This window comes from Cytobacillus praedii (assembly GCF_001439605.1).
Lineage (GTDB): Bacteria > Bacillota > Bacilli > Bacillales > Cytobacillaceae > Cytobacillus > Cytobacillus praedii.
In genome coordinates this window covers 57,672-115,342 of sequence record NZ_LMBX01000001.1, presented here as the reverse complement: position 1 = coordinate 115,342, position 57,671 = coordinate 57,672, and the positions used below count along the sequence as shown (strand labels likewise).

The 57,671-nt window shown below is 38.0% G+C and carries 52 protein-coding genes and 1 riboswitch (2 of these 53 cut by a window edge); of the genes, 22 read left to right on the top strand and 30 right to left on the bottom strand.

The annotated features are described in order from the left end of the window. The 5 genes from ASU02_RS00520 to ASU02_RS00500 form a co-directional block, all read right to left on the bottom strand. Window positions 1-1,092: the 5' portion of a cytosine deaminase gene (locus ASU02_RS00520; RefSeq protein ID WP_057759835.1), read on the bottom strand. It extends 177 nt beyond the left edge of the window; 1,092 of the gene's 1,269 nt are visible here — the first part of the coding sequence; its start codon is at window positions 1,090-1,092; its stop codon lies off the left edge, out of view. Continuing rightward, window positions 1,082-2,359, bottom strand: a complete 1,278-nt coding sequence (codB, locus tag ASU02_RS00515) for a cytosine permease (protein WP_057759832.1) — start codon at window positions 2,357-2,359, stop codon at window positions 1,082-1,084. The genes ASU02_RS00520 and codB overlap by 11 nt, the downstream gene beginning before the upstream one ends. A gap of 335 nt (window positions 2,360-2,694) precedes the next feature. Beyond that, on the bottom strand, window positions 2,695-3,990 hold the full coding sequence (gltP, locus tag ASU02_RS00510) for a glutamate/aspartate:proton symporter GltP (RefSeq protein WP_057759830.1): 1,296 nt from the start codon (window positions 3,988-3,990) through the stop codon (window positions 2,695-2,697). Between the two features lie 143 nt (window positions 3,991-4,133). Then, entirely contained in the window at window positions 4,134-5,024 is an 891-nt protein-coding gene (locus ASU02_RS00505; RefSeq protein WP_057759827.1) for a response regulator, read from the bottom strand. 11 nt (window positions 5,025-5,035) lie between these two features. After that, complete coding sequence (locus ASU02_RS00500) at window positions 5,036-6,304, bottom strand: ATP-binding protein (protein ID WP_057759824.1); 1,269 nt, start codon at window positions 6,302-6,304, stop codon at window positions 5,036-5,038. Between the two features lie 288 nt (window positions 6,305-6,592). Here ASU02_RS00500 and ASU02_RS00495 point away from each other — a divergent pair, with 288 nt between their 5' ends. From ASU02_RS00495 to gnd, 5 genes are all read left to right on the top strand, one after another. Further along, complete coding sequence (locus ASU02_RS00495) at window positions 6,593-7,078, top strand: GyrI-like domain-containing protein (RefSeq protein WP_057759821.1); 486 nt, start codon at window positions 6,593-6,595, stop codon at window positions 7,076-7,078. 399 nt (window positions 7,079-7,477) lie between these two features. Further along, window positions 7,478-8,209 (top strand): GntR family transcriptional regulator, encoded by a 732-nt coding sequence (locus tag ASU02_RS00490; RefSeq protein ID WP_057759818.1) that lies wholly within the window; start codon window positions 7,478-7,480, stop codon window positions 8,207-8,209. After that, a complete protein-coding gene (gntK, locus tag ASU02_RS00485; protein ID WP_057759815.1) occupies window positions 8,202-9,746 on the top strand; it encodes a gluconokinase in 1,545 nt (514 codons plus the stop codon). The genes ASU02_RS00490 and gntK overlap by 8 nt, the downstream gene beginning before the upstream one ends. Before the next feature lie 15 nt (window positions 9,747-9,761). Beyond that, window positions 9,762-11,108: a GntP family permease gene (locus tag ASU02_RS00480; RefSeq protein WP_057759813.1), complete on the top strand. Its 1,347-nt coding sequence runs from the start codon at window positions 9,762-9,764 to the stop codon at window positions 11,106-11,108. Window positions 11,109-11,360: 252 nt separating this feature from the next. Further along, window positions 11,361-12,761: a decarboxylating NADP(+)-dependent phosphogluconate dehydrogenase gene (gnd, locus tag ASU02_RS00475; protein WP_057759810.1), complete on the top strand. Its 1,401-nt coding sequence runs from the start codon at window positions 11,361-11,363 to the stop codon at window positions 12,759-12,761. 156 nt (window positions 12,762-12,917) lie between these two features. On the opposite strand, the gene ASU02_RS00470 is transcribed toward gnd, so the two are convergent. The 4 genes from ASU02_RS00470 to ASU02_RS00455 all read right to left on the bottom strand — a co-directional run bounded on the left by ASU02_RS00470 (window position 12,918) and on the right by ASU02_RS00455 (window position 15,707). Further along, window positions 12,918-13,550 (bottom strand): queuosine precursor transporter, encoded by a 633-nt coding sequence (locus ASU02_RS00470; RefSeq protein WP_057759807.1) that lies wholly within the window; start codon window positions 13,548-13,550, stop codon window positions 12,918-12,920. 14 nt (window positions 13,551-13,564) lie between these two features. Then, window positions 13,565-14,065 (bottom strand): preQ(1) synthase, encoded by a 501-nt coding sequence (gene queF, locus ASU02_RS00465; protein WP_057759804.1) that lies wholly within the window; start codon window positions 14,063-14,065, stop codon window positions 13,565-13,567. A 128-nt stretch (window positions 14,066-14,193) separates the two neighbouring features. Beyond that, window positions 14,194-14,240: riboswitch (PreQ1 riboswitch) on the bottom strand. An 87-nt stretch (window positions 14,241-14,327) separates the two neighbouring features. Beyond that, the gene (gene phnX, locus ASU02_RS00460) at window positions 14,328-15,152 is read right to left on the bottom strand and encodes a phosphonoacetaldehyde hydrolase (RefSeq protein WP_057759801.1); all 825 of its coding nucleotides are present in this window, start codon (window positions 15,150-15,152) and stop codon (window positions 14,328-14,330) included. A 273-nt stretch (window positions 15,153-15,425) separates the two neighbouring features. Continuing rightward, window positions 15,426-15,707 (bottom strand): hypothetical protein, encoded by a 282-nt coding sequence (locus ASU02_RS00455; protein WP_057759798.1) that lies wholly within the window; start codon window positions 15,705-15,707, stop codon window positions 15,426-15,428. Between the two features lie 267 nt (window positions 15,708-15,974). On the opposite strand from ASU02_RS00455, the gene ASU02_RS00450 reads away from it, so the two are divergent. Next, the gene (locus ASU02_RS00450; RefSeq protein WP_232426104.1) at window positions 15,975-16,391 is read left to right on the top strand and encodes a MarR family winged helix-turn-helix transcriptional regulator; all 417 of its coding nucleotides are present in this window, start codon (window positions 15,975-15,977) and stop codon (window positions 16,389-16,391) included. Between the two features lie 235 nt (window positions 16,392-16,626). On the opposite strand, the gene ASU02_RS00445 is transcribed toward ASU02_RS00450, so the two are convergent. The 3 genes from ASU02_RS00445 to ASU02_RS00435 form a co-directional block, all read right to left on the bottom strand. Beyond that, window positions 16,627-17,649, bottom strand: coding sequence for a YheC/YheD family endospore coat-associated protein (locus tag ASU02_RS00445; RefSeq protein ID WP_057759794.1), 1,023 nt, complete (start codon window positions 17,647-17,649; stop codon window positions 16,627-16,629). 295 nt (window positions 17,650-17,944) lie between these two features. After that, a complete protein-coding gene (locus tag ASU02_RS00440) occupies window positions 17,945-19,171 on the bottom strand; it encodes an ATP-grasp domain-containing protein (RefSeq protein WP_057759791.1) in 1,227 nt (408 codons plus the stop codon). A gap of 416 nt (window positions 19,172-19,587) precedes the next feature. Continuing rightward, window positions 19,588-20,157, bottom strand: a complete 570-nt coding sequence (locus ASU02_RS00435; protein WP_232426103.1) for a hypothetical protein — start codon at window positions 20,155-20,157, stop codon at window positions 19,588-19,590. 425 nt (window positions 20,158-20,582) lie between these two features. Here ASU02_RS00435 and ASU02_RS00430 point away from each other — a divergent pair, with 425 nt between their 5' ends. Both ASU02_RS00430 and ASU02_RS00425 read left to right on the top strand, forming a co-directional pair. Continuing rightward, on the top strand, window positions 20,583-21,248 hold the full coding sequence (locus tag ASU02_RS00430) for a hypothetical protein (RefSeq protein ID WP_057759786.1): 666 nt from the start codon (window positions 20,583-20,585) through the stop codon (window positions 21,246-21,248). Next, on the top strand, window positions 21,245-21,553 hold the full coding sequence (locus ASU02_RS00425; protein WP_057759784.1) for a hypothetical protein: 309 nt from the start codon (window positions 21,245-21,247) through the stop codon (window positions 21,551-21,553). Before ASU02_RS00430 ends, ASU02_RS00425 begins: the two co-directional genes overlap by 4 nt. Window positions 21,554-21,607: 54 nt before the next feature. On the opposite strand, the gene ASU02_RS00420 is transcribed toward ASU02_RS00425, so the two are convergent. Then, the gene (locus tag ASU02_RS00420) at window positions 21,608-22,261 is read right to left on the bottom strand and encodes a TetR/AcrR family transcriptional regulator (RefSeq protein ID WP_057759783.1); all 654 of its coding nucleotides are present in this window, start codon (window positions 22,259-22,261) and stop codon (window positions 21,608-21,610) included. A gap of 254 nt (window positions 22,262-22,515) precedes the next feature. Between ASU02_RS00420 and ASU02_RS00415 the strand changes: the two genes are divergently transcribed. Then, window positions 22,516-23,271, top strand: coding sequence for an SDR family NAD(P)-dependent oxidoreductase (locus ASU02_RS00415; RefSeq protein ID WP_057759779.1), 756 nt, complete (start codon window positions 22,516-22,518; stop codon window positions 23,269-23,271). Between the two features lie 89 nt (window positions 23,272-23,360). Here the strand turns inward: ASU02_RS00415 and ASU02_RS00410 are convergent, their stop codons facing one another. Then, window positions 23,361-23,981 carry a TetR/AcrR family transcriptional regulator gene (locus ASU02_RS00410; RefSeq protein ID WP_082631653.1) on the bottom strand — a complete coding sequence of 207 codons (621 nt, stop codon included), beginning with the start codon at window positions 23,979-23,981 and terminating at the stop codon, window positions 23,361-23,363. 157 nt (window positions 23,982-24,138) lie between these two features. Here ASU02_RS00410 and kynU point away from each other — a divergent pair, with 157 nt between their 5' ends. From kynU to ASU02_RS00395, 3 genes are all read left to right on the top strand, one after another. Further along, a complete protein-coding gene (kynU, locus tag ASU02_RS00405) occupies window positions 24,139-25,422 on the top strand; it encodes a kynureninase (RefSeq protein ID WP_057759776.1) in 1,284 nt (427 codons plus the stop codon). Window positions 25,423-25,502: 80 nt separating this feature from the next. After that, on the top strand, window positions 25,503-26,357 hold the full coding sequence (gene kynA, locus ASU02_RS00400; RefSeq protein WP_057759773.1) for a tryptophan 2,3-dioxygenase: 855 nt from the start codon (window positions 25,503-25,505) through the stop codon (window positions 26,355-26,357). Window positions 26,358-26,491: 134 nt separating this feature from the next. Further along, window positions 26,492-27,835 (top strand): sodium-dependent transporter, encoded by a 1,344-nt coding sequence (locus ASU02_RS00395; RefSeq protein ID WP_057759770.1) that lies wholly within the window; start codon window positions 26,492-26,494, stop codon window positions 27,833-27,835. A 198-nt stretch (window positions 27,836-28,033) separates the two neighbouring features. Here ASU02_RS00395 and ASU02_RS00390 read toward each other — a convergent pair whose 3' ends face one another. From ASU02_RS00390 to ASU02_RS00375, 4 genes are all read right to left on the bottom strand, one after another. Next, window positions 28,034-29,149, bottom strand: a complete 1,116-nt coding sequence (locus tag ASU02_RS00390; RefSeq protein ID WP_232426101.1) for a sensor histidine kinase — start codon at window positions 29,147-29,149, stop codon at window positions 28,034-28,036. Then, window positions 29,121-29,825, bottom strand: a complete 705-nt coding sequence (locus ASU02_RS00385) for a response regulator transcription factor (RefSeq protein WP_057759766.1) — start codon at window positions 29,823-29,825, stop codon at window positions 29,121-29,123. Before ASU02_RS00385 ends, ASU02_RS00390 begins: the two co-directional genes overlap by 29 nt. A gap of 32 nt (window positions 29,826-29,857) precedes the next feature. Next, window positions 29,858-30,424, bottom strand: coding sequence for a VanZ family protein (locus ASU02_RS00380; RefSeq protein WP_057759763.1), 567 nt, complete (start codon window positions 30,422-30,424; stop codon window positions 29,858-29,860). 148 nt (window positions 30,425-30,572) lie between these two features. Further along, on the bottom strand, window positions 30,573-31,415 hold the full coding sequence (locus ASU02_RS00375; protein WP_057759760.1) for a hypothetical protein: 843 nt from the start codon (window positions 31,413-31,415) through the stop codon (window positions 30,573-30,575). Between the two features lie 456 nt (window positions 31,416-31,871). On the opposite strand from ASU02_RS00375, the gene ASU02_RS00370 reads away from it, so the two are divergent. Beyond that, window positions 31,872-32,315 (top strand): GNAT family N-acetyltransferase, encoded by a 444-nt coding sequence (locus ASU02_RS00370; RefSeq protein WP_057759757.1) that lies wholly within the window; start codon window positions 31,872-31,874, stop codon window positions 32,313-32,315. A 258-nt stretch (window positions 32,316-32,573) separates the two neighbouring features. On the opposite strand, the gene ASU02_RS00365 is transcribed toward ASU02_RS00370, so the two are convergent. From ASU02_RS00365 to ASU02_RS00350, 4 genes are all read right to left on the bottom strand, one after another. After that, a complete protein-coding gene (locus tag ASU02_RS00365; protein ID WP_057759755.1) occupies window positions 32,574-33,146 on the bottom strand; it encodes a hypothetical protein in 573 nt (190 codons plus the stop codon). A 193-nt stretch (window positions 33,147-33,339) separates the two neighbouring features. Further along, a complete protein-coding gene (locus ASU02_RS00360) occupies window positions 33,340-34,173 on the bottom strand; it encodes a MetQ/NlpA family ABC transporter substrate-binding protein (RefSeq protein WP_057759752.1) in 834 nt (277 codons plus the stop codon). A 19-nt stretch (window positions 34,174-34,192) separates the two neighbouring features. After that, the gene (locus tag ASU02_RS00355; protein WP_057759749.1) at window positions 34,193-34,855 is read right to left on the bottom strand and encodes a methionine ABC transporter permease; all 663 of its coding nucleotides are present in this window, start codon (window positions 34,853-34,855) and stop codon (window positions 34,193-34,195) included. Further along, on the bottom strand, window positions 34,848-35,597 hold the full coding sequence (locus tag ASU02_RS00350; protein ID WP_057759747.1) for a methionine ABC transporter ATP-binding protein: 750 nt from the start codon (window positions 35,595-35,597) through the stop codon (window positions 34,848-34,850). Before ASU02_RS00350 ends, ASU02_RS00355 begins: the two co-directional genes overlap by 8 nt. A 317-nt stretch (window positions 35,598-35,914) precedes the next feature. On the opposite strand from ASU02_RS00350, the gene ASU02_RS00345 reads away from it, so the two are divergent. Then, window positions 35,915-36,529 carry a TetR/AcrR family transcriptional regulator gene (locus ASU02_RS00345; protein ID WP_057759744.1) on the top strand — a complete coding sequence of 205 codons (615 nt, stop codon included), beginning with the start codon at window positions 35,915-35,917 and terminating at the stop codon, window positions 36,527-36,529. Between the two features lie 53 nt (window positions 36,530-36,582). Here ASU02_RS00345 and ASU02_RS00340 read toward each other — a convergent pair whose 3' ends face one another. Next, on the bottom strand, window positions 36,583-37,329 hold the full coding sequence (locus ASU02_RS00340) for an SDR family NAD(P)-dependent oxidoreductase (RefSeq protein WP_057759742.1): 747 nt from the start codon (window positions 37,327-37,329) through the stop codon (window positions 36,583-36,585). Between the two features lie 232 nt (window positions 37,330-37,561). Between ASU02_RS00340 and ASU02_RS00335 the strand changes: the two genes are divergently transcribed. Further along, window positions 37,562-38,884, top strand: coding sequence for a phytoene desaturase family protein (locus tag ASU02_RS00335; RefSeq protein WP_057759739.1), 1,323 nt, complete (start codon window positions 37,562-37,564; stop codon window positions 38,882-38,884). Further along, window positions 38,850-39,713, top strand: a complete 864-nt coding sequence (locus ASU02_RS00330; protein WP_057759736.1) for an RNA polymerase sigma-70 factor — start codon at window positions 38,850-38,852, stop codon at window positions 39,711-39,713. The genes ASU02_RS00335 and ASU02_RS00330 overlap by 35 nt, the downstream gene beginning before the upstream one ends. Window positions 39,714-39,829: 116 nt before the next feature. Here ASU02_RS00330 and ASU02_RS00325 read toward each other — a convergent pair whose 3' ends face one another. After that, entirely contained in the window at window positions 39,830-41,338 is a 1,509-nt protein-coding gene (locus ASU02_RS00325; RefSeq protein WP_057759733.1) for a malate:quinone oxidoreductase, read from the bottom strand. A 682-nt stretch (window positions 41,339-42,020) separates the two neighbouring features. Here ASU02_RS00325 and ASU02_RS00320 point away from each other — a divergent pair. Further along, on the top strand, window positions 42,021-45,476 hold the full coding sequence (locus ASU02_RS00320) for a S8 family peptidase (protein WP_057759730.1): 3,456 nt from the start codon (window positions 42,021-42,023) through the stop codon (window positions 45,474-45,476). A 383-nt stretch (window positions 45,477-45,859) separates the two neighbouring features. Continuing rightward, window positions 45,860-46,636: a sulfite exporter TauE/SafE family protein gene (locus ASU02_RS00315; RefSeq protein WP_057759727.1), complete on the top strand. Its 777-nt coding sequence runs from the start codon at window positions 45,860-45,862 to the stop codon at window positions 46,634-46,636. A gap of 316 nt (window positions 46,637-46,952) precedes the next feature. Here the strand turns inward: ASU02_RS00315 and hprK are convergent, their stop codons facing one another. Beyond that, window positions 46,953-47,876, bottom strand: coding sequence for an HPr(Ser) kinase/phosphatase (hprK, locus tag ASU02_RS00310; protein WP_057759724.1), 924 nt, complete (start codon window positions 47,874-47,876; stop codon window positions 46,953-46,955). Between the two features lie 536 nt (window positions 47,877-48,412). Between hprK and ahpC the strand changes: the two genes are divergently transcribed. The 4 genes from ahpC to ASU02_RS25595 all read left to right on the top strand — a co-directional run bounded on the left by ahpC (window position 48,413) and on the right by ASU02_RS25595 (window position 52,300). Further along, entirely contained in the window at window positions 48,413-48,976 is a 564-nt protein-coding gene (ahpC, locus tag ASU02_RS00300) for an alkyl hydroperoxide reductase subunit C (RefSeq protein ID WP_057759718.1), read from the top strand. Window positions 48,977-48,989: 13 nt separating this feature from the next. Further along, window positions 48,990-50,519 (top strand): alkyl hydroperoxide reductase subunit F, encoded by a 1,530-nt coding sequence (ahpF, locus tag ASU02_RS00295; protein ID WP_057759715.1) that lies wholly within the window; start codon window positions 48,990-48,992, stop codon window positions 50,517-50,519. A 302-nt stretch (window positions 50,520-50,821) separates the two neighbouring features. Continuing rightward, complete coding sequence (gene yedE, locus ASU02_RS00290) at window positions 50,822-52,051, top strand: selenium metabolism membrane protein YedE/FdhT (RefSeq protein WP_057759712.1); 1,230 nt, start codon at window positions 50,822-50,824, stop codon at window positions 52,049-52,051. A gap of 69 nt (window positions 52,052-52,120) precedes the next feature. Then, complete coding sequence (locus ASU02_RS25595) at window positions 52,121-52,300, top strand: sulfurtransferase TusA family protein (RefSeq protein ID WP_268877052.1); 180 nt, start codon at window positions 52,121-52,123, stop codon at window positions 52,298-52,300. Between the two features lie 84 nt (window positions 52,301-52,384). Here the strand turns inward: ASU02_RS25595 and ASU02_RS00285 are convergent, their stop codons facing one another. From ASU02_RS00285 to ASU02_RS00265, 5 genes are all read right to left on the bottom strand, one after another. Beyond that, the gene (locus tag ASU02_RS00285) at window positions 52,385-53,374 is read right to left on the bottom strand and encodes a Gfo/Idh/MocA family protein (protein ID WP_057759707.1); all 990 of its coding nucleotides are present in this window, start codon (window positions 53,372-53,374) and stop codon (window positions 52,385-52,387) included. Between the two features lie 45 nt (window positions 53,375-53,419). Further along, window positions 53,420-54,865, bottom strand: a complete 1,446-nt coding sequence (locus ASU02_RS00280; RefSeq protein WP_057759704.1) for a glycoside hydrolase family 1 protein — start codon at window positions 54,863-54,865, stop codon at window positions 53,420-53,422. A gap of 12 nt (window positions 54,866-54,877) precedes the next feature. Beyond that, complete coding sequence (locus ASU02_RS00275) at window positions 54,878-55,807, bottom strand: ROK family protein (protein WP_082631652.1); 930 nt, start codon at window positions 55,805-55,807, stop codon at window positions 54,878-54,880. A gap of 69 nt (window positions 55,808-55,876) precedes the next feature. Continuing rightward, the gene (locus tag ASU02_RS00270) at window positions 55,877-56,893 is read right to left on the bottom strand and encodes a LacI family DNA-binding transcriptional regulator (RefSeq protein WP_057759700.1); all 1,017 of its coding nucleotides are present in this window, start codon (window positions 56,891-56,893) and stop codon (window positions 55,877-55,879) included. Between the two features lie 96 nt (window positions 56,894-56,989). Continuing rightward, window positions 56,990-57,671, bottom strand: the 3' portion of a protein-coding gene (locus ASU02_RS00265) for a carbohydrate ABC transporter permease (protein ID WP_057759697.1). Its footprint extends 161 nt past the window's final position; the window shows 682 of its 843 coding nt (coding positions 162-843); the start codon falls outside the window, past its right edge — the gene reads right to left on this strand; its stop codon occupies window positions 56,990-56,992.

Genomic DNA, 57,671 nt, shown 5'->3' with positions numbered 1-57,671 from the left:
TTCTATTCCATAGACTTCCTCAATTTGAAGTGTTTTCGCACTATTGCTCGTAATTAAATCAATAGAATTTACGATTTGGTCGTAGCCCATCAATTGTGAAGCATGAATCCCCATATGCAATACTTGGAGCATATTCCCTGTTCCAAGCGGATACCATGGATCAAAAATATCATCATGACCGAAGCAAATATTTAATCCTGCCTCTTGAAGTTCCTTGACTCTTGTTAAGCCTCTTCTTTTCGGATACGTATCGAAACGTCCTTGAAGATGAATGTTAACAAGCGGATTTGATACAAAGTTAATAGACGAAAGCTTTAATAGTCGAAACAGCTTGTAAGTGTATGCATCATTATACGAACCCATGGCTGTTGTATGGCTTGCAGTTGTGCGCGTACCTATTCCACGCTCATATGCCTCTTTTGCTACTACTTCGACAAACCGGGATTGCTCATCATCAATTTCATCACAGTGAATATCCACTAATCGATCATATTTTTCCGCAAGGTCAAATGCTTTTTTTAATGATTCCACACCATATTCACGAGTAAATTCAAAATGCGGGATGCCTCCGACTGCATCTGCCCCCATCTTTAAAGACTCTTCTAATAGTTCGACCCCATTCGGATAGGAAAGGATTCCCTCCTGTGGAAAAGCAACCAATTGAATATCTACATAAGGAGCCATTTCCTCTTTCACTTCAAGCATGGCTTTTAAAGCTGTAAGCTTTGGATCTGTTACATCTACATGTGTACGGACATGCTGTATTCCTTGAGCAATTTGCCATTTTAAGGCTGTTTTTGATCTTGTCTTCACATCTTCAAATGTTAATGTTTCTTTTCTTTGTGACCATCTTTGAATCCCCTCAAACAAGGTCCCGCTTTTATTCCATTCCGGCTCACCAGCTGTTAAGGTTGTATCTAAATGGATATGCGGTTCAATAAAAGGAGGAAGAACAAGCGCCCCACCAACATCAATGATTTCATGACCAGAAAGCTCTTCCAAGGTTTGTGTCACCTTGCTTATCTTTCCATCTTGGACAACAATATTCCAGAATCCATCTTTTCCTCTAAGCTTTGCTTGTTTAATAATCATTTATTTCCCCGCCTTTTCTAATATCCAAATGATTAACTGCATCCTCACGCTGTGGAATTGTCTTCATTAGAACAGCGTAAAGAATTGCGGTTCCTACTAGGCCATTAATCGGTGGAATGCCTGGAATAAAGTTCGCAGCTGCAACTCCTCCTACCCACGCAACGATTGCTAGCCAATTGACCGCTTTAAATTTCATTTCATTAAATGGTTTGTACTTTCCACGCTTCAATAAGAAATAGTCGACTAATACGATCGCTCCAATGGATGGCAATGTAGATCCTAGTATAGTCAAAAAGCCAACAAAGTGATTGTATAGCCACATCGCTGTGATTGTTCCAACAGTCCCGTTAAAAACAACGATCTTCCTTTTAGAGATTTTTGTTATATTGGCAAATCCTAAACTTGAAGCATATAAGGCATTTTCATTTGTCGTCCAAATATTTAAACCGAGTACAATAATAGCCGGTATAATTAATCCTTGTAAAAACATCACATCGGATATATCCGATTTATTATAAACAATCGCTCCTACTGCACCAAACAAGAACATGAGTGAATTTCCGAGAAAGAAAGCAATAACTGTTGAAACTACCCCAGAGCGTGCAGTCTTTGCAAACCGGGCAAAATCAGGAGTAAGAGTTCCGCCACTGATAAATGAGCCGATGCAAATAGTTATCGCCGTTGCCAATCCCATTGCTTCAAGCGGCTGATAATCCATTAGGCCTTGAAATCCGCCAGCCGTTTCTGTAGCCTCTAAAACAGAGTAGCTTCCTAAAATGGCGATCGAAGGCACTGCAACAACTCCTAGTATAGCTAGTGCTTTAATTCCATAGATCGCTGTAATCGTCATTAAAATTCCAGAAACAATGATTAAAAAGTAAACATTAAGCCCTGTTGCCTTTTGAACCGGCACTGCAAACATGGCTACTCCTACACCAAACCAGCCGACTTGCGTAATCCCTAACAAAAGAGATGATAGATAAGAACCCTTTTCACCAAAAGCATATTTAGTCAGCAAATGCGTAGATAACCCTGTTTTAGCTGCAATGTAGGCTAATGCCCCAGTGTAAATCCCAAGAATTAAATTACCTGCTAATACGATCAGAATAAAGTTGCTAAATGATAGACCGTTCCCTAATGTCCCGCCAGACCACATGCTTGCTGAGAAGAATGTAAAGCCGAGCATAACAGCGAGGATCTTCCAAAACCCCGTTCGATGTTCCTTTGGTACAGGCTGTAGTGAAAACTCTAAATCTATCTTTTCCATGCATATTCCTCCAATTTTGTGTTGAAATTGGTCCTGAAATAAGCTCGGACAAAACAAAAAGGGGTTTATCGCCATATCTGACAATAAACCCCTTTCGTTCACAATAAACACAGGCTGCCAATATACGCATCCCATGAATAATTGTTAACTTCCGCTGTCCTTGTCAGCCTCTCTGGACTGAATTAAAGGTACCAATATTTAATTGACCTTATTATTGCAGGAAACTAGATTAATGTCAATAACAACATTTTACTATGTTAATAGTAATAAATAGAATCCAGTATCCAAGAAATATAGAAGGGACAAGGTTCCTGTCCCCCCTGTCCCACATCATATTATGCTTGAACCGTTTCCTCTGGCTGATTAATAGATGAGTAGTATTCTACTTTTTTCTTAGAGTCAAATCGGCCTTCCCATTTAGACATGACAACCGTAGCCAATGCATTGCCGATCACGTTTACAACTGTACGTGCCATATCAAGAAGTCTGTCAATTCCCGCAATAAACGCAAGACCTTCTAAAGGTATTCCTACCGTTCCCAGCGTTGCCAGTAAAACAACAAAGGATACTCCTGGCACCCCAGCGATTCCCTTTGACGTCACCATCAATACTAATACTAATGTAATTTGCTGCGTAATACTTAAATCAATATTATACATTTGGGCAATAAATAATGCCGCTAGCGCTTGATATAGTGTAGACCCATCCAGATTAAAGGAATACCCTGTCGGAACAACAAAAGAAACAATATCTTTCGGACAGCCGAATTTCTCCATCTTCTGAATTACTTTAGGCAATACAGTCTCCGAACTAGAAGTTGAATAGGCCAACAGCAGCTCATCCTTCAATACTTTGATCAAATGGAAAATGTTAATGCCGACCAGTTTTGCAATCCCGCCAAGCACGATCACAATAAAGAATGCCATCGTTGCGTAAACAAGAATCATTAATTTCCCTAATGGAAGTAAGGATTCCAGCCCGAATTTTGAAACCGTTACACCAATTAAAGCAAATACACCAAATGGGGCAAACTTCATAATCATGTTTGTCACCCAGAACATGGCCTCTGCCATCCCCTCGAAGAATGCAAGCACTGGTTTCCCCTTTTCACCAATGGCTGCAATCCCTAAACCGAATAACACGGAAAAGAAAATAATTGGCAGCATATCGCCTTCAGACATCGATTTAATCACGTTACTTGGAACGATGTCGACAAGGATATCCAAAACCCCATGGCTTTCACTTTGTACTTCTTCCGTCGTTTCAACATATTGATCAATGTTCCCTTTTGAAAGGGACGACATATCTATCCCATGACCTGGCTGAAAAATATTTGCTGCTAATACACCGACAATAATGGCAATCGTTGTAACAACTTCAAAATAGATCAGTGTTTTCCCGCCAAGCTTCCCTAGCTGTTTGATATCTCCAGTTCCAGCAACACCTAGAATTAAAGTAGAAATAATGATTGGCACAACAATCATCTTGATCATATTGAGGAAAATGGTGCCAATAGGCTGTAAGTACGTTTCTACTGCCGGATTCCCGTAGAAAATGGCTCCAATAACAATCCCCAGTACCAGACCGGTAAGTATTTGATATGCCAAAGAAAATTTAAACTTTTTCTTCATCAAGAAGTCACCCCTTTTATACGAATGAAAACGCTTTCTCTAGCTGAGATAGCTTATTAAAATAATTTTACGGGCGACTTACTCAATCCTACTAAATCCGACATTTATATTTTTTAATAATTTTAAAATGAGCCATTATTTAACTAATTCTGGCTGTATTTTTCCAGTGTTTCTAGATAAAGCACTTGAAGAAATTTTTTGCTATTAATTTTTATCCTTATTGGCTCATCTTTTCCTTCTTGTATAAATATCATTTGTTTTCTTATTTCCTGAAAGTCAAAGTATCTTGGGGCATAATATTCAAACTCATGATTCGTATAATCAATAGCCCCTAATGAAGCTAAATTATTAGTTGCCGCGAGAAGCGTTCTGCGAATTCGCTGTTCCATTGCTTTACTTTCTTTATTTATATCTGAATCAGGACATCCTTGCTTTTTCGCAACCGCCTCATATAAATCTTTCAAAGGGGGCAATTGTGCAACCTTATGTTCCTGAATCATCAAAAATTCAATAATCGCTATAATGTCATCGCTTCCTGCTTCTCCAATGATCCCCATATCATTTAAAGTCGTTAAGACAATTTCCTTTACACTTGACTGCCTTTTTATTTGATTTGCTAACCCGATATTTGCCAAAGACTCCTGAATTGTCAGCAGTGAACCTTTTAGCCGAAATTGTTCAGCTGTCTTCTTTAAGATACTTTGCACTTCCACACGATTGATTGGCTTATGAATAAAAAACTCGATTCCCTTTTCATATGCCTCCCCAACCATTTCTTTGTTTTCAATCTGGGAAATCATAATAAATTGGCCCTGAAACCCTTTCTTCCCCAAAAGCTCAATCGTTTCTATTCCATCTAACTCCGGCATTAGTAAGTCGATTAAAACAACATCCGGGTTAATTGTAAGGATTGTCTGAAGTCCAGATGCACCGCTTTCTGCTTCCCCTATGACAACTCCCAAATCTCCATCTATAATTATATTTTTTAGCATCGTTCTGCTTGCTGGATCATCATCGACAATGAAATAACGCAGGATCGTTCAACTCACTTTCGTATATTTTTAATTGGAATGCGAATTTGAAAAATCGTTCCCTTAGCAGAAGTCTCCACTTGAATTTGTCCTTCTAGCTTTTGAACAATTTCGCTGACATGGGATAGTCCAATCCCTGTTGCAGCAACACCTTCATCATCAAATTTTGTTGTATAACCCGGTTCAAAAATAATGGAAACATCTTCTTCTGCAATTCCTTTGCCTGAATCCTTAATGACAAAACAAATATGCGGCGATTCTTCCCTTATGTCAAAATGAATTTCCCCATTTTCATTTATAGATTCGACCGCATTGGCAGTGAGATTATTTAATAAAGCAAGAAGAGGAATAAGCTGATTTGTTTCAAAATTAACAGATAAATTTATATAAAAGGTGATCTTTTTCTTTAACAATTCACCATACTTTTCATTTGCCACCACAACCAAGTCCAGTACGTCTGCAAGAAAAAGAGTATCACTATTTTCCCTTCCTGTTACTTTCATCAGCCCTGCTAAAATCCTTTGCGAATCCTTTTTCACTTCATGGATTTCTTGAGCAATACGAAGGGCTTTAATACTTAGCTGATGCTGATCATTCTTTTTTAATTTCCGATATAAATCAAAGCTCTCGGCAGTTATTTGCTCAATATGGTTCATTGATTTCTGCAAGTAGAGCACTTCCCCATATAGTTCAGAACCGACCTCAAGCATTTCTTGCATCCTTTTCTTTTGCTCTGAAACGGTAATGGAGCTGTATAATCCTACCACAAAGTAACTGCGGAACAATGCAACACCAAACAATAATACCCAGTCCCTGAAATCATTCGTTTGATGCAGCAATCCGTGCCTCATGATGTATTCTAATATGTTTCCGATCAATTCAAAAAGAGTAGCCCAAGCTCCCAAAATAAGCGGAAAGGTTTTATACCGTTCGATTTTAATTGTATGTAAGCCAAGCGCAAATACTAAATAAAATAATAGCGCTGGCAAATGACTCCATACACTTGCCGAAATAGTGATATCACTAATAAAAAAATCCTCGATCACACGGAAGCCAACAACCGTGATCCCTGTGATACTCCCTGTACGAATAAGAGATATTGGAGACCAAATGAGAATAAGAAGAAAGAAGGTAATGCTGCCAAGACCAAATCGAAAAACCTCACCATCGAAGGGAACTACTTTCACTTCACTTAGAACCGCTGTCAATAAAGCAATAATACCCACTATAAATCCATCCGTTTGATAAAAATGCTTACTTGCATATTTTTTTGAAAAAGACATTGAAATCTCCTGATTGCACTTTTTTATTATTATAGCATCTCTATTTTCTCTTAAATATTCTTTATTAACAAACCTTGACTCTGACCTTAGGAGATCCCTCATCGTTACGTTTGAAAGAAATATTCCATATTAGGAAGGGAAAAACAAAAGAATAGAGAAGTTAATCTTACAACAACAAATTTCACCTCTTAGACCCCACATACAAATCCATTTTGCATAATTTAAATCACAGATATGTCCGGCTATTTAGAATAAATCATAGTAAATGACAAAGGAGAGTTTCACAAGATGGAACCAAAAGTAATGAAGAAAGAAGCCTTTCATGTAATCGGTTATCAATTTGAAGCAAATCTGCGGGAAATTGAAGAAGGAGATCTAGGCAAAGAAACATTGGCTAGATTACAAGAAAACGCCGAAGGAATTCTGAATAAATGCGGCAATCACATCTATTTAATTCAGCTATACCCTATGAAAAAGGACTTTAATGCCTTAGAGGATTCATTCACACAAATCATTGGCTATGAGGTATCTAATGCAAGCGACGTCCCTGAGGGAGCCATTCTCCACACGATTCCGGAGAATTTCTATGTCACTTACACTCATCAAGGACCTGAAGCAGAATTGTATAAAACTTATGATTACTTATACGGCAAATGGCTAGGGGAAAACGGCTACGCACCCATTAGATATGATATGGAACGATGGGATGAACGTTACAAGCCAAATGATTCCGATAATGAAATTGATGTCTTTATTGCTGTTCAGAAAAAGTAAGAGGAAGATTTAGACTCGCGCATGAAACATTTATATAGAATTCATTTTATAATCAGCAACTAGGAGAGATGATTCTTAAATTGCTCCCTTTCCTATCCTAATCCTTCTTATGCCACTAAAGGTTCCCAACCATTCTATTGAAAACATAGAGAATAAAATATGACAATACGCCATGTCCGATATGGACATGGCGTATTGTCATATTCGAGTATTTTCGCCAATATAACATAAACTATGAAGGAAAACGTCACGTCGAAATTCTCCATCATCCATTTTATTTAATAATAGGTTTCCAATATATGCATAGAGGCAGAATAATTAAAAGCGTTTGCACAATGAAAGATCTCAGTTATAATACTTGTATACAAGTATACTTCATCAATTGAAGAAGGTGATTTTATGACTGAACCAAAAGAATTTCTCTATCCAGAAAAATGGCTATCTAAAGCTTCGGCTGGTGATCGCGTAGCATGTGAGCTTCGAATGCAAATTATTTCCGGCCTAATTGAAAGCGGTACCATCCTTTCTGAAAATAAATTGGCAGCTGATTTTGCTGTGAGCCGATCCCCTATTCGTGAAGCATTAAAAATACTTGCTTCGGAAAATATGATTCGGTTAGAAAGAATGGGTGCCGTCGTTATCGGCTTAACAGAAAAAGAAATTGAAGAAATTTACGATGTACGTTTACTTATAGAAACGTTTGTGTTTGAACGACTTGTTAAGATGGACACTCATGAATTAGTAAATGAGCTCAGCAAAATCCATGAAATGATGAAAGTGGCCATTAAATTTAAAGATGCCGATGAATTTTCTTATCAAGATGTCTTATTCCATGAAACGATTATTCGTGCCATTAATCATTCCTATATGCTGATGATCTGGAATAATTTAAAACCCGTTATGGAATCCCTCATTCTTTTATCTATGCGTGCTCGCTTTAAGGAAAAATACGAAGATTTTACACGCATTGTGGAAAATCATGAGCTGTATATTGAAGCAATAAAAACGAGAGATCGAACGCTTATGGTAAGATCCCTGCATCAAAACTTTGATGATGTCCAAGGGAAGGTAGAGGATTTATGGATGTCTCAACAAATGCTATCTAAAGGAGTCGAGCTTGAAGATGAGTAACTATATGTTAGGTATAGACATCGGCACGACAAGTACGAAAGCTGTTTTATTTACTGAAAAGGGAGAGGTCATCCAACAAGAGAATATTGGATATCCCCTTTACACACCGGATATTTCTACAGCTGAACAGGACCCTGAAGAGATTTTCCAGGCTGTTCTGAAAGCGATTTCGAACATAACGAAGAATCATCCGCAAAAAACGCTATCATTTATTTCATTTAGCAGTGCCATGCATAGTGTGATTGCGATGGATGAACATGACCAGCCATTGACCCCGTGTATCACTTGGGCAGATAATCGCAGCGAAGCATGGGCACACAAAATAAAAGATGAATTGAATGGACATGAAATATACAAACGGACAGGTACACCCATTCATCCCATGTCACCGTTAACAAAAATTGCATGGCTTGTGAATGAGCAGCCTGAAATCGCTGGTAGGGCTAAAAAATACATTGGAATCAAAGAATATATCTTTAAACAATTTTTTGATCAATATGTGGTCGATTACTCTCTTGCCTCAGCTATGGGCATGATGAATCTCAAAACACTGGATTGGGATGAGGAAGCTATAGCAATTGCTGGTGTAACACGTGCCCAATTATCTAAGCTCGTACCGACAACCACCATATTTCAGAACTGTCAACCTGATTTAGCAAGGCAGATTGGGATTAATCCGCAAACCCCATTTATTATTGGTGCAAGCGATGGCGTGCTTTCTAACCTAGGGGTAAATGCGATTAGAAAAGGCGAAATCGCGGTAACAATTGGGACTAGCGGTGCCATTCGAACGATTATTGACAAGCCGCAAACTGATGAAAAGGGCAGAATATTTTGCTATTGCCTCACCGAAAAGCATTGGGTAATTGGTGGACCGGTTAATAATGGGGGAATGATTCTTCGCTGGATAAGGGATGAATTTGCTTCTTCAGAAATTGAAACAGCAAAAAGACTAGGCATTGATCCTTATGAGGTATTAACGAAGATCGCTCAGCGTGTAAGGCCAGGTGCTGATGGACTATTATTTCACCCTTACCTTGCAGGTGAACGCGCACCTCTTTGGAATCCCAATGTAAGAGGCTCATTTTTCGGTCTCACCCTTTCACATAAGAAAGAACATATGATACGCGCAGCATTAGAGGGTGTCATTTACAATTTATATACCGTATTTTTGGCTTTAATGGAATGTATGAACAGCCCTGTAACACGAATTCAAGCAACTGGCGGCTTTGCTAGATCCGAGGTTTGGAGACAGATGATGTCTGATATCTTTGAATCTGAAGTAGTCGTTCCTGAAAGCTATGAAAGCTCTTGTTTAGGCGCTTGCATTTTGGGGCTCTATGCGACAGGCAAAATACATTCATTTGAAGTTGCCACCGAAATGATTGGCAGCACTTTTAAACACACGCCAAATGTTGAAGCTGTTAAGGAATATAGACAATTATTGCCGATTTTTATCAACCTTTCTCGAGCATTAACAAATGAATATACAAAAATAGCCAGCTATCAACGCGGCTTAATAGACACAAGTAAATAATTAGGAGGGATGGACATGCCATTATTCATTGTAGCCATTGGAATCATCGCATTACTGATCTTAATAATGGGGCTAAAATTAAACACCTTTATCTCATTAATAATCGTATCTTTTGGCGTTGCATTAGCCCTCGGAATGCCTCTAGAGGGAATTGTTAAAACGATTGAAGCAGGATTAGGAGGAACGCTTGGCCATTTAGCGTTAATCTTTGGACTTGGAGCGATGTTAGGGAAATTGATCGCTGATTCTGGCGGCGCTCAGCGAATTGCGATGACGCTAGTTAACAAATTTGGTGAAAGAAATATTCAGTGGGCTGTCGTAGTTGCCTCATTCATTATTGGAGTAGCGTTATTTTTCGAAGTGGGATTAGTGTTATTAATTCCAATCGTTTTTGCCATTTCAAGAGAGTTAAAAGTTTCAATTCTGTATCTTGGCATACCGATGACTGCCGCTTTATCCGTAACCCATGGCTTCTTGCCGCCACATCCGGGACCAACTGTTATAGCTGGTGAATATGGGGCAAACATTGGTGAAGTATTACTTTACGGTTTTATTATTGCTCTTCCAACGGTCATCATCGCAGGACCTATTTTTACGAAACTTGCTAAGAAAATTGTCCCTGCATCATTCACAAAAACAGGAAATATCGCTTCACTAGGAGAGCAAAAAACATTCAAATTGGAGGATACTCCTGGATTTGGCATCAGTGTCTTCACTGCCATTCTTCCTGTTATCCTCATGTCGATTGCAACCATTATTACTCTTTTGCAAAAGACAATGGGATTTGCAGACAATAGTTTTCTAGCTGCGATCCGATTTATCGGCGAAGCTGGTACCGCCATGCTGATCTCCTTATTAGTTGCCGTTTATACAATGGGCCTTGCTAGGAAAATCCCTATAAAAACGGTTATGGAATCATGTACCACAGCGATTACACAAATTGGAATGATGCTCTTAATTATCGGGGGCGGCGGCGCCTTTAAACAAGTATTAATTGATGGCGGTGTAGGTGACTATGTAGCTGAATTATTCAACGGCACTTCCCTATCGCCTATTTTACTTGCTTGGATTATTGCAGCCATTTTGCGTATTTCATTAGGCTCTGCAACCGTTGCAGCTTTAACAACTGCTGGTTTAGTGATTCCGATGCTAGGACAATCTGATGCGAACCTGGCTTTAGTTGTACTTGCAACCGGAGCGGGCAGTTTAATTGCTTCTCACGTAAATGATGCTGGTTTCTGGATGTTTAAAGAATATTTTGGATTAAGCATGAAGGAAACATTTGCAACATGGACATTACTTGAAACAATTATTTCAGTAGCTGGTTTAGGGTTTATTCTATTACTAAGTTTATTTGTATAGGCTCTTTTTAAAAAAACTGTGGCTTTGAACTAGCTACTTGAATGGTGTTAGCAAAAAAGGTTAGTTGATTGGAGCGGAAGGTGCAAGACTCTTGCGGGAAGTGTGGGACAGCTGAGACCCCGCGGAAAGCGAGTACCTGGAGCAGAAATCAACCTCTACTAATAAAAAGTATAGTCTTTCTAGGCAGTAAACATCCCTATGTAACGAAGGGACTTTACTGCCTATTCATCTAAAGTAAAAGGAGCGAAAAGAATGTCCAATACAATCGGTGTTATTGGTTTAGGCGTGATGGGCAGTAATCTCGCTTTAAACATGGCTAATAAAGGAGAACAAGTAGCTGTTTATAACTATACGAGGGATTTAACCTATCAGCTCGTTGAAAGAAGTCAAGGTCAAGCGATCCATCCATACTTCGAAATCCAAGACTTTGTTCAATCATTAGAAACACCAAGAAAAATTTTTCTTATGGTCACAGCAGGCAAGCCGATTGATTCAGTCATTCAATCATTAATGCCTGTTCTTGAAGCAGGCGATATCATTATGGATGGGGGAAATTCCCATTACGAAGATACAGAACGCAGGTATGAGGAGTTAAAGTCAAAAGGAATTGGATTCTTAGGAATTGGGATTTCCGGCGGCGAAGTTGGTGCGTTAAAAGGACCATCTATCATGCCAGGAGGAGATAAAGAAGTATATGAGAAAGCTGCTCCCATTCTTACAAAAATAGCAGCCCAAGTGGATAACAGTCCATGCTGTGTTTATATCGGTCCGAAAGGGTCTGGCCACTTTGTAAAAATGGTACATAACGGGATCGAGTATGCAGATATGCAGCTGATTACTGAAGCCTATACTTTTTTAAAAGATAGACTCAATTTGAGCGTTCATGAAATTGCAGACATTTTCGACACTTGGAATCAAGGAGAGTTAAATAGCTATTTAATCCAAATTACTGCAGACATATTAAGAAAAAAGGACGAATTAACAGGATTGCCCCTTATCCATGTCATTCTTGATAAAGTAGGACAAAAAGGAACAGGAAAATGGACAAGCATTCAAGCAATTAATAACGGAATCCCTTCATCCATCATTACGGAATCATTATTTGCAAGATACCTGTCTTCTTTAAAGGAAGAACGATTAACTGCAGAAAGCATCCTGGCAGACCCAGATATGAATAAGCAGCCATTAGATAAAGAATTATGGATTGAGTACGTAAGACAAGCTTTATATATGGGAAAGGTTTGTGCTTATACACAAGGGTTCACTCAATATAAAATGACTTCTGAGCTATACGGCTGGGATTTGCCATTAATGGATATCGCTCTCATATTCCGTGGCGGCTGTATTATTCGAGCAGAATTTCTCAACATAATCAGTGAAACCTATCAAAAACAGCCAAAACTAGCTAATTTGTTACTTTCTCCTTATTTTGCTAAAAAAGCACAGGACTATCAATCAGGATTGCGAAAAGTCCTTTGTGAGGGCATTAACGCTGGAATCTCCTTCCCATGTTTAAGTGCCTCACTCACTTACTATGACAGCTATCGCACAGGCACATCCAATGCCAGCTTACTGCAAGCACAACGTGATTATTTTGGAGCACATACTTATGAGAGAAATGACAGAGAAGGGATCTTCCATACAGAGTGGTAAGAAGATAGGTTCACTAACCCAGACAGCAATAAGATAGATTTCAAATAAGAATGGCGAAGGATGCACTTTATAAATATGAGCATCTCTTCTATTAAAATAGTCCACCCGTAAGGAATGGACTATTTTTATTTCTTTCATAAGCTTCTATTCATTTAATTAAGCTTCCTCTTGAACTATTAGTGCAGCTTCTTTCCTCCTAATAAGATGAACTAATAAATACACAAGCGGAGTAACAACAATCGATGCAAAAAACTTAAAAATATATTGGGTCAAAATCAAGCCTGCAAGTACACCAACAGGCATTGTTCCATAGAAAGCAATCGTGATAAAAATGGTTGTATCAACGAATTGACTCAGCATGGTAGAAGCATTGTTACGCAGCCAAAGCTTTTTCTGCCCATGCTTGCTCTTTAATCGATTAAACACAAAAACATCCAAGTTTTGACTAATCGCATAAGAGATTAGACTCGCTATAATCACCCGAAAGCTTCCGTTTAATATCGTTTGGAATGACTCCTGGTCTGTAAAAACGGGAGCTGCTGGCAAATGGATCGCAATCATAATAAATATAACGGCAAGCACTTGCATAATCAGACCTGCATACACTGTCCGCTGCCCTTCTTTTTTTCCATAAACCTCGACAATCACATCGATAATTGGATACGTAAAGATGTAAATAATAACAGCTGCTGGCAGGATCGCGAAGTCCCCAATGCTAAATAGCTTAACAGCCACAATATTAGCTAAAATTAAAAGCCCGACATATATACCATTTAAATATAAAATCATTTCCTTTACCTGCCTTATCGATTATCTACTTTTTCCGGATAGAGATCATGATTCATCAGCCGATGATCAGCCATCTCTTCATATTTCGTGCCTGGTCTCCCATAATTGCACCATGGATCAATCGATATGCCTCCACGCGGTGTGAATTTCCCCCAAACCTCAATGTACCGTGGATCTAGTAATTTTATTAAATCGTTCATGATAATATTGACGCAATCCTCATGAAAATCGCCATGATTTCTAAAACTAAACAAATATAGTTTCAGCGATTTGCTCTCCACAATTTTCTTATCTGGGATATATGAGATGTACATCGTTGCGAAATCAGGCTGACCTGTAATAGGACATAAGCTTGTAAATTCCGGGCAGTTAAATTTCACGAAATAATCCCGATTAGAATGCAGACTATCAACCGCCTCCAATACTTCAGGGGCATAATCAGATCGATATTGTGTTTGCTGATTGCCTAACAGTGTTAAATCCTTTAATCCTTCTTCCATCTTGCGTCCAGACATAAAAAATACCTCCTGTAAAAATGTTTCCCAACACTTTTCAAAAGAGGCGCGTTCAACCATTCTATTGCAAACAAACAGGATCAAACAAAAAAAAGCCATGTCCTATTATGGACATGGCATATTGTCATGTATCCATAGTTTTTTATAGAGGGTATAAGCTATGAACCTCTCCCGATCAAGTTCGGTTATTCTCTTCCATATAATATAGAATTCAGCGGGACACGTCAAATAGTAAATTTATGTAGTGCTTTCTGTGCCGAATCTATTTTATCAAGGCTTTATGCGGTCTTTTCCCTTCAGCAATAAGGTGATTAATCCTCTCGATTAACTGCGGCAGCTCACTCATTGATTTTATTGTAAAATCAGCCCCATTTTGGATAAAGGTTTGTTCAGTTTTAGCAATTGCTGTTTCTTGATCTCTCTTTGATAAAGCATTAAATTCATCTAAGCTTAATCCTAGTTCAGAGCTTCCATTAATGACACCAACTGACCAAACTCCTGCATTGGATCCCTCTTTAATATCCGAAACCGTATCACCCACTTTGATAACCTTCCATGCAGCAGAAAGCTTTAATGCCTCCATATTGCGATAAATCATATAAGGATACGGTCTTCCAAGAGAATTTGTTCCATCAGGAGTTATATAGAAATCCGGGCTGTAGCCTTTACTCCCTGCATGAGGAACAACAACATCCATCATGGATTGGGTATACCCTGTTGTCGAACCAACTTTCAGTCCCATCTCCTTCAATTCCCGTACAGTCTCTACCACCCCTGGAATGGGATCTGTATACTCTTTTAGTGAGGACATTAATGCAGGTTCGAATTCAGCATATAGATTCTCTACATCTTGTTCATTGAATGCTCTTCCAAACCTTGCCTCCCACAAGCCAGATATCCTTGGCATCTTTAGCATTTCACGAATATGATCAATCTTTAACATGCCCATTGGCGCTCTTGCCTCTTCCATCGTTACTTCAATCCCTGCATGTTTAAAGATATCAATAAATACATGTACTGGAGCAAAACAGCCATAATCAATCGTTGTTCCAGCCCAATCTAAGATAACCCCTTCAATTTTATGCATGCCGGCACCCCTCCATAAAAGTTAATGGGGGATGGAGCAGTAAGAAGCTTTGCAAACACAATTGTTCGCAATAAACATAACAGCAAAAATAGACAGCATCCCTCATACCCCCTACAGACGCCGGGATGCCAAAATCCGTAAAGCTTAGAATAAAGGAAAGGACAAATGCTCCCCCTAATGTTCCTATTAATGGCGAAGTCCAAAACCAGCAGCCACTTCGATGACAAAAGCAGGAGGATCCAATATCCTTCTGCTTTTGTAAAAGCTCCCATACTAAATATTAATCAAGAATAATGGCACTCCTAGAAAAAGAATCCATAACATCGGAATCAAATTTACTATTAAAGCCCCGCGCCTTTTACGGACATGAAGGATCCATGCAATGATACTGCAGATAAGGACCGCAACCGGGTACAAACCAATGGCTAATACAAAACTAACATTCCCTAATCCAAAGCCATTATCAAAACTCATAAACGACAATCCCCATATGATTAGCCACGGCAGTGTACAAAGTACATATAGAATTTGACTAAGAACCAGAAATATTTTCATTTTAAATCCTCCCCCCTTACCATACGATATGGGGTCAATAGGAATAAGACATTCCCCTTCGCTATTGCTGCATACCACATTTGAATAAGGTTATAATTAAACTTTTATTTCTTTATTAAAAAATAATTTTATTAAAAAGTACATTACTTTATAAAAAAACCGGAAACTCTTAGGTTTCAAACAGCAGCTATGTTGGCATCGGCAAAAATTAATTATATACTTACCATATATTTTAATAAGTAAAATACTATATTAGGCTGTGAGATAATGATGGCGAAAAAGGATCAAACGTACAATGTGGAAATAATAATGAGAGAAATGCTTGAAATACAACAAAAATCTAAGATGTTTGTTCATCTATTATCAGAAGGAGAGTCCCTCTCCCAGAATCAGCTGATCCTGCTGCTCCAACTAAAGATCAATAGCGGAATGAAAGCAACAGAAATTGCTGACTTTTTCAACGTTACTCCTGGTGCCGTAACATCTATGTGCGATAAACTGGAAAAGTTAAATTTAGTTCACCGTGTTAGAGAAAGTGAAGATCGCAGAGTTGTAAAAATGGTCCTAACGAGGATGGGCGAAGAGAAAGTTCATGCCATTTTTTTGAAATTCCCATCAGAGAAACTATCAGAAATGGCAAAAATACTAAAAGAAGTCAATACATTAATGAGTGCAATTTTTTAAGGATTTCATTTATAATGAAATCCCTTTTTTATTGTAAGCGCCAAATATTCTCCACCTTCAATTTGTAAATAGCCCATGAGATATTCTCCTTACAAACTGCATGTGGACGCTTCAACAGCTGGTTCGAGTGTTTCAGAATTACTTTCTTTCTCCTCAAGTAATATATCTTCGTTTTGAAGTGCACTCAAGTTAATACAATAGCCAATTTCAAAGTAATTAAAATCCATTGATATTACTATGTTTTTTTGTTTTTTTCAGCTAAATACCTAGCATATTGAATTGTATTTCTAGCTACATCTAATTCAAGATTATTAACAATAGGCGGACCTGGTCTCCAATTTACTTCAAACAGCCATATTTTTTGGTTTGCATCCATTCCAACATCAATTCCTAATTCATCAAGTGATCGATCATATAAAGAATCAAAATGGTTAGAAAAGCTGATCGCAAATTGCTCAAGATACCTTTTAATATCGTACCAGGATTCATCAAACTCTGTTTTTAAAAAGGTGTCTAAATAAGTGCTATAACCACCACTGCCCATATTTGATGTAATGCTCCCCAATTGGCCTATCCTTGGAAAAATGGAAGTGATGACCCATTTCCCTTCTCCATTTTTTTGTACATGCAGCCGGAAATCATAAACATGACCAGCTTTCATTTGACATGAAATAAACTTTTGAACCAGGTAATCTTGTTCTTGTAATTTAGATATAAAGTCTGGCAGCCGCTTTTCACTCATTGAAAAGATTTTTCCTGCCACATTCATTTTGTAATGATCTATTCCTTTCTCAATAAAAATGACGCCCATGCCTTGATGCCCAGACAGCGGTTTAAGAATAAGCTTTTCATAACGCTGGATCATTTCAAAAAAACGCTGAACCGTTAATCTTTGGAAAGGAATAAGGTATTGTTCAAATTCTTTTGCTCTTTTAAGTCTGTTATATACACTTAATTTATCTCCAATCGAATGACTTGTAAAAGGAATCCTATCATGCAAATAATCAAAAATATCCTCAGCTTTATCACCAATAGGATAACTTGAATTATAAATGACATCAGGAAAGGGAAATTCCCTTTCAATCCACTCGCCGCTTTCATAGACTTTCCCTAAAATTTTTTGCTTTTCTATATTTACTTTCCCTGGGGTAAAGTAAAAAAAGTTAACACCTTCTGCTTTTGCTGCAGCGGCATAAGCATATGATTTCTTTACATTGTTGGGGTCTGCGCGATGATGAAGCATACCAATTAAGGTCATGATACCTCTATTCCACCTTTCTTTAAATTGTTTGATAAGAAAAAACTGGTTTTAAAAGGCCCGAATGAATTAGGAAGAATATGACCGATATTCCCATAAAAGGATAATGACTCTATCGAGAAAGAAAATAAAAGTGGAAAGGAATTGTATTCCCCTATGGTCTAAATAAATTCCCCAGAATTCCTTCTGTTTTTTTGCTTTATTGCTTTTCGAAATTTAATTAAGAGTTACATAATTGGAGAATCTAATTCATTCTTTTATGTTTAGAAACATGTCCATTAAAAGTCATCGGTTATCACTCCAAATCTTCAAGAAAAAAACGAAGCTCTCTTTTCGCTTCCATGGCGATTCTTTTCGCTTCTTCCTTATCATCGGATGATGTCAGAATGTATCCGTAACGATCTCCCATGGATAAAGGCGGACGTAATATCTGACCTTTTCGGGGTTTGATATAAACCTTCTCTACACCAGGATATTGAGAACAGCGTTTTTTGCCTGTCACTTTAAGCAGCTTACCTTTTGAGTTAATTGTTAAATAATGAGCATAGGCATACTTGTTATGTTTTTTAATGAGACGAGGCTTATTCCCTAAAAATAATTGAATAGTTTCCTCTACTAAATTAATGCCGTATGCAGCTTCAATGATTTGATTCATCGCGCCGCCTGAGATTCTTGGGTTGATCTCAATTAATTTCCATTCTCCTTGTACTAAGCGCATTTCCAAATGACATGCACCATTTTTCATTTCAAAAGCTTGTAAGATGGAACTTACTGTCTCATATATTTTATTGTAAAAGTCTCGATCGGGATCTGCTAATAGACAATATCCGGTTACGATAAATCGCTGGAAAAACGTAATCTCTTGTTCAATGATTGCAACAATATGAACGTTTCCATTGTGCACTAACGCTTCAATTAAATATTGGGGGCCTGTTAAAAATTCTTCCAGTAAAACGGGATTTTTTTCGTATTTTTCCAACAAAAATTGCATCGAACGCTTTAATTGGTACTCGTCTTTTGCTAGCAGTACATCTTTCGAGCCAGAAGATAGAGGGGATTTTACTATAAGCGGTAAAAATTTCTTGTTGATTTTATTGATAAATCCCTCTAAAGATTGATTTGGTGAATATATTGCATAACGAGGGGTTATTGGGAGGTCTTTGAGAATCTCACGGGTTAAAACTTTATCCTCCATTTTTTTGATTGGAACAGCAGAGACAACACCTGGACAAAATTCTTCTGATAAGGATGCTGCTACATGAACAAAAGGATCTATAAAACTTAAAATACCCTTTATTTGTTTCCCCTGTTTTTTTAATTTGATGATCTTTTTTCTTAATTGATCGTAATCAAATATTTCCACTACTATCATTTGGTGAACATCGGGAAATTCTGTTCTTTGATCAATGAATCTTCGTTTGTTAGTTAGTAATACAGTAAAAAAGCCCAGTCGCTCTGCAGCTTGGATTGCTTCTCTACTCGAACCAGATTTATTAGTTTCAATAAAAACAATGGTTTTCATAAGCTTATGTCATCCTATCTTCAGTGATTTTTATTAAAAGGTTTCATTTATTTCGTTCTAAGTTATAAAAACGAAACAAAACTTTTTCTTTGTCTTTTGAGAAGTTTACGATATTCAAATAAAAAGAGAGTGTCCATGGCTCTCCTTTCTGGCTCGGTGAAAAAGCTTCAAGATCATTGCAAGTAATCTCTAACTCTGTAACAATCTGAAACTATTACTCAAAAAAGAGGATAGGTATGGAAAAGGGAAATTTGTTCAAATAGAAGCACGATCATTTATTAAGAGTCTGCTAGTACCCACTTAAGGTACACCCTAGTTTCTGTGATTTGGCGGCAATGATGGGGGAACGAGATTAGTTTATCGCTCCCACTATCATTATTTATGGGTGCATTAATAGGCGTAAGAGTACGACTTGATTAAACTTCCTCTTGATTCCCGTTCTCCCCATCGTTTACTGCAATACCGTCACCTCCGCCAACTGCATGCTGCTGTTTGGTATTGGAACTTTCGATTGCAGCATTCGTTCCTGCTGTACTGTCTTTTCCAGCACCACTTGCAACCTGAGTAGCCCCCGCTTCTTCTCCAGCTTGATTGATCTGATTATTGATGACAATCACAAGTTCTGAGTCATCATCACAATGACCATGCTTGACGTGCGGCTCAGTCTGATTCCCATTCACACCAAAGTTTTTAGCCTCCCCTCCGGCTCCGACACTCTGCTGCTGTTCGGTATTCGATGAATCTAGGGCGGCATTATTCCCTGCTGCACTGTTTCGTCCAGCACCACTCGCAATTTGCGTAGTATTTGGTGAACTGGTGAACTGGTTGTTGATGATAATCACAATTTTGGATTTGCCAGAGATAAGAGATCTAGAGACAACTTCGTCTCCATCTCTTTTGACAACGACACTAATCGTTTCATTCACATTTGTTCCCTGTACTGTTTCATCAGAAGAATTCTCAGTATCTGCTTCAAAGAAACTCATCTTCGTCATTCCCTCCTTTTTATTGAACAAAAAGGGGCAGCACACTCGTTTAACATTGGTATAGGTCGAAATTTGTTTAGCTTTCATTAAATGTAAATAGCATCCCTTTTTACTTTATAAAATGTCGATCGAAAGAAACTGCTTGGACAAATGTACAAAGTCATAAATTTTTCCAAATCACTATAACTTTACGCTGTTTAACTTGATAGAAAAATAGCCCTTACCATAGAGAAAGAGCGCATTGCATATATAAGAGTACTGCAAAAAGTCAATTTTACTTACATTTTTTATTGTCCAATTATGTAGAAATCTTGTCCCAGTACAGTCATCTAATCCTTCTTGACAAATCATCCATCAATATACTTTAATTAATATATATTTTAACAATTAAAATATATATTAATTAAATAAGCAGGTGTGAAGGAATGAAAAATGAACGGGTAAAAAAGCTCCAAAGCATCACGCTGACAAGCGGTCAAATCAAGGAATTAGCTAAGGACTGCGAACGATTGAACATACGTGGTTCTGTTACGTTACACCAAGAAATCCACCTCAAAGAGATCTCCACCCATGGTTTTAGCACCTTTCAATCTCATGTGGCAGCAGATCTGTTAAAAAGCTCCGGGTCATGTGTCATAAAAGGCAATTGCGAAGTAAAAGAAATTATCAATGCAGGAAATTTAAAAATGAAAAATTTGCGTACAGCGAAGTTTTACAGTTCGGGAAGGCTTACCATTGAACAAACGCTTCATTCAGAACAGTTTGAGTCCATTGGGATCATTGCCGCAAAAGAAATTAACACAAAACACTTTCAGCTAAAATTATCAGGTAAGAGTAGGATCAACCGATTAATTGCGGAAGAAGCACATATAGAAAAGGATAGAAAATCTATTGCATTGAAGAAAAAACTAATTTGTCATCTTATTAAGGGAAAACAATTGCATCTTGCCTCTACAGATGCAAAATTCGTTGAGGGGGATGTTGTGGTTGTTGGCAGCCAGTGCAATATTGAAACACTTACCTATACAGAAAGCTGTACCATCTCTCCGGATGCTACAGTCCAACAGATTATAAGGAGCAAAAATCTATGAAGATAAAAAAAATGATCCTTTCCTTCTTCTTGTCGTTAACAATCCCTGTCCTGTCTGTCCTTTACCTAGGATTGATCTCGAGCGCACTAATCTCCATACTCGCAGGGATATTACGAACAATTGGTTTCGAACAAATAAAAATGAGTATTTGGCAGGGCATTGATCTTCCCGTCGCTTTAAGCATTCCTGTATCACTTGTTGTTTCATTTCTGCTTTTCAAGGGTTCACTTTATGTAAAACGCTCGATTACATTTTGTTTTCACAATCTTTTCTCTCCAGCCCAACCACCTATGAAGTTTAAATAATTTCACACGTACATACAAAAAGAGGCAGCAGCTATTATCCTGTGCCTCCTTTTGTTACTTTGCTTTAATATATTCCAAGAAAATCTGTTTAGTAATAGCTAACTGTACTCTTGGTTCTATCTCATCTTCAAAAAAGGGAATTCGTTCAAATAAGGACAGTTTCCTTGAAAATAATCCGAATGCGTTAATAACAGATGCTAAGACCTCTTTCACCTGAATATCCGATCGAATGGAACCATCACATATTCCTTCCTCCATTATAAGCGTGAGCGTATCTGAAATCCTTTTTCGAACCTCAATGTATTGATGATAATCCCCTAACTCCTCAAGAGAAGTAGAAGCATAGCTTTCAAAGGCTTCAAGCAACTGCGTACATTCTAAGTTTTCCGGCTCGATATCAAAAATGAAATGATTAAATAGGATTTCAATTTTTTCAAGACAAGTACAGTTTTTAGAAGCAACCGTTTGAAAGACAGTAAGATATCTTTCCAATAAATTCACTGCCACCGCAACAATCAGTTTGTCCTTTTTAGGAAAGTACCGAAAAACAGTCGCAATGCCTAAATTCTCTTCATCTGCAATATCCTGCATAGTTGTTTTTTCAAAGCCTTTTCTGCTAAATACCTTCTCTGCGGCTTCTATTATACTTTTCATTCGCTTGTTTTTTCCAGCTTGCCGTTCCTGTTCCCATCTGCTTTGAGGATTCACTTGTACAACTCCTCTCTTACTTCGTTTCTGTACTGATGCTAACAAATTCTCAAAAAACCGTCAATTTGGCTCCACAAAACTATTTTATTGAAATTTTCAAAAACGAGTTTTATAATATCACTATAGTCATGATAGTTATACTATCATGATCAATTTATTACTTTCGTTTGGAAATATTAAAGTAAGATGCTGCTTATTTTTTCTATGATTGTTCTTTAAAGAGAGCATAAAAAAATGATTAGGGAGAGATTTTAATGGCACGGTTATCAAACAAAGTTGCGATCATCACAGGCGCAGCCAGTGGTCAAGGAGCAGAGGAAGCAAGATTGTTCGCTAGTGAAGGGGCAAAAGTAGTAGCAACTGATGTACAATTTGAATTACTAGAAAGTGTAGTTAAAGAAATTAAAGACAATGGCGGAGAAGCGATTGCTATTAAGCATAATGTCACTTCTGCAGATGAATGGAAAGTTGTTGTCGAAACAGCTGTGGAGAAATTCGGAAAAGTTGACATTCTAGTCAACAACGCGGGTATTACCGGTCTAATTACTCAAACAATTGAAGATGTAGAAGAATCTACATGGGATAAAATCCTTGAAATCAATACAAAAGGTCCATATTTAGGAATCAAGGCAGTCCTCCCTGAAATGAAAAAGGCAGGCGGCGGCAGTATTGTTAACATTTCTTCCCTTTCAGGCATTAACGGAGTAGGTAATGCCGCATATAACAGCTCAAAAGGCGGATTACGACTTTTAACAAAAAATGTTGCGCTCGACTATGGAAAGTATAATATCCGTGTCAACTCCGTACACCCTGGCACAATTGAAACACCAATGATTGAAATGTTTACAAGCAATAAAGAAGTAAGAGATATGACATTAGCCGGAATTCCTTTAAACGTTCTTGGTCAACCGTCAGATATCGCATATGGTGTTCTTTATCTGGCTTCTGATGAATCAAAATTTGTTACTGGCATCGAGTTGATTATTGACGGCGGTTCTATTTTACATTAATTAGATGAAAGGCAGTGCCTATAAATAGGACTGCCTTTCACCATTAAAGCAGCCTCACATAGGTTTGTTGGTAAGGTTTATTCTTGGTATTACTTACCAACATAGAGACCCCTTGTATACAGTAAAGCTAAATTTTCTGCTACTCTATTCAGATCTTCTGCCACTTCTCCAAGTAAAATATCCCACATTACTTGCTCATTCATATAATACCAGCCTCTAGCAATCAATGAAGCCTCTATCTCCTTGTTTGCCATTCCAGCTTCCTGAACGAAAGTAATATCTTTGATAATCCCTGCGATAAATCTAGTCCGAATTTGACTCCATTTACCTTCCACGATTTCAGAAACACCAATAGCCTCTTTTAAAACCTTCATCATTTCCTGTTCATCTAAGGCAGCCTGGATGAATAGTCTGACCTGCGTCTTTATCTGTTCAAACGCCTCCTCACTTGTCTTTGGTTCAAAAGGCAAGCTTGCAACCTCATACATTTTCTCTACTATATTTTCCATGAGCTCACCAAATAGCTCATCCTTATTTTTGAAATACACATACGCCGTACCATATCCAGTATTCGCTTGTTTATTTATCTCCGTCATCGTCGCTTTTTGAAAGCCTTCTTTTAAAAAGATGACCTTACCTGCATGTAATAGATTTAGCCGGGTTTGCATTGCCTTCTGCTGTCTCCTGGATAAACCGTCTTCATGATTCACTCATTTCACCCCAATTCGATAGTTTTTATCATTTTCTAAATTTTAAGTATTTTCTTTACAATCTGTTAATTGATATTATATCATTGACATAATATCAATTAAATACTTCATTCTATTTTTATAAAGAACATTCTCATAAGAAAGGGAGCTGGTCCATATGAGTGAAAAGGAGTTTACAACAAAGGCCTATGCACAAAAGCTTGATTCTGTTGATGAACTAAGGCAGTACCGCAATGAATTCTATCTGCAGTCAGGAACCATTTACTTTGACGGGAACTCTCTTGGACTTCTATCGAGGAGGGCTGAACAAGCACTTCATACCGTACTTGAATCATGGAAGACTTATGGCATCGACGGCTGGCTAAAAGGGGAAAACCCGTGGTTCTATTTCCCTGAAAAGCTTGGTGAGATGACGGCACCACTTATTGGAGCAAAGCCTGAAGAAGTAATTATAACTGGTTCCACGACAGTTAATTTACATCAAATCGTTTCTACCTTTTATCAGCCGGAAGGAAAAAGAACAAAAATTCTTGCAGATGAGTTAAATTTTCCAACAGATATTTATGCCTTAAAAAGTCAGCTGAAAATTCGCGGACTTAATCCAGAGGAACATTTAGTGCAAGTAAAAAGCAGGGACGGGCTAACAATCCGTGAAGAAGATATTATTGAGGCGATGACAGATGAAGTCGCACTGATTGTCCTTGCAGGCGTTCTTTACCGCAGTGGCCAAATATTAGATATGAAGAAGATAACCGAGGCAGCACACAAAAGAGGGATCGTCGTTGCTTTTGATTTATGCCATTCCATTGGATCCATTCCACATTCATTAAGTGAATGGGGCGCAGATTTTGCCTTCTGGTGTTCATATAAGCATTTAAATGGCGGGCCAGGAGCTGTAGCTGGCATCTATGTAAACGAGAAACACTTTGGCATTAATCCTGGGCTTGCAGGCTGGTTTAGTTCAGATAAAAACAAACAGTTTGACATGGAGCATGACTTAACACCCGCACCCAATGCGGGAGCCATGCAAATGGGCACACCAAATTTACTAAGTGCAGCACCGCTTTTAGGCTCGCTATCGATGTTTACAGAGGCAGGTATAGATAAAATCCGCAATAAATCCTTAAAGCTTACGGATTATATGATTGACCTTATTAAGATTGAATTAGGCAACTTTGAGTTCAAGATTGGAAATCCTCTTGATCCAGACAAACGGGGTGGCCATGTATTTCTTGAGCATGAAGAAGCAGCCCGAATTTGTAAAGCATTGAAAGATAACGGGGTCATTCCTGATTTCCGTACACCAAACGGCATTAGACTTGCACCTGTTGCATTGTACAATACGTTTGAAGAGGTATGGGAAGTGGTGCAGATTCTGAAAAAAATTATGGAAGAAGAGCAGTATAAGAAATTTGAGAACAAGCGGGATGTTGTTGCGTAAAATAGAATCGTATTGATAGGTACCATCCATCTTGACTAGACAAGATACAGGACACTCAACTCCAGAGGGGGAGAAACGCAATGTCAAAATCCATTTCAGATCTTTATAAAAATCTTGAAAAAGAAAAAGGAATTCATACAGATTTTAAAGAGAATATGACGTATGGCGAATACTTACATCTCGATCAAATTCTGACTAGCCAAAAACGCTTATCAGACCATCATGATGAGATGCTTTTCATTATTATCCACCAGGTAAGCGAGCTATGGATGAAGCTCATTTTGCATGAGCTTTCGTCGGCGATAAAAGAAATTGAGCAGGATGAACTGCATTCTGCTTTTAAAAAGCTTGCCCGTGTCTCTAAAACCCAGACGCAGATCATCCAAGCCTGGGACGTTTTATCTACCTTGACGCCTGCTGAGTATTTGCAATTCCGGGACACACTTGGAAAGGCTTCAGGCTTCCAATCTTACCAATATAGACTCATCGAATTTGCTCTAGGTTATAAGTCTACTCATATTCTAAAGATCTACGAGAAGGATCCTGCTGTTCATGCAGCTCTTCAAACAGCCTTTCAGGCACCGAGCATTTATGATGTCTCGATTAAAGCATTAGCCCGAGCAGGCTTCGACATCAATCCAGCGCTGCTTGATCGTGACTTTTCCAAGGTCTATGCAGGGGACCCGAGTGTAGCAGCGGCATGGAGAGAGGTTTACCGCAATGTGGATCAATACTGGGATCTATATGAATTAGCCGAAAAGCTTGTTGATATTGAGGATTGGCTCCAGCAGTGGCGCTTCCGTCATATGAAAACAGTAGAACGAATTATTGGGTTCAAAGTGGGAACAGGCGGTTCTTCAGGGGTAAATTATTTGAAGCAGGTGCTTGATCACCGTTTCTTCCCTGAACTTTGGGATTTACGAACGGAACTATAAAGTAAAACTCATTCAAAGGGGGTTTTATTGTCCAATAATCTGCGATAAAATTAAACTTCTATCGCCGGCCTGAAGATAGACCGGTGATTATTTTTAAACGATGTATTAGAAAAATAGGAAAAGGGGGGCATGAAATGGATGTAAAAAAGGATCAATGGACATCCAAAATTGGATTTATCTTGGCGTCTGCCGGAGCAGCTATTGGTCTTGGCGCCATATGGAAGTTTCCTTATGTCACAGGAATGAGCGGCGGGGGCGCATTCTTCCTCCTATTCGTCGTATTTACTATACTGATCGGCCTGCCTCTGCTTATTTCGGAATTTATTATTGGCAGGGGATCTGGCAAAGAAGCAGTCAGCGCCTATAAAAAATTGGCCCCAGACAGCCTATGGGTGTGGGTCGGCCGACTCGGAGTCCTCGGCTGCTTTTTGCTTCTATCTTTTTACAGTGTTGTTGGCGGTTGGGTTCTAGTTTATAGTGGTTTGTCTATTCCCGGAAATATTATTGCTGAAGGGGCAAGCTATCTTGATTTATTTGGCTCAATCATTGGAACCCCATGGATTACGATTCTTGGCTTGCTTATATTCTCCCTAATTAATGTTCTCATCATTTCTCTTGGTGTCTCAAACGGAATTGAAAAGGCAAATAAATATATGATGCCGCTACTATTCATCTTTTTTATCATTTTAGTTGTACGTGCCTTGACTCTTGAAGGTGCGCTGGAAGGAGTGAAGTTCTTCCTTTCGCCCGACTTTTCAAAAATAACCGGTGAAGCCATTCTATATGCATTGGGACAGTCATTCTTCTCATTAGCAGTCGGATTCTCCTGTATGGTTACCTACAGCTCTTATTTAAAAAAGGATGTAAGTTTAACATCATCTGCCAGCGCGGTTGTCGGCATGAATATTTTCGTTTCTTTATTAGCTGGACTTGCCATCTTCCCAGTCGTATTCGCTTTCGGCTATGAGCCCGCAGAGGGACCTGGCTTACTGTTTATCGTATTGCCATCCGTTTTTTCTCAGCTGCCATTTGGTGAAATATTCTTATGCCTGTTCCTGCTCTTATTCTTATTTGCTACATTAACATCTTCCTTTAGCTTGTATGAAATCATTGTAGCTTCCTTTACAGCAAATGGAAAAAGATCAAGAAGTAAGGTAACGTGGATCTCTGGTCTCATTATCTTCCTAGCAGCCATTCCGGCCGCTTTATCTTCCAGCAGTCTAAGCGACTTACTGATTTTTGGAAAGAGCATTTTTGATGCGACAGATTTCCTTGTCAGTAATATCATGCTGCCATTTGGCAGCCTGCTAATTTCATTTTTTATTATCTATAGTGCGGATAAATCGCTTGTTAAGCATGAATTTGAATTAAACAGTACGGCAGCACCAAGGCTATATCCGGCTTGGCGCTTTCTTATGACATGTGTGGCACCTATTACGATTATTGTTGTATTCCTGAATACACTCGGCGTTCTTTAACTGTAAAGCATTTTAGCGGTCTATCAATCTGCAAAAAAACTACTCATAGCGGTGCTTTTACAAAAGAAGGAAAATAGATCAATGGGACAAGGAGGCTGAATCCTTGTCCCATCCATTTTAATTGAAAGTTCAACGGTGCTAAAACAAATCACAATGAAAGACCACCTGTCAAAGAAAGGGGGGCTTTATTAGAAATTATTATATTTCATTAGTATTATTTTTCCATAATTTAACAACGAAGGCTGTTTTCCTACGAGAACTTTTTACTTCAATTTGCCCATTATGTAATTCGACAATACTCTTCACAATGGCTAGTCCTAAACCCGAACCGCCTGTATATTCCGATCGAGACTTTTCTACTCTGTAAAACCTTTCGAAGATATGCGGAATGTCAGCACTAGGTATGACCTGACCATAATTAGCTATTTCAATCTCAGCCATTTCTTCTGTCTCAGTTAATTTTATATCAATATATTTCCCATCTTTGCCATAACGAATGGCATTTTGTATAAGGTTTTCAAATACTCTCGCCAGTTTATTTCCATCACCCATTACTACAGGATTCATTGGGGACGATAGAAATAGCCTCATTTCCATACCTGCATTTTGAGCCTGGTATTGATACTGAACGATCATCTGATTTAACATTTCTTCAATATTAATTGGCACTTCATTCATAAGCGCTTCTCTGTTTTGAACAAAGGTATATTCAAATAAATCATTGATTAGATGATGCAGACTCTCTGCCTTGTTGTGAACGATTTGGATATAATGGCGCAATTCAACCTCATCTTTATATTGGTCCCCATTAATCAGGTTCAAATAGCCGACAATGGAAGTAAGCGGCGAACGCAGATCATGAGCCACATTCGTAACCAAATCATTTTTTATTTGGGCAGATCTTTTTTGATCCGCTATCGCCTGTTTCGCTTGAAGAATAATGTTGTTAATATTATTACCTATTTCTCCTACTCTCTGCTCATCCTCGACCGTTACTTTTTGGTCAAAATGCCCTTTTGCAATATGCTTGATTTCTTCAACCATTTTAGTAATAAGATACTCTCGATACCTTTTTCTTTCATAAAGATAAAAGAGCAATACGTATAAAGTAAAAATCACACTAAAGATAAGTACTAAAGCTGCTGACCCGAAAGAGCCCACAAGTTCAATGAAATCTGATACCCGAGAGGACTCTGTATCTAAATACCTGATTGTTGGAATGAGTGCAATAGCTGTCAAACCAGTCAAAAGTGCTGAGAGAAGAATATATATTGGAAACTTCCATTTAGGAATAAACAAGATGACCTTTTTCAATTTTATACCCCACTCCCCAGACGGTTTGAATGACTATTTCTCCCGGTATCGCTGCTTCTATTTTATCGCGTATATTTTTAATATGAACCATAACAGTTTTATTCGAACCGATACTTTCTTCCTTCCAGACCCTTTCAAAGATTTCCTCTGAACTGAATACCCTTCCTTGATTTTTGGCTAATAAATATAAAATATCAAATTCAATGGAGGTTAATTTGATTTCTTTTCCGCCTGCAGTAACCTGATGGCTTTGTTTATCAATTTCCAGTGTATGAATTTGAATGATTCCCGAATCTTTAGAGAAAGATTTATAATTTGCTCTTCGAAATAACGCCTTTACTCTAGCAGTTAATTCCAGCGGATTGAAAGGCTTACTCATATAATCATCAGCACCTGTCATTAAACCTATAATTTTATCCATATCCTGCACTTTTGCACTTAGCATAAGGATCGGCACCTGATTATCGATTCGGATCTGTTTACATAATTCCAATCCATCCATATTAGGCATCATGACATCTAGGACAATTAAATCAACCGGGTTCAACGCTAGGACTTTTAAAGCTTCGATTCCATCTCGTGCTTGAAGAATTTGATACCCTTCATTCATTAGGTATACCTCAATTAATTTTGCAATTTCTTTATCATCATCGACAATTAAGATGGTATGGCTCAAAATTTATTGCCTCCTTAAACACATGTTCATTCTTACATTCCTTTTTCTAAGCTTAGCTTATGAAGAATGCGATTAACTATCGTGACATCTGATAGTTTTTTGATTAGTAAAAACCCTACCACAGCACCTAATGTATTGGCAATTAAGTCGTTAATGTCTGTACTTCTTCCATTCCCAAGAGTGACCCTAATTAACAGCTGAATGAACTCGAAAGTTAAACTGATGAATAACCCTGAATAAGCTGCCTTTTTAACTGATTGATACTTCTTATTCAGTAGTGGCAAATACATGCCAAAAGGAAGCATCATGATAATATTTAAAAGAAAAGTTGGAATATCAATTGTTACTATTGGGATAAAATTAATCGATTTGTACCAAGGAGTCAGATTTGCGTATTTTCCAATGTTCACTTCAATAGGGAAAAACACAAGATGAATCATACACAAAAAGTAAAAGGCATAAGAGATTAATAGGACCGTTTGCCCTAAACTGAACTTATGTCTTATAAGCCCTGCAAAAATCATATATAGTAAGAAAATGATCAATGCTGGAACAAGAATATACGTTGAATCAACTGTAAACATGATCGATTCTTCCATCTTTTTTCCTCCTACACTTAAATTGTATAGCTTTAGTATATTGGGTAAATTTAAAGTTTTTTTAAAGAAAAGAGAAATGATTTCTTAATGTTAAATAACAAAACGTATACTCTAATTGAATATACGTTTCAAGAAACTTAATAGCGCATTAATCTACATTAACCACTTGATCATTAATCATAATCTGTTTAATATTCGCTGAATCTAAAAAGACGCGGTTCCCATTTTGATCTAAACTATATTGCCATTTGAATCCAATGTCAGTCGTGCTTGTAGAGCTTGCCTGTAAATCAACAATCTTATCATCCTTTGTTATTACCTTTACACTTGGGGTATTCTCAGGTAAGTAGCTTGTATTTCCGTCTGTACGTTCCCCTTCAATACCAACCCCTAAAAGTGAAATATATAATGTTTTTAATGCTGTTTTTTCATTTTTCAGCTTCGTTGTCAGATCAATTGTCAAGCGATCGGAATGATCTTTTACTTTAAACGTATGTTTAAATGGTCCTTCTGCAACTTTCTCGTCTGTTTCTCCATTCATGATCGCATCTGCTTTTATTGTTACTTTTTCTCCATCTAAGCTGCTAGAAGCATCAACATCAAACATAGCAATAAGCTTCTTGCCATCTTCTGATACTCGCTGTTCAACCATGTAACTTGCTCCATTTTTCAGGTCTAATTCTAATGTATCAATGACTGCTTCTTCTGGAAAAACAGCTCCGTTTTCTCTCTCAAAAGAGGCAATGATAATCGCACTTTTCCCTCCGATTATACTTTCTTCTACCTTCATTTTGATTCCTTGTTCAATCGTTACTTGATCTATTGCAGCGGCACTATTCATCACATTCCCATCAAAAAACATCTTGAAGTAATCTGTATTCTGGGCCGCAACAACGGTAGTAGAAGCACCTATTGCTAGTACAGCTGCAGCAATTCCCATGCCTCTTTTCATATTATTGAATGACCATTTTCCTGTTTTGTTTTTATCCATCGCTTTATGCCTCCCTTTCTCTTTGTACCGATTGTATTTACGTTCGCTCTTTCAGAAATATATTGTTTATTTCCTCCCTTCTCTACTCACAAAGTTTACTTAGGTTTAAGCAAGATCACCTATTTGCTTACTCCCATGTCCATAGTATATTTGTGAATTTTAAAGATTTTTTTAAGAAAGACATAAGGTTTTTTTAATATCTCCTGTACATCAAGAACGGAAGAAGAAAGGAAACTACATGAATACAAAAGTGAAAAAGCGATTTTTCGGGGATTAATCCAAGGATTTTCTTCAATCAGACAAAGCACTAAAAGTGATTAAGAAGGATATTTACGAAATTGTCATTCTAAGTAAAGATAAAAAGAAACTAAAAACAATTAAAAATTAAGGTAAATGCATCTTTATAATCAAAATTGTTTGATAGTTATGTATAATCTTAATAAGGAGAGGTGAGTTATGCTGCATTTAGAAACTATTACTAAAGACAATTGGATTAAGGCAATTTCGCTGCGTGTCCGGGAAGATCAAGAGAAGTTCGTGGCATCCAATGCCGTATCCCTTGCTCAATTGAACTTTCTTAATGATTTTCACGCAAAAGGAATTTATCTTGGGGAGGAAATGATTGGTTTCGCGTTATATGGAATCGATGAAGATGATCATGAGTATTGGATTTATCGCATGATGATTGATCAGAAGCATCAAGGGAAAGGATATGGAAAAGAAGCAATCAAGCTAGTAATAGACGATATAAAAATGATAAAAGAGGATCGGCACAAAACAATTATACTGTCCTATGAGCCAACTAACGAACACGCAAAACAAGTTTATGAGAAGGTTGGTTTTAAAGAAATAGACGGGCTGATGATAAGCGACGAACAAGTTTCTCGCTTTACGTTTTAACATGCAAAGCTGACAAAGGCGGTATAGCTCAGTCAGCTTTATTTATCTTGATATGATTCCTTTTGCAGTAATATGAGGAGGACAAGAAATAGTGACTGCCATGTTAGATGAACCTGCAGTTTATAGAGAAGCCTGCTTATTCTGTATTTATTTGATAGTTATAAATTCCTAAAGTAATAGAAGAAAAAGTATAATGGCTGCAGATTTTATATGGATAGCGATTGAACTGCTCAAATTTCCTCCGGAAAAGCATATGAATTAAACAGGAATAAATGGCAATTGAATACGGAACTTTTTAGTTTTATGTTGATTATGGTAATCCATAAGCTTTCCTTCATATACTAATTGAAATGTACAAACTTCCTGTAAGTCAGCCGGGGTTATTAGTGATAGCGGCTTCTCAAAATGAAGGATATCACATTCCTCTAGTATAGATGCTACAAATTGTGAACAGAAGAAAGCTTTTGTTCTTGTTATCGGCTTGTTAAAAATAACGCCGAATAACCCTATGAAATTATATCGATAAACGTGCCTTTGTGTTTTAAATGTTTGTAGATAGTGATTCATTCTTTGAAACTGAACTTCTGTTACGGTAAAAGAATAAATGGCACAATCAGCTTGTTTAAATAGACCTGCAGTCACATCTTCTTTTACAAATCCCCCGATAAATGGATTCCGCGCTGTTTTTCTGCCAAAGCTATATACCTCTGATAAATCGGAGTCAAAAGCGATGGATGAATGATTATATGGCTTTTTGGTATATAGCTTAATTAGCTTTGTTAAAACGGAATCCGTATTTGTTAAGAGAATAAACACATTTTTTTCTGACATCATTAGCCTCCTCAACAAGTCTCAAGAAAACTTCTCTACGTTTTACTATACAAACTAAAACATAAGAAAAGTTTAATAGAATCTTAAGATATTCTTAATTCTTAAGATCTTCGGAGCAATGATTTGGCTATATCTTATAAAAAGAGACCATTCTCGTTGTACAGCAACTCGAATGGTCTCTTTCATATTCTAATTAAAACGCTGGAATAGCCGTTTCATCATAATTTTTTTCTAAGAATTCACGTACCTCTGGACTTGTCATTACTTCAGCAAGCTTTTGAATTGGCTCTGAATCCGCATTGTCTTTTCGTGCTACAAGAGTAATGGCAAAATTATTTTCTACTCCTTCTGTTAGAAGTGCATCACTTTTTGGTGTCAATCCAAGCGGTGCCGCATATGCAGGTGTCATAACTACAGCATCCGCGTCATCATACATTCTTGCCAGCATCAGCAAATCTACCTCTTCGAATTTATAATTCTTAGGGTTGTCAGTAATATCAGCTTGTGTATAATATGGGCCAGATTTTTCTTTTAACGTAATAACTCCATGCTGAGCCAGTAAAGACAGGGAGCGATCGATATTGGAAACATCATTTGCAATGGCAATAACGGAACCTTCAGGCAGCTCGTCCATTGACTTATAATCCTTTGAATACACACCGTAATTAGCAAAATAAATTGGGACAATTGGAACTAGCTCTGCATTATTATTTCTATTGAATTCCTCCATATACGGAACATGCTGGAAGAAGTTGGCATCTACTTCTTTTGCTGCCAGTGCCGTATTGGGCTGTACATTATCGCCTAAAACAACCATCTCTAGGTTAATTCCTTCTTCTGCTAGTTTTGGTTTAACAAGTTCAAGAATTTCCGTCATTGGGGGAATTAATGAAGCTACTTTTAATGTCACTTCTTCTTTTTCGGATGCTGCCTTTTTACTGTCTTTCTCTTTTGTTTCATCATTACTTTGACCACACCCAGCTAAAATAAGCAGAAACATGGTTACAATTAATACTAATTTTTTCATTTCCTCTTTCTCCTTACTATTATCTTTTATCAATCATTCTAGATACAGTTGTACCAGTAAATTGAATAAGCTGTACTAATATTACCATAATAACAATCATATAGATCATTAAATCTGTTTTAAATTGCTGGTAACCATATCTGATTGCAAAATCTCCTATTCCGCCGCCCCCCACTACGCCCATGATCGTTGAATAAGAAATAAAGCTAATAATGGATGTAGTTAACCCAAGAACAAGGCCAGAACGGGCTTCAACGAAAAGAAATTTAAACATAATTTCTTTAACAGAAGCCCCCATAGAAACGGCCGCTTCCATCACTCCTTTTGGTACGTCCAATAAAGACTGTTCGACTAAACGTGAATAATGAGCTATCGCGATAATCGATAATGGTACAGTAGCAGCTGCTGTACCAATGGCAGTTCCTATTAATAATCTTGTAAAAGGAATTAAAAACACAACTAACAATAAAAAAGGAAAAGAGCGGATTGTATTTACTAATAAATTTAAGATAGAAAATACCAATCGGTTCTCAAGCAGTTTCCCCTTCCTGCAAAGAAACAGCAATGTCCCCACTGGAAGCCCTACTAAGACGGCTGCAATAATAGAAACACCCACCATTACAAACGTTTCTAAGATCGCCTTCCAAATTTCGGCTTCATATTGAACTAAAATCTCAGGCATGGTTTTTTTCACCATCCTTTGTTAATTGTTCGGTAAACCAGTTTGGTTGATTACTTAATTGTTTTATTCCCTCTGGTTCAATGGATACCGTGTCATAGATTTCGCCATCCGCCATGACAGTTACGCGAGTACAAATACTTTTGATCACGTCCATCTCATGACTGACAATAACAATTGTAACACCAAGACTTTTATTTATATTTTCTAATACACCTAATATTTCTGCCGTTGTATTAGGATCAAGAGAAGAGGTAGGTTCATCACACAGCAAAACTTGCGGGCGGTTCGCTAATGCCCGTGCAATGGCAACTCGCTGCTTTTGTCCTCCGCTCAGCTCTGCAGGATACTTATCCGATAAAGCCTCCAATCCAACAAATTGAAGGCACTCCACTACTCGGTTACGGCGTTCTTGTTTCGGCACCTTTGCTAGCTCTAAGGGAACAGCCACATTGTCGTAAACTGATTTATTCGCAACTAGATTGAACTGTTGGAAGATCATCCCTATGGATTGACGGGCTTGCCGAAGCTGTTTGCCGTTCAATTTGGTCAAATCTTGACCATTCACTTCTACTTCGCCTTCATCAGGTGTCTCCAGCAAATTCATTAGCCGCAGCAACGTCGATTTCCCCGCTCCACTTGCTCCAATCATTCCATAAATCTCACCTTTATTGATTGTTAAAGATATCGATCGAATGGCCTGAAACTGTGAAAAACTTTTACTAACTTTATGTAATTTAATCATAAAAAAACCCCTTTCCACTATTTGAAAGGTGATTAGAACTAATTTATTATAGCCTAAATAGAACGGGGTGTCATTTTGACAAGGTTACATTTCAGTTCTGCAGCAAGTGATGCAAGTACATCCCATTATTACCGCTAGTAAGCTACAGCATTCTTCGCCTGCATGTACAGGCTAGTTCTCACTTATAGCTGTATTCTTTTATATACCCTATCTGGGCAAATCCTATAACAGGTGTTTCCGCTTCTTTCCATCGATAAAGACAAATGATACACTAAATAAGAACTTTATATAAAACTTTTTCGTAAAGGAAAGTATCCATGCCTACACAAAGAAAAGACCCGCGCGCGGTTCGGACACAAAGTTTATTGAAGCGTGCTTTTATTGAGTTAATGGAAGAAAAAGAATTCGAACAAATAACTGTTGCGGATATTTCGGAGCGAGCAACCGTGAAACGAGCAACTTTCTATCTTCATTATAAGGACAAAACTGATTTAATGAATCAGTGTATAGAAGAGATTTTAAATGATTTGCATGAAAAGGTGAGCAAACAAGTATCATTTCTAGGTGATTTTGATTTCCTAGAAGATCAGCCTCATCCTAGTTTTGTTCAGCTATTTCATCAAATAGGCGAAAACTATCCCTTTTACAGAGCTTTACTCGTTACTAATCGCATCCCATCTTTGACCTCAGGTCTATTAGCGTTTATCCATGAGTTTATTTCTGAAGGAATTAATCAAATTGAACCTAATGATCAAAATCTAACAGCCAATCGAGAATTAATTATTAAATATGTAGAATCTGCTTTTTTAGAGGTCATCATTTGGTGGATAGAAAAAGGGATGCATGTATCTGAGAAAGAAATAGCTTTTCAATTAATGAATTTATCCATTAAAGGGCCTTATAATCATAACCCCATAAAGGATAGATCTTAATTTCTTATTAAAAAATCCTCTCATATGAATGAGAGGATTTTTCTTATGTGTCATTATAGGGCTGTCCAACCGCCATCAATAACAAGTTCTGCACCTGTCATAAAGCGTGATTCATCTGAAGCAAGGAATAATACACCGTATGCTACATCCTCTGGTTGTCCGAAATAAGGAAGTTGGGTAAATGTTTTATAGAAAGGCAGTGCATCATTGAAAGAGTCGGCTGTCATTGGTGTTTCAATAATACCAGGGTGAACAGAATTTACCCTAATTTTATCCTTCCCATATTCTACAGCAGCTGATTTTGATAATGCTCGTAAAGCACCTTTTGCAGCTGTATATGGGCTTGACCCAGCCATTCCAACAATTCCTCCGATTGAGGAAATATTAATTAGAGAACCGCCGCCTGCCTTTTGCATTTCTGGAATTACATACTTCATTCCAAGGACACAACCGTTCAAGTTAATATCCATCACTTTATTCCACTCAGCCATTTCCATTTGTGCCATCGTTTTTGGACTTGCAATACCAGCATTATTAACTAAAATATCTACTTTTCCATACGCATCAACTGCAGTCTGAATGACGTTCTTCCACTCATCCTCTGAAACAACATTGTGCTTCAAGCCAATCGCTTCCCCGCCGCTTGCTTTGATTTCATTGATTACTTCCTGCAGCACATCATCTTTAATATCCGTCGCAACAACCTTCGCTCCTTCTTTCGCAAAAAGCTTCGCTTCAGCTGCTCCCATCCCTAATGCTGCACCTGTAATAATCGCTACTTTACCAGATAAACGTCCCATTATAATCTCCCTTTCATATAGAAAACTCAGATACTTATTTTTCAAAAAATTAATTATAAAATTGTTACCTAGGATAATGTCATTATACATAAATATATCAATTTTGTGAAGTTATGTACATCGTGTCAACAAAATAATTGCCTGATTATTTTTAAGAAATCCTTAAAACGCTGTCACAACTCTATAGGTTTATTCGTCTTGAGATATGAAAAATCCATTAGGAGGTTATCCTATGAAGCAAATATGGGATATTGTCATTGTTGGCGGAGGATTAGCAGGCTATGTGGCAGCCAATTATTTAACGAATACCAATCTATCTATTTTAATTTTAGAAAAAGGAAAAAGTGCTGGCGGAAGGGCTAGAACAAACAACATGAATGGACAGTATTTCAATCTTGGCCCGCATGCCCTTTATAAAAAAGGAAAAGCCAGGTACATTCTCGAAGACTTAGGTATTCATCTTAATGGGAAAACACCCAATCTAGGCGGCACCCTAATTGAAAACAATATTGAATACGCTGCCCCATTTACCCCTTTGGGAATATTTACAACACGTTTATTACATTCGAAAGAACGAATGGAGTGGATTACTGTTCTATGGAAAGTGATGAGTATAGATCCTGAAAAATTAGCCAAGCAAACTTTCCAGCAATGGGTTAATCAAATAACCCAATCTAAAACCATTGAGTCCTTACTATTCACTCTTGGCAGACTAGCTACCTATTGTCATGCACCTGAAAGAATGAGCGCAAAAGTAATGGCATTGCACTTAAAAAACGCAATGGGAGGCGTCCTTTATTTAGATGGCGGCTGGCAAACGATCGTAGACCAGCTACACAATAAAGCAATTGTCTCCGGTGTACATGTTCAGCCTCATACTCTTGTTAAACAAATTGAGCGTGACCGCCAACAGGACCCATTTAAATTCGTTCTATCGAGTGGCGAAGAAATCCTTGGGAAATATGTGATTTGTACATCTGGTCCACACGAACTTATTCATATGCTAGGGAAAAAAGCGAGCCTTCCGATTAGAGACTTTTTTGCTCAAATAACACCTATAAAAGGGGCGACATTAGACGTTGCTTTATCACAGCTTCCTAATCCAAAGAAATTGTTTGCAATGGGGATCACAGAACCTCTCTATTATTCTGTTCATTCAACTTACGCCTGCCTCTCTGACCATACAAAGAATGCTATTCTTCATGTATTTAAATATCATCATCCGGAAGAAATTATTGATGGACCCCGTGTTAAAAACAAGCTTGAACAATTTTTAGATGGACTGCAGCCAGATTGGCAGCAACATGTCATTTCCCGACGCTTTATCCCCGATATTACGGTGAATCAACGCTTGCCACAAATAGGAGATGAGCTTAAGCTGCAACGTTCTAAAACAGAAATTCCGGGATTATATATAGCAGGAGACTGGGCTTCTCCCCACTGGATATTAGCAGATGGAGCTGTCAGCAGCGGCAAACAGGCAGCTGAAGAAATTATTTTAAACGAAGAGAGGAAAAATAGTGCAAATTACGACGGAAGAGTACCAGCTATTTAGACCATTGTTATTCTCATTAGGTTATCGAATGTTAGGATCAGTAGCTGAAACAGAGGACCTTATCCAAGAAACCTTTCTAAAAGCTTATCAATTAAGGGACGATACTATTCAGAATAAAAAAGCCTATCTATGTAAAATGATGACGAACCTCTGTCTTGACTTATTGAAGTCTGCACGTTACAAACGAGAACACTATGTCGGACCTTGGAATCCCGAACCATTATTACTTGAGAAATTACATGCCTTCGACCCATCAGAAATGATTATTCAAAAAGAAGGTTTGAGTATAGCCTATTTGCGAATGATGGAGCATTTAACACCTGATGAACGTGCTGTCCTCCTTTTAAGAGAGGCACTTGATCTTACATATTCTGAAATTTCCGCCATTATTGAAAAGAAGGAAGAAAATTGCAGAAAGGTTTTTAGCAGAGCGAAGAAAAAAATCGCTCTTGCAGAAGGGGAAAGCTTAAACTACGAAAAGAACAAGTCAATGATTACCCGCTTTATCCAAGCGTTTCAAACACAAAACATGGATGACTTATTAGATCTATTATCTGAAAATGTCACGCTATACTCTGATGGCGGAGGGAAGGTCCATGCTGCTATTCATCCAATTGTATCTGTTCCAAAAGTTTTAGCCCTATTATACGGAGTCATTAAAAAGGCTCCTGATGACTTTTATTTTGAAGTGAAAAGTGTTAACTGCCAGCCAGCCATTATAATATACATGAATGGCAAACTTCAAAGCATCCTTAGTTTTGATATTCGGAAGGAAAAAATAAATGAAATTTATATAACAATGAATCCTCAAAAATTACCCATCGTTTAAAAATACGATAGCGTTCAGGAAAAAAGGCAAATTAAATTGTCCCTAAAAGGCTCCTATAAAGCCTCCTAGGGACAATTGTTTTTTTCTCATTATATATTTCTATTCCAAAGAATGAATTAACTATAAACTAATTCTTTTTCGCTTGCTTCACTTAAACCAAGCGTCTGTGCTGTTGATCGATGAATGTCTTGGAAAAGCTCCGGGTTCTCCGTTAGTGACACACCATAAGAAGGAATCATTTCTTTTATCTTCGCTTCCCACTTAAACATATGCTCTGGGAAGCATCTTTCTAATACCTCCAGCATCACGTGTACCGCGGTAGATGCACCTGGGGAAGCACCAAGTAATGCTGCTACCGAGCCGTCAGCAGCACTAACCACTTCTGTGCCAAATTGAAGTGTTCCTTTGCCCGCATCTGTATCTTTAATGACCTGCACACGCTGGCCTGCAACAACAATATCCCAATCCTCAAGCTTCGCATTTGGAATAAACTCGCGTAATTCTTCCAAGCGCTTTTCATTTGATAGCATAACTTGCTGGATCAGATATTTAGTCAGTGCCATCTCTTTTACACCTGCAGCCAGCATCGTGATGACATTATTCGGTTTTACGGAACCGATCAAATCTAAATTTGAACCGGTTTTTAGGAACTTTGGCGTAAAGCCGGCAAATGGTCCAAACAGCAATGATTTTTTGTTGTCGATAAATCTTGTGTCCAAATGCGGCACAGACATTGGAGGAGCACCAACTTTTGCTTTCCCGTATACTTTTGCATGATGCTTCTCAATTACTTCCGGATTGTTACATACCATAAATAAGCCGCTTACTGGGAATCCGCCAATATGCTTTGATTCGGGTATACCGGTTTTTTGCAGTAAAGGTAGACTTCCGCCCCCACCGCCAATAAAGACGAATTTAGCTGTATGCGTTTCGGTATTGCCGCCATTGATATCACGGACTTTTACTTCCCACAAACCGTCGTTCGTACGTTTAAGATCCTCCACACTATGCTTGTAGTTGATCTCCACATTATTTCTCATTAAGTGGTCAAACAGCATACGTGTTAACGCGCCAAAATTGACATCCGTTCCAGAGTCGATTTTTGTTGCCGCAATCTGTTCATTCGATGGACGGCCTTCCATAATAAGCGGTATCCAATCCTTCAGTTTTTCAGGATCATCTGAAATTTCCATTCCTTGAAACAGAGGATTTTTTGACAGCGCTTCCAACCTTTTTTTCAAATATGCTACATTTTCTTCCCCTTGAACTAAACTCATATGAGGGATTGCCCTGATAAAGTCTTGCGGATTACGAATCAGATTGTTGTTAACAAGATAAGCCCAATACTGTCTTGAAAGCTGAAACTGTTCATTCACCTTTATCGCTTTGCTAATATCTATCGATCCGTCTGGCTTTTCGGATGTATAGTTAAGCTCGCACAGTGCTGCATGACCTGTCCCCGCGTTATTCCATTCATTCGAGCTTTCTTCCCCTGCATTTGCAAGTTTTTCAAACACTTTAATTTCCCATTCCGGTGCTAACTCTTTCAGTAAAGATCCTAAAGTTGCGCTCATAATTCCGGCACCAATTAAGATAACGTCTGTTTTGTTCTGTACGCTGCTCATAATAACCTTCCTTATCCGCTATATTCGCCAAAAAACGTAGGCATTGCTGCATAGGTGGCAACTAATTTGGGAGCCACTTAGGAACACACCTTCTCTGTATTAATTATTTAACTACCTCATAGTCTATTATAATTATTAATAGATTAAAATATCTACTAATTTCTGATAATAATAAACTATTTAAATTTGGTAAAAAGGTGGGCAGCCTTTCCATTTGTGAAAAACAGGAATATTAAGAGATGAATATATAAATGATATAACTAGTAACCATTCCAAATTGAAATATTAAGAAAATACTTTTATTTTCCATTTAATAGTAATTCTTGTTATTTTATGAAACTACTAAGTAGTTTTACACGTATTACATCATGTTCGTGAATAAGTGGTTTTTAAATAAAGCTCTATTAATTGCAAGCATTATTAATAGTGTATCACGCTGGAGAGAAAGAATAATGGAATGAAAAGTGCATCTTAAAATTTTGAAAAGGCATTCGTATGCAGGATAAAGAGAAGGCTGGTGAAATTCAGCAATAAACAACTAAATATAATAAAAATAGTTTTCTAATAAAGCAGTTCAAATGAATCTAGATAAAACCATCATTATTCTTATTATCTTCAACATTCTAAAAAACCATTTAATCAAATCAAATGTTAATTTTACATAACTGAAGGAGGAACACTCGTGAGAAACATTTGGAAAAAATCATTAGCCGTTGCTGCATCTGCTATACTAGTTGTCCCATCGATAGCTAACGCTGCTGAAAATAATCTGGATTACAACAGTATTGCAGCGAGCAAAGATGCCATCGTAAAAAACTTAGCTAAATCTGAAGCAGAGCTAAAACTCGAATCATATAAAAATAACAAAAAAAGTAATGAAACCCTTGATGTAGACACATTAATCATTAAATATAACAAGTCTATCCCAAGAAACATTCATAAAAAAGCAGGAACTCAAGTTATTAATTCGTTTCCTGCACTTGGCTATGATGTTGTCTATGTTCCGAAAAAACGTAAATTAAGCGATGTCTTAAAAACTTATAAGAAGCAAGCAGAAATTACATCCATTACCCCGAGTGTCAAATATAAAAAATTTGGTGAAGTTGATCCAAAAAAAAATAAAATGTATCATTTGCAAATATTAAATATTGATAAGGCTTTAAAATATGCTGGAAAGCATCAAGTAACGGTTGCTGTCATTGATGCTGGTGTTAACTATCGACACCCTGATTTATCAGCACAAGTTGTAACACCTTATAATGCAGCAGCACCAGCGAAATCAAGCATTCCTGATCTTCACGGTACACATGTAGCTGGAATCATTGCAGCAACAGCTAATAATGGCATTGGTGGACACGGAGTGAATCCGAATGCAAAAATCTTGCCAATTGATGTTTTTGGTGGACAACCATTTGCAAATGATTACATAATTGCCCAAGGCATTTTGCATGCGATCGAGAAAAAAGTAGATGTCATTAATATGAGCCTTGGTGGTCCTTCTAGTTCACCAATTACTGCTGATGCTGTCCAAAAAGCAATTGATGCTGGTATTACGGTTGTGGCAGCAGCTGGAAATGAATATACTGATGAGTATTCCTATCCTGCAGCTTATCCAGGTGTAATTAGTGTAGGAAATATTAATAGTAAGAAACAGCTGTCTGAGTCATCTAACTATGGCCCTAGTGTAGATATTGTTGCTCCTGGTGAAGATATTTATAGTTCTGCTTATACAGACAGTAAGCCCAATACCTTCATGGAATTAACTGGAACATCAATGGCTTCTCCTGTCATAGCTGGTACTGTTTCACTATTAAAATCGAAATATCCGAATTTAACACCATATGAAATTGAATATATTATTGAAAATACGGCAACTGATTTAGGTGAAAATGGGTATGATCCTATATTTGCAAACGGATTAATCAACCCTGTTGCAGCTTTACAATTTGATATAAAAAAGCTTCCTAAGTATAAAAAGCTGAAAGGCAATGAACAAATTAATGCAGCAAAGCCTCTGAAAGAGCAAGGTGAAAATATTGAAAAAGGAAAATTAACTGCACAAGAGGAATCACATTATTATAAAATCCCTGTTAAAAACGGGCAGCATGTTCAAACCGTATTAGATGCCGCTAAAAATTATGACTACAAAATGGATCTTTATTTTTATCCTAAAGGCTCTGAGGCAAAAACTGTCGAGCCAATAAAAGTGAATAGGGCCAAAGCAGGTGAGCAAGAAGCATACATATTTAGTGCAGAGAATGAAGGTACTTTAGTCATCGGTGTTACTGATGGGAACGGAAATTATAGTAAATCAGGTAAATCAACATATACCTTTAAGGCGGAGAAATTCGCCCAATTAATACCAAATTCTAATTCAATCGAAAATCCTATCGCAGTAAGAGCATTCCCTTACTCTTCTAAGCAGGAAAAAAATGAACCATTAACACTTTATAACACAGACAATATGCCTGATTATGATTACTTTGCTTTCGAAGTTACTGAACCAACCATATTATCAACATCATTAGATGGCATACCTGGTGTAAATTCTTCCCTTTTTGTTTCTATGCTTAACGCTGAAGAAACAGAGCCCATTTTACTCGCAAATGCCGAAGATAACGGGATAGGAAATGAAAAACATCTTTCATTCCAAGCTGAGCCTGGAGTTAAGTACTTATTATCAGTATCAAATGAGAATATGCTAGACTTTGATTTTGATATGGGCTCTCTTTTAGGTGAGGGATTGGGTATAGAAGGAACAGAAGAAGAAATTTCTTTTGACTATAATGCTTACCCTTATAATTTAGAAATTGAACAAGTTCAGCTTCCTCAGGATGAAGATGGTCTACCATTAAATATGGAGGAACAAGATACTGCTGATCAGGCAAACAAGATCGATGAGCTATTGAGCGAAGAGGATGATTTCTTTTCTGAAATACAAACTGAGGCTATTCGTAAAAATGCAATTCCACTAACAGAAAAAGAGCAAAAAGGATTTTTCCAAATTTCCGGGGATAAGGACTATTATTCCATTAACCCTTCTGAAGATTCCATTTATAGTCTATTTGCACAAAATGGATCTGGTCAACAAATAAATACGACAATTTATGAGTATGATTCTGAATCAAAAATGCTAATACCTTATCAAGGTATGTCAAGTGGAGGAGGCCTTCTTGACTTATTAGGAATGGCAGGCACTCCATCTCCATATGTTGCCTTAAAAAAAGATACACAGTATTTCATTGAACTAGAAAATATTACAGGTAGTATTTCTGCTGATCCTTATAAACTATCAATTAAGAAGGTAACGAACTCCCCTGAAAAGGATTTAGACAATAACAGCATCGAAAATGCAGTCGCCATTCAGCAGGGAAAAGTTTATGATAACTACTTCATTTATGAAGGGGATACAGATTTTTATTATTATAAACATACAGGTAAAGATCAAATTATTGATTTAAAAATTTTAGAGAAAAAATTATCTGCTCAAGAATTAAATAAATTGCCTAAAGACCTGCTAAATGAGCATATATTCTCGGGTTTACTAATTGAAGATACAGACGGAAACAAAAAAATTGATAATAATGAGATTAAAGCAGCCGTTCCTTTTGGAGCAAGTATATTTAATCTTTCTCCCGGGGACATTGAAGCATCCTTTAAAGCCAAAAAAGGGAATGGTTATTTCATCGTTATCGAATCCATGTTCTCTTCCTTAAACCTTAAACCTTATCAAGTTAAGTTAGTTGGCTTAAAAGATCAATTAATTGATGAGGATGGAAAAGTGACAAATCATATTCCCGAAAAGCCATTAAAATTGAAAAAAATTAACAATACTAAATTTGAAGGCCAAGGATATATGAATGCCGGTGTTCCATTTGGCGATATCGATCATTTCGTCCTAGACTTAAACAAGAAATCTAGAGTCTCAATGGTTCTTAATATGGAAAGTTCACTTGATGGAGTATTGAAAATCTTTAACTCAAAAGGCAAATTGATTAAGGGCTTTGACCAATATGGAGCAAATGACCAAGAATTAGCAAACGTAGAATTAGAAAAAGGCAAATATTATATCGAAGTTAGTGAAGCTTTCGGAAAAGCAAGCACATCTCCATATAAGCTTACAGTTACATTAAAATAATCACCTGCCAGTTTTCAAGGTGAATTTCAAGAAATCGGCGCATGCGCCGATTTCTTTACTAGATATATGAAGAGGAGCGAATAGGAGATGCCAATCGCTCTTGGGCTTTAGTTTAATAGTTTTCTCTTATCAGTTATTGCTTAGAACATTTTAAAATGCGTCCATTTGAGTATCTTGATTCGATAGGTGTCCTAGATCGAAATTTTCTAGTTGCACATAGTAACACTGGAAGTTGGCAAAAAGGCAGACATGATCTTAATTAACATCGATCAGCCTCATATTCAGCCTACGCATCATTTGTTAAACAACCTCATCGAATCTGTTAACAGCAATGATATAATGGATTGTATAGTTGATGGTAAATAATAATTGAGGTCTTATACATGTTCACAAATTTATTTCTTTTTAGCATTGTCATATGTTCCAATTTAATTATTGGTGTTTTATTAGGAATGACCGGAATTTCCGGATTTCTGCTCCCTTTAATTTATGTAGGTTTTTTAGGGATGCCTTTGCATGATTCTCTTGCACTAAGCTTCTTATCCTTTGCTGTTTCGGGCATAATTGGTGCCTATTCCTATTGGAAATCCAAAAACATGGATTTAAAACTTGCCTTATTCCTGAGCATCGGAAGCCTTCCAGGAGCGCTTCTAGGTGTGCAAATCAATGTGTTAATCTCAGATTTCCTTGCAGAGCTTCTTCTCTATCTATTTATTCTGCTAGCTGGATTATCTATTCTATTTAAGAAAAACAATGAAAATACGATTACAAAGCAATCCATTCTATTAAATCATTCATTTATTGTTATTCTGCTTGGATTTCTAACAGCGGTAATTTGCGCACTAACAGGTGCAGGCGGTCCGATCTTATTAGTACCATTGCTAGTTAGCCTTGGAGTCAATATTCGGGTGGCAGTTGGGGTAAGTCTATTAAATTCCGTAGTCATTGCTATCCCATCTATATTCGGCTACTTTGCCCATGCCAATATGGAAACCACCACCCCATTAATTGCTGCTAGTTTACTTGGGACAATTATCGGCATACTCACTGGTGCTCGCCTCGCAAATAAAGTACCGATTCATCATTTAAAAATAATGATTGCTGTCATAACCATCCTCTCTTCCGTTTACATGCTGGTTATGCTAAAAGTGGGGGCCTGATCCCCACTCTTTTTTATATAAAAGGCAACCTTTAGATAATTAATCTCGACCGGCCTTTTAGGTAAGTAACCATCCTCCGCATCAACGTTTTATGTACATTCTCATTTTTTGCCTTCCCCATAGCAAAGGTTAAATTTAAAAAAGCACAGTGGCTTGAGAACATCCACTGTACTTCATTTTTATAAGCGTCATCTACATTTCCAGCCCCTGATAAAACCAGCACGATAAGCCGCACCGATATGACAATCGACGTGCGGCTTTTTTCTATATTAAAGAGGCCCATTCGCAATAAATCAGCACATGATCATGCTCATTATTATTCGGAGCTATCCTCACTCACTCTGCGCATGAACTCTTCCGCTGCACTGTAGCCTTGCTGCTTCAAATACCAATTATTTGCCGCTGCTTCAATTAACCCAGCCACATCTCTTCCAGGCTGCAGCTGAATTTCAATAGATGGAATTTTAACCCCCATGTAGTCTGTATAATGAAACTTCTGATCCAATTCATTATACAGGGCATCTTTTTCCCATCTCGTCAAATGGATATCAAGGGCTATTCGTGTTTCATCTTGAAAAGCCTTGCGTCCGTACAATCGAACTACATTCAGCAAGCCAATACTTCGAAGCGCCAAAAATTCCTTGGTTTTCTCATCATGAGTACCCAAGATTGTTTGTTGACTGAGCTTCTTTAGGACAACGATGTCATCAGCAACAAGACGGTGTCCACGCCGAATTAATGTGTGTGCCGTTTCACTTTTCCCTACCCCCGAGTTCCCGCGAAGTAAGATTCCAATGCCAGACACATTCATACAAACTCCATGTACGGCAATTTCTGGAGCTAATTCCTTTAATAAATACGCATCTAATCTAGGAATAAACTCTGAAGTGGCCTCAGATCTTTTTGCCACTAACAAAGGAATACCCTGTTCTACACAATGGTGAGTTAAATAAGTAAGATCATCGTCACCAGCAGTTACAATAAAGCATGGAGGGTGATAATGAACAATGTTTCCTATTCGGACTTTACGTTCTTCTTTACTTAATTTATGCAGATAAGTAATTTCCTTTTTTCCTAGAATCTGAACTCGTTCTGTTGGAAAAAAATCAAAATGGCCTACAAATTCCAATCCCGGGCGGTGCACACGCGACTGTGTTATTTTTTTTTGAAGCTGGCTTTGACCAGCTATTACTTTCAAGGAAAACTCGCGGGCCAATTTTTCAACGGTTATCTTTTTCAAGCTCTTTCACCGTCCTAAACATTCTTCTATAGTTGAATTATACTGAAGAGTAATGGAAACGTCATCCATTTACCCATCTCTAAAAGACTGTATTATATTCCCCAAAGATTTATTACTAAAAGAGAATGTCCTATTCATTGGTCCATTTAGGAAAAAACTAAGCATTGACAGGCACTGGTGGTGGATTAAATAACTGGATCACGGAAAGATTAATCTATATTTTTGCAGATTGCCATTCCCCTGATTTAACTAAAACAGATGGTGAAAACACAAATACTTGGCTAAATGAGAATGATATATTGTATTTTACAATTACTTTTCTCTTGCCTTTTAGTAGAAGAGATTAGATTAAACGAGTACATAGGTTGTAAAATTACTATTTAATTAAAATAATTATTGCATTTATGTTGACATTAATAATTAAGCCTATATAATAATTAATATAAACAAGAAATTGTTATAGATAGATAACTTTTCTCAGTACCCTATGAACAACTATCTATACTATTAAAAACACTTTAGGAGGAATTTTTACTATGTCACTTATCGGATCAGAGGTTAAACCATTTAACGCACACGCATATAGAAATGGAGAATTTTTAGAGGTTTCAGAGGCAGATTTCAAAGGTCAGTGGAGTGTTGTTTGTTTTTATCCAGCAGACTTTACATTTGTTTGTCCAACAGAGCTTGAAGACCTTCAAGAACAATACCCAGCACTTCAAGAACTTGGAGTTGAAGTATTCTCTGTTTCTAGAGATTCTCATTTTACACATAAAGCATGGCACGATTCATCTGAAGCAATCGGCAAAATTACTTATACAATGATCGGTGACCCAGCACATGTTATTTCCCGTAACTTTGACGTATTAGTTGAAGAACTAGGACAAGCAGATCGCGGTACTTTCATCATCGATCCAGATGGTGTTATCCAAGCTGTTGAAATTAATGCAGATGGGATTGGCCGTGACGCAAGCACACTAATTAACAAAATTAAAGCAGCACAATATGTTCGCAACAATCCAGGTGAAGTTTGCCCGGCAAAATGGAAAGAAGGCTCAGCAACACTTAAGCCAAGCCTTGACCTTGTAGGCAAAATTTAAGGAGAAGATTCAAATGATACTAGACGCTGATATTAAAGCACAACTCGATCAATATCTTCAATTGCTTGAAAACGATATCCTGCTCAAAGTCAGTGCTGGAACTGATGAATTATCAAAGGACATGTTAGCCTTAGTTGATGAACTAGCAACGATGTCATCAAAAATCAAGGTTGAAAATACAACATTAGAAAGAACACCTAGCTTTAGTGTCAATCGCATTGGCGAGGACACTGGGGTAACGTTTGCTGGGATTCCTCTTGGACATGAGTTCACATCTCTTGTACTTGCTTTATTGCAGGTGAGCGGAAGAGCGCCTAAAGTCGATCAGAAAGTCATCGATCAAGTAAAGGCGATCAAGGGTGAATACCACTTCGAAACTTACGTTAGCTTAAGCTGCCATAACTGCCCAGATGTTGTACAAGCATTGAACGTAATGAGTGTACTAAACCCTGGCATCACACATACAATGATTGACGGTGCAGCCTTCAAAGAAGAAGTAGAAAGCAAAAACGTTATGGCAGTACCAACTGTTTTACTAGATGGTGAAGCATTTGGCAGCGGTCGTATGTCATTAGAGGAAATTCTTGCAAAAATGGGAAGCACGCAGGACCCTTCCGAATTCTCTGACAAGGATCCGTTTGATGTCCTTGTTATTGGGGGCGGACCATCCGGCGCTAGCGCAGCAGTCTATGCAGCACGTAAAGGCATTCGTACAGGGATTGTCGCAGAACGCTTTGGCGGCCAGATTATGGATACGGTAGGCATTGAGAACTTTATTAGTGTGAAATATACTGAAGGTCCAAAGCTTGCAGCAAGCCTTGAAGAGCATGTAAAAGAGTATGACATCGATGTCATGAATTTACAGCGTGCGAAACGTTTAGAAAAGAAAGACCTTATTGAAGTAGAACTAGAAAGCGGTGCTGTTCTTAAAAGTAAAGCTGTTATCCTATCAACAGGTGCTCGCTGGCGTAATGTTGGCGTTCCAGGTGAAGCAGAATTTAAGAACAAAGGTGTGGCTTATTGCCCACATTGTGACGGCCCGTTATTCGAAGGAAAAGATGTTGCTGTTATTGGCGGCGGAAATTCCGGTATTGAGGCAGCCATTGATCTTGCAGGCATTGTAAAACATGTTACTGTGATCGAATTTGCACCAGAGCTTAAGGCTGATTCTGTATTACAAGAACGCCTTAACAGCCTTCCTAACGTAACAGTCATTAAAAATGCACAAACTAAAGAAATTACTGGTACCGATAAGGTGAACGGAATTACTTATATTGACCGTGCGACAGAAGAAGAACATCATGTTGAATTACAAGGTGTATTCGTTCAAATCGGTCTTGTTCCAAGTACCGAGTGGTTAGGCGATACGGTTGAACGCACTAGAATCGGTGAGATTGTTGTAGATAAGCGTGGAGCAACTAGTCTTCCTGGAGTATTTGCTGCTGGAGACTGTACAGATAGCGCGTACAAACAAATCATTATTTCGATGGGATCAGGTGCTACAGCAGCTTTAGGCGCATTTGATTATCTAATTCGAAACTAATAGAATACAAGCTAGAGAGAACACGTCACTTGTGGCATGTTCTCTCTAGCTTATTTATTTTTACGGCCAAAATAAACCGCTGTTCTTTATATTCATAATTACGATGATTATCAACCTAACTTATCGATAAATTGAATTGCCTTGTAACATAAAAAATAGTTATATTAAAGGGTAAGACTGCCTGGAAACCTCTAGGCATTTTTTTCTGCACTATTATTTATATCTAATCTATTGGGACGTTCTCATTATGGTTATCTGATAGACTGTTTCCATAGATTCTATAAAGGGGAGAGTTACATTCCATGAATCTTTATACTAAAGTCTTCAAAGAGTATTGGAACCCATACATCGCCATCGGTATTGCTGGCCTTGTCAGTGCTTTGTATTTCGGGATTACAGGTACGGTTTGGGCGGTTACCGGGGAATTTACCAGATTCGGCGGACATATTTTAGAGTGGTTTGGGATTGATGTATCGCAATGGGCATATTTCCAACTAGTTGGACTCGAAGGAAATCCGATTAGCCGCACAGATGGCTGGATTGTCATTGGGATGCTTATTGGCGCAATGATTTCTATTCTATTAAGCAGCAGCTTTAAAATTCGAATACCAAAACAAAAGAGAAGACTCTTTCAAGGATTTATTGGGGGAATCATCGCAGGATTTGGTGCACGTCTTGCTCTTGGCTGCAATTTAGCGGCTTTTTTCACGGGTGTACCTCAATTTTCATTCCATGCATGGATCTTTATGTTGACCACGGCTATCGGAACCTTCTTTGGCGTTAAAGTTGTGAGTACGAAATGGTGGCGCGGAAAACCGACCATGATAAAAGGCCGGATTAGCCCAGCTGGAACAGCCGATGTCAAGAAAAGGAATATCCAGCCAATTGTAGGCCTCATTTTTGCCATTCTATACCTGGCAATCATTTTTTACTTTTTCGCAATAGGCAAAAGCCTTCTTGCGGTTGCTTGTATCGCAGGAGCCCTGTTTGGTATACTCATTGAACGCGGGCAAATTTGTTTCACCTCTGCTTTTCGCGATTTATGGATCAGCGGCCGTGCCGTGATGTCAAAAGCAATTGCGGTTGGAATGATGATCAGTGTTGTCATTACATTTTTCTATATTCAAAGCGGCTCTCTGGCCCTTATCAAAGTAGCAGCGCCAAGCACGGCGATTGGCGGCCTCCTCTTTGGGTTTGGCATTGTACTTGCTGGTGGCTGTGAAACGGGAATGATGTATCGGGCAATGGAAGGCCAATTATTATATTGGGTAGTCGGCGCTGGCAACATTATTGGAGCAACAGTGCTAGCCTATGGCTGGGATCATCTCGGCATCTACCATGCCCTTGTGGAAAATTGGCCGAAAGTTAATTTAATTGAACAATGGGGACCGATGGGAGCCTTATTTGGAACAATGGCCATGCTGGCTGCCTGGCTTTTATTCTCAAATTGGTGGGAAAAACGATTCCGTTACGGAACAGGAATCAAACAGCCAAAAACGGAACGGATGTCTCACGTTACCAAGGAGGTATAATTCATGTCCCAGATAATAGATGTCAACTACACATTAGATATTCGCGGTGAACCTTGACCATATCCTGTTATTTATGCGCTGGATGCGCTAAAAACTATGAAAATTGGAGAGATCCTTCAAGTTATTGCGGATTGTCCACAATCTTTTCGCAGTGTGCCGGAAGAAGCCGTCAAACACGGATACCAGCTCCTAGCAGAGCCCGAGAAATTTGGGCAGGATATTTATTTTTATATTAAAGTCGTTCAATAAACAACATCTAAAGTACCCGGTTAAAGTAGAAATGCCTCAAGTCTACTTAACGGGTACTTTTTTTACAGCCATATACATATTTAATTAACTTCTGAAGCTTTTCACCAATTGGTCCATAACCCATGTCGTTCTGGCACCAGTCACTCCTGTGCTCGGGACCTGACTAAATCCCATTGTTAAGTCCGCAACAATTCTTTCAACAAGGGGTTGATGCACATGTTGAAGTGCTGGAAAATCCCATTTCTCGGTTCCTCTTTCTGTAGTTAACAAAACAGGACTTTGACCAAAAGTAGAAAAGATTATTTTCCCTGTACTGCCAATGATCTCATTTATATCAACATCCTCATAAGCAGAAAAGCACCAAGATCCAACACCATGGACGCCAGATTCAAATTGATAGGTACCTGTTACAATATCCTCAGCCCGATAGTAGCCTGCTTGATTTGAAGCAAAGCCTTGCACATCCTTTATAGGCCCTAGTATAAAGTCTAATATATCAAGTGTATGGCAGCCTAAATCAAAAAACAGCCCTCCGCCAGATAATTCAGGCTGGATTCTCCATGGGGGACTTTGGCTGTTCCTTAGATCTTCGGCAGCCTTTTGATAGTGTGTGGTTGAAACGAAACGGACTTCACCAATCTCCTTACTTTCTAATAACTCTTTAATCTTAATAAATTTCGGCTGTGCTCTCCGGTAATAGGCAACATATAATGGAACGCCTGCAGCCTTGCAGGTAGCAATCATTTCATTGCATTCTGCAAAATCAAGCGCCATTGGTTTTTCTACATATACAGGCTTTCCGGCCTTTGCTGCTTTAATTGTATATTCCTTATGTGAGCTAGGTGGTGTCGCAATATAGATTGCGTCGACTTCTGGATCATTAATGAGCGCATCCGCACCATCATACCATTTCCGCACCAGATGCCTTTTTGCATAATCTTCCGCAAGCTTTCCCGTTCTCCTCATAACAGCCACCAGCTCAGAGTTTGCAGCCTTTTGAAATGCGGGTCCGCTTTTCACTTCCGTGACATCACCGCAGCCAATCATTCCCCAACGGACTTTTGCCAGCTCCATTGTCCTAGCCTCCTTTTCTATGTTACAGCCCATTTGAGTCTGATCTTAGCTAGAACAGTTTCCTCCATTAGTATCAATGACTTCTTTATACCAATAATAGCTTTTCTTCTTTATTCGGCGGAGATCGTGATTTCCTTCCTCATGCTGATTCACATAGACGAAACCGTAGCGCTTTTGGAAGCCATTTAACCAGCTTAGCAGATCCGTGAAGGACCACACGCAATAACCGAATAGATCCGCTCCATCTGAAATGACTTCTTGAATAGCAAGGATATGGGAGCGAAGATACTCAATCCGGTAATCATCATGAATGACATCTCCCTGTTCAACCTGATCATATTCACCCAATCCATTTTCACTAATCAATATCGGCAAATCATAACGGCTAGTTATTCTGCGTAATGCAATTCGTAAACCTTGAGGATCAATATTCCAATCCCAATTCGTCCTCTCCACGTTGGGATTCGCTGTCGTTTTAAATAATCCAGGTATTCCCGAATCCTTTGATGTCCCTTTTTCACCGGTTGTATTCATTTTCCCGGCGTCAACTCCACCTTCTAAAGGATTGCTTTCATAAGTTGTTGACTGATAATAGTTTACTCCCATAAAGTCTGGCTTGCCCTCTTGCAATAATTCAAAATCACCTTCTTCAATACTAGGTGCAGACCCCTTTTCCTCCAAATAGCTCCATGCCATTTTCGGATATTTCCCCCATGCATATATGTCCATCCACCAAGAACTATTTAACTCCTCTGCATTTTCAGCCGCTAGGATATCTATCGGATTCGATGATGCCGCATATGCAGGTGAATAGGCAAAGCTAGGGCCTATTTCTCCATCAGGAACATATTTGCGAAATTCCTTAATGACGCTGGCATTAGCAAGATTGGCATGATGATTGACCTGGTAAAATAACTTTTCATCTTTCATCCCCGGCGGATGTGTGGCATGAAGATATCCGTGACTTGTGAAAATGTTTTGTTCATTTAAGCTAACCCAATATTTCACACGATTACCAAAGCGCTTAAATAATTCAACACTATAATTTGTAAAATCCTCAATAATTCTTCTGGATTCCCATCCACCATATTCTTCTTGAAGCAACTGTGGCAAATCCCAATGATATAGAGTCAAGATTGGTTCAATGTCATATTTGATTAATTCATTAATTAAATGATCGTAAAACTCTATTCCTTTTTCATTTACATTCCCACGTCCATTAGGAAAAATCCGGGTCCAGGCGACAGAAAAACGATAGGCTTTTAACCCCATTTCCGCCATCAATGCTACATCTTCCCGATAACGATAATAGTGATCTACAGCGACATCCCCTGTTGTCCCCTTATATGTCTTTCCCGGGATCCGGACAAACTGATCCCAATTAGAAATCCCCTTTCCAGCCTTATCCCACGCACCCTCCACTTGGTAAGCAGCAGATGCTGCTCCCCACAAAAAATCTTTAGGAAAACATTTTAGTGTTTGATGAATCATTTCACACGCCCCTTAATCATTAAGAATGGCCTCTCTTTTTTCATCTGCAGATTGCCTTTGCAAGAAATGGTATAGTGCGCCAATTAGATTGGAGTCATTGCCAAACTGGCATCTTTCAACCTGAATCGTTAAGTCATTTTGGCTGCGCTTCATCTGAAATAGAATTTCATTAATCTGTTCAATAAACCCTTCGCGGCTGCTGATGGCTCCGCCAATCAAAATCTTCTCCGGATCGAGCATATACTGCAAATTATAAATCCCAACAGCCAGTCGTTTCATGAACTTGTCTATTTCACTCTTAACTTCTGCATCCCCATTTTCTGCTAATTCGAACACCTTTTTGCCATTAAGGCTATCTGGGTCCATACCTTTTCGCTTGGCTACTTTATTAATTAATCCCCCAACCGCAGCTAAGGAGCTTAACGTCTCTCCTTCAGAATTTTCGAGGTAATCTTCCATAATCATATAGCCAAATTCTCCACAAAATTGATTTTTCCCATGACGAATATTTTTGTTAAGAACCACTGCGCCCCCGATGCCGGTGCCAATCACTAGACATAGGTAATCCATTACATCCTTTGCAGCACCAATCCACCCTTCTGCTAATGCAGCACAGTTTGCATCATTTTCCATTTCAACCGTTAGCTGTATTCTTTCCTGAAGAAGTTCTTTAATATTCGGCCCATGGATATAAGGAAGTGCACTTAGTCCAGCAATATATCCTGTTTCAACATTTACAGCACCTGGCATACTAATTGCCAATCCTTTTAAATCATGAATTTTTTGATACTGCTTTACAATAAAATGTACTTGTTCCACAAACAATTCAAGACTCTCTTTTGGAGCAGGAATAGAGGATTTTTCTATAAACTCCCCAGATTCATTCATAAGGGCGTATTTAATAGAGGAACCTCCAACATCTAGAACCGCATAGTAATTCACCAAACAACCTCCTATCAACCCTTTAAAGCGGAATATCTATCAACGAGGCCTTACTACTATTAAAACTTTTCACTGTTTTGTTCCGCATGACTCACGGATAATTAATTCGGAGTCAATTAATACAGGCTTTAGTTGTGACTCTCCATTTATTAAGTCATTCAGCATATATGCTGATAATTTTCCAAATTTCTCTTTATCTTGTTTAACTGAAGTAAGTTTTGGGTCACTATAGCGGCAGGCAGCAATATCGTCACATCCGATTATGCGAATATCGTGAGGGGCATGAAGTCCCTCCTCCTTCAGCGCTCTTAATGCACCAAGCGCCATCAAGTCGGAAATGGCAAAAATAGCTTCAGGATACTCTTGGCACTTTAGAATTTCCTTCATTGCCTCATATCCGCTCTTCTCATGAAAATCACCATACTGAATCCATTCTTCCCGAACATCTAAGCCAAATTGATTCATAGCCTCAAAGAATCCCTTATTTCTTAAATTAGAGATGGTTGAATCCCATTTCCCTCCTATATAACCAATCCTTTTTATAGAATGAAGGTAAAAGAACTCAACAACCTTTCTTGATAAATCAATATTATCTGTCATGATGTAACTAGATTTGGGACCATTTAATTCAATATCAATCCCGATGCAAGGGAAACCCTCCTTTGCTAAATCAAAGACAGCCTCCTCAACCTCCTCTCCTGCAATGACTAAACAGCCATCTACATGGAAATGTTTGCATCGTGCTAAATAACTCCCATTGTCTGATTGAAAAAGTTCATTGGAAAACATTAAAATATCATAACCTAGTAAACCAATATTTTTTTTAAATGATGATATAACCTCATTGAAATAAGGGTGTGTCATATCAACATTAATTTTCCCGGCGTAAATAAGACCAATAAGATTAGATTTTTTCGTTGCTAATGTTCTAGCAGAAAAATTAGGCTCATACCCCATTTTCGTAATGACATCCATTACCTGTTTCTTTGTTTTCTCACTAACGCCTGCATAATTATTAATTACCTTTGAAACAGTGCCTTGGGAAACACCTGCCATTTGTGCTATATCTTTAATAGTTAAGTTCATCTCTAATCCCTTCTATTTCTTGCTGAAATAATTGATAATTAATTGCTAGATTACTAAGAGTTTAAACAGATAACAAGGATATTTCACGAAAAGCTCCTATTTAACAGAGCCTTCGGTAATACTTGAAATAAATAAACGGTTAAATAATAAGAAAATAATTAAAAGCGGCACAGTTGCCCAGAATACTCCGGATAAAATCATTCCGAAATCAACATTCTGTGTATTACTCAATTGGGCTAAGGCTACTTGAATCGTATATTTTTCCGGATCTCTTAATACAGTAAACTGCCAGAGGAACTCGCCCCACGCTGCTGAAAAGACGATGATTCCTAACGTTGCAAATGCTGGAAGGATAATCGGAAGCACAATGCTTCGATAAATTTTAAAATTGGAGCACCCATCTAATTTCGCAGCTTCGATTAGCTCGTCAGGTACAGATTCACTGATATATTGCCTCATTAGAAAAATACCAAGTGGATTTAGAAAGAATAATATCATCACACCTGGCAATGTATCGAGGAATCCCGCCTTGGATATTAAGAAATACTGTGGGATTAATCCTAATTGCGGCGGAATAATCATCGTTAATAGAATGGCCGTGAAGAAGATATTTTTCCCTCGAAATTTAAACTTCGCAAAGGCAAATCCAGCTAATGAACTGATAAATAAAACGACAATGGTCACTATCGAACAAACAACAAAGGAATTCCACATCGCTTGAAAGAAATCAATTTTATCCAAAACCTTATTAAAGTTATCAACTAAGAAGCTTCCCGGT

Coding starts and splice junctions, on each gene's coding strand:
- codB (WP_057759832.1), bottom strand. CDS start 2,359: ATGGAAAAGATAGATTTAGAGTTTTCACTACAGCCTGTACCAAAGGAA.
- gltP (WP_057759830.1), bottom strand. CDS start 3,990: ATGAAGAAAAAGTTTAAATTTTCTTTGGCATATCAAATACTTACCGGT.
- ASU02_RS00500 (WP_057759824.1), bottom strand. CDS start 6,304: ATGTCTTTTTCAAAAAAATATGCAAGTAAGCATTTTTATCAAACGGAT.
- ASU02_RS00495 (WP_057759821.1), top strand. CDS start 6,593: ATGGAACCAAAAGTAATGAAGAAAGAAGCCTTTCATGTAATCGGTTAT.
- ASU02_RS00490 (WP_057759818.1), top strand. CDS start 7,478: ATGACTGAACCAAAAGAATTTCTCTATCCAGAAAAATGGCTATCTAAA.
- gntK (WP_057759815.1), top strand. CDS start 8,202: ATGAGTAACTATATGTTAGGTATAGACATCGGCACGACAAGTACGAAA.
- ASU02_RS00480 (WP_057759813.1), top strand. CDS start 9,762: ATGCCATTATTCATTGTAGCCATTGGAATCATCGCATTACTGATCTTA.
- gnd (WP_057759810.1), top strand. CDS start 11,361: ATGTCCAATACAATCGGTGTTATTGGTTTAGGCGTGATGGGCAGTAAT.
- ASU02_RS00470 (WP_057759807.1), bottom strand. CDS start 13,550: ATGATTTTATATTTAAATGGTATATATGTCGGGCTTTTAATTTTAGCT.
- queF (WP_057759804.1), bottom strand. CDS start 14,065: ATGTCTGGACGCAAGATGGAAGAAGGATTAAAGGATTTAACACTGTTA.
- phnX (WP_057759801.1), bottom strand. CDS start 15,152: ATGCATAAAATTGAAGGGGTTATCTTAGATTGGGCTGGAACAACGATT.
- ASU02_RS00455 (WP_057759798.1), bottom strand. CDS start 15,707: ATGAAAATATTTCTGGTTCTTAGTCAAATTCTATATGTACTTTGTACA.
- ASU02_RS00450 (WP_232426104.1), top strand. CDS start 15,975: ATGATGGCGAAAAAGGATCAAACGTACAATGTGGAAATAATAATGAGA.
- ASU02_RS00445 (WP_057759794.1), bottom strand. CDS start 17,649: ATGACCTTAATTGGTATGCTTCATCATCGCGCAGACCCCAACAATGTA.
- ASU02_RS00440 (WP_057759791.1), bottom strand. CDS start 19,171: ATGAAAACCATTGTTTTTATTGAAACTAATAAATCTGGTTCGAGTAGA.
- ASU02_RS00435 (WP_232426103.1), bottom strand. CDS start 20,157: ATGAGTTTCTTTGAAGCAGATACTGAGAATTCTTCTGATGAAACAGTA.
- ASU02_RS00430 (WP_057759786.1), top strand. CDS start 20,583: ATGAAAAATGAACGGGTAAAAAAGCTCCAAAGCATCACGCTGACAAGC.
- ASU02_RS00425 (WP_057759784.1), top strand. CDS start 21,245: ATGAAGATAAAAAAAATGATCCTTTCCTTCTTCTTGTCGTTAACAATC.
- ASU02_RS00415 (WP_057759779.1), top strand. CDS start 22,516: ATGGCACGGTTATCAAACAAAGTTGCGATCATCACAGGCGCAGCCAGT.
- kynU (WP_057759776.1), top strand. CDS start 24,139: ATGAGTGAAAAGGAGTTTACAACAAAGGCCTATGCACAAAAGCTTGAT.
- kynA (WP_057759773.1), top strand. CDS start 25,503: ATGTCAAAATCCATTTCAGATCTTTATAAAAATCTTGAAAAAGAAAAA.
- ASU02_RS00395 (WP_057759770.1), top strand. CDS start 26,492: ATGGATGTAAAAAAGGATCAATGGACATCCAAAATTGGATTTATCTTG.
- ASU02_RS00380 (WP_057759763.1), bottom strand. CDS start 30,424: ATGGAAGAATCGATCATGTTTACAGTTGATTCAACGTATATTCTTGTT.
- ASU02_RS00375 (WP_057759760.1), bottom strand. CDS start 31,415: ATGGATAAAAACAAAACAGGAAAATGGTCATTCAATAATATGAAAAGA.
- ASU02_RS00370 (WP_057759757.1), top strand. CDS start 31,872: ATGCTGCATTTAGAAACTATTACTAAAGACAATTGGATTAAGGCAATT.
- ASU02_RS00365 (WP_057759755.1), bottom strand. CDS start 33,146: ATGTCAGAAAAAAATGTGTTTATTCTCTTAACAAATACGGATTCCGTT.
- ASU02_RS00360 (WP_057759752.1), bottom strand. CDS start 34,173: ATGAAAAAATTAGTATTAATTGTAACCATGTTTCTGCTTATTTTAGCT.
- ASU02_RS00355 (WP_057759749.1), bottom strand. CDS start 34,855: ATGCCTGAGATTTTAGTTCAATATGAAGCCGAAATTTGGAAGGCGATC.
- ASU02_RS00350 (WP_057759747.1), bottom strand. CDS start 35,597: ATGATTAAATTACATAAAGTTAGTAAAAGTTTTTCACAGTTTCAGGCC.
- ASU02_RS00345 (WP_057759744.1), top strand. CDS start 35,915: ATGCCTACACAAAGAAAAGACCCGCGCGCGGTTCGGACACAAAGTTTA.
- ASU02_RS00340 (WP_057759742.1), bottom strand. CDS start 37,329: ATGGGACGTTTATCTGGTAAAGTAGCGATTATTACAGGTGCAGCATTA.
- ASU02_RS00335 (WP_057759739.1), top strand. CDS start 37,562: ATGAAGCAAATATGGGATATTGTCATTGTTGGCGGAGGATTAGCAGGC.
- ASU02_RS00325 (WP_057759733.1), bottom strand. CDS start 41,338: ATGAGCAGCGTACAGAACAAAACAGACGTTATCTTAATTGGTGCCGGA.
- ASU02_RS00315 (WP_057759727.1), top strand. CDS start 45,860: ATGTTCACAAATTTATTTCTTTTTAGCATTGTCATATGTTCCAATTTA.
- ahpC (WP_057759718.1), top strand. CDS start 48,413: ATGTCACTTATCGGATCAGAGGTTAAACCATTTAACGCACACGCATAT.
- ahpF (WP_057759715.1), top strand. CDS start 48,990: ATGATACTAGACGCTGATATTAAAGCACAACTCGATCAATATCTTCAA.
- yedE (WP_057759712.1), top strand. CDS start 50,822: ATGAATCTTTATACTAAAGTCTTCAAAGAGTATTGGAACCCATACATC.
- ASU02_RS00285 (WP_057759707.1), bottom strand. CDS start 53,374: ATGGAGCTGGCAAAAGTCCGTTGGGGAATGATTGGCTGCGGTGATGTC.
- ASU02_RS00280 (WP_057759704.1), bottom strand. CDS start 54,865: ATGATTCATCAAACACTAAAATGTTTTCCTAAAGATTTTTTGTGGGGA.
- ASU02_RS00270 (WP_057759700.1), bottom strand. CDS start 56,893: ATGAACTTAACTATTAAAGATATAGCACAAATGGCAGGTGTTTCCCAA.